The 56,337-nt window shown below is 73.0% G+C and carries 51 protein-coding genes, 3 tRNA genes and 3 pseudogenes (1 of these 57 only partly in view); 33 read left to right on the top strand and 24 right to left on the bottom strand.

Translation table 11 applies throughout. The annotated features are described in order from the left end of the window. From FXF52_RS16970 to serA, 4 genes are all read left to right on the top strand, one after another. On the top strand, positions 1-1,721 hold the 3' portion of the coding sequence (locus tag FXF52_RS16970; RefSeq protein ID WP_148797877.1) for an acetolactate synthase large subunit. It extends 157 nt beyond the left edge of the window; the window shows 1,721 of its 1,878 coding nt (coding positions 158-1,878); the start codon falls outside the window, past its left edge; the stop codon is at positions 1,719-1,721. A gap of 2 nt (positions 1,722-1,723) precedes the next feature. After that, on the top strand, positions 1,724-2,239 hold the full coding sequence (ilvN, locus tag FXF52_RS16965; protein WP_148797876.1) for an acetolactate synthase small subunit: 516 nt from the start codon (positions 1,724-1,726) through the stop codon (positions 2,237-2,239). A 95-nt stretch (positions 2,240-2,334) separates the two neighbouring features. Beyond that, positions 2,335-3,348, top strand: a complete 1,014-nt coding sequence (gene ilvC / locus FXF52_RS16960) for a ketol-acid reductoisomerase (RefSeq protein ID WP_148797875.1) — start codon at positions 2,335-2,337, stop codon at positions 3,346-3,348. Between the two features lie 260 nt (positions 3,349-3,608). Next, the gene (gene serA, locus FXF52_RS16955; protein ID WP_148797874.1) at positions 3,609-5,207 is read left to right on the top strand and encodes a phosphoglycerate dehydrogenase; all 1,599 of its coding nucleotides are present in this window, start codon (positions 3,609-3,611) and stop codon (positions 5,205-5,207) included. 63 nt (positions 5,208-5,270) lie between these two features. On the opposite strand, the gene FXF52_RS16950 is transcribed toward serA, so the two are convergent. Continuing rightward, complete coding sequence (locus FXF52_RS16950; protein ID WP_187413541.1) at positions 5,271-5,627, bottom strand: hypothetical protein; 357 nt, start codon at positions 5,625-5,627, stop codon at positions 5,271-5,273. A 339-nt stretch (positions 5,628-5,966) separates the two neighbouring features. Next, the gene (locus tag FXF52_RS16945; protein WP_148797872.1) at positions 5,967-6,842 is read right to left on the bottom strand and encodes an FAD:protein FMN transferase; all 876 of its coding nucleotides are present in this window, start codon (positions 6,840-6,842) and stop codon (positions 5,967-5,969) included. 223 nt (positions 6,843-7,065) lie between these two features. On the opposite strand from FXF52_RS16945, the gene FXF52_RS16940 reads away from it, so the two are divergent. Both FXF52_RS16940 and FXF52_RS16935 read left to right on the top strand, forming a co-directional pair. Then, on the top strand, positions 7,066-8,100 hold the full coding sequence (locus FXF52_RS16940) for a 3-isopropylmalate dehydrogenase (protein WP_148797871.1): 1,035 nt from the start codon (positions 7,066-7,068) through the stop codon (positions 8,098-8,100). Positions 8,101-8,302: 202 nt separating this feature from the next. Continuing rightward, complete coding sequence (locus FXF52_RS16935) at positions 8,303-9,400, top strand: branched-chain amino acid aminotransferase (RefSeq protein ID WP_148797870.1); 1,098 nt, start codon at positions 8,303-8,305, stop codon at positions 9,398-9,400. Between the two features lie 100 nt (positions 9,401-9,500). Here FXF52_RS16935 and FXF52_RS16930 read toward each other — a convergent pair whose 3' ends face one another. The 5 genes from FXF52_RS16930 to FXF52_RS16910 form a co-directional block, all read right to left on the bottom strand. After that, positions 9,501-10,241, bottom strand: a complete 741-nt coding sequence (locus tag FXF52_RS16930; protein WP_148797869.1) for a tyrosine-protein phosphatase — start codon at positions 10,239-10,241, stop codon at positions 9,501-9,503. 72 nt (positions 10,242-10,313) lie between these two features. Beyond that, positions 10,314-12,755: a hypothetical protein gene (locus FXF52_RS16925; RefSeq protein WP_148797868.1), complete on the bottom strand. Its 2,442-nt coding sequence runs from the start codon at positions 12,753-12,755 to the stop codon at positions 10,314-10,316. 244 nt (positions 12,756-12,999) lie between these two features. Beyond that, complete coding sequence (locus FXF52_RS16920; RefSeq protein WP_148797867.1) at positions 13,000-13,458, bottom strand: PRC-barrel domain-containing protein; 459 nt, start codon at positions 13,456-13,458, stop codon at positions 13,000-13,002. 88 nt (positions 13,459-13,546) lie between these two features. Further along, positions 13,547-14,077: a carboxymuconolactone decarboxylase family protein gene (locus FXF52_RS16915; RefSeq protein WP_148797866.1), complete on the bottom strand. Its 531-nt coding sequence runs from the start codon at positions 14,075-14,077 to the stop codon at positions 13,547-13,549. Positions 14,078-14,079: 2 nt separating this feature from the next. Then, the gene (locus FXF52_RS16910; RefSeq protein ID WP_148797865.1) at positions 14,080-14,640 is read right to left on the bottom strand and encodes a peroxiredoxin; all 561 of its coding nucleotides are present in this window, start codon (positions 14,638-14,640) and stop codon (positions 14,080-14,082) included. Between the two features lie 361 nt (positions 14,641-15,001). Here FXF52_RS16910 and cimA point away from each other — a divergent pair, with 361 nt between their 5' ends. Then, entirely contained in the window at positions 15,002-16,582 is a 1,581-nt protein-coding gene (cimA, locus tag FXF52_RS16905) for a citramalate synthase (RefSeq protein WP_148797864.1), read from the top strand. A 41-nt stretch (positions 16,583-16,623) separates the two neighbouring features. Here cimA and FXF52_RS16900 read toward each other — a convergent pair whose 3' ends face one another. Continuing rightward, on the bottom strand, positions 16,624-17,613 hold the full coding sequence (locus FXF52_RS16900) for an endonuclease/exonuclease/phosphatase family protein (protein WP_255472032.1): 990 nt from the start codon (positions 17,611-17,613) through the stop codon (positions 16,624-16,626). A gap of 357 nt (positions 17,614-17,970) precedes the next feature. On the opposite strand from FXF52_RS16900, the gene FXF52_RS16895 reads away from it, so the two are divergent. From FXF52_RS16895 to FXF52_RS16860, 8 genes are all read left to right on the top strand, one after another. Beyond that, positions 17,971-18,504, top strand: a complete 534-nt coding sequence (locus tag FXF52_RS16895) for a hypothetical protein (protein WP_148797862.1) — start codon at positions 17,971-17,973, stop codon at positions 18,502-18,504. Positions 18,505-18,714: 210 nt separating this feature from the next. Continuing rightward, positions 18,715-19,764 (top strand): MoxR family ATPase, encoded by a 1,050-nt coding sequence (locus tag FXF52_RS16890; RefSeq protein WP_148797861.1) that lies wholly within the window; start codon positions 18,715-18,717, stop codon positions 19,762-19,764. After that, positions 19,761-20,747, top strand: coding sequence for a DUF58 domain-containing protein (locus FXF52_RS16885; protein ID WP_148797860.1), 987 nt, complete (start codon positions 19,761-19,763; stop codon positions 20,745-20,747). The genes FXF52_RS16890 and FXF52_RS16885 overlap by 4 nt, the downstream gene beginning before the upstream one ends. Then, positions 20,744-21,703 carry a VWA domain-containing protein gene (locus FXF52_RS16880; protein ID WP_148797859.1) on the top strand — a complete coding sequence of 320 codons (960 nt, stop codon included), beginning with the start codon at positions 20,744-20,746 and terminating at the stop codon, positions 21,701-21,703. The genes FXF52_RS16885 and FXF52_RS16880 overlap by 4 nt, the downstream gene beginning before the upstream one ends. Before the next feature lie 48 nt (positions 21,704-21,751). Continuing rightward, positions 21,752-22,612, top strand: a complete 861-nt coding sequence (locus FXF52_RS16875) for a S1C family serine protease (RefSeq protein ID WP_148797858.1) — start codon at positions 21,752-21,754, stop codon at positions 22,610-22,612. 119 nt (positions 22,613-22,731) lie between these two features. Further along, positions 22,732-23,034 (top strand): hypothetical protein, encoded by a 303-nt coding sequence (locus tag FXF52_RS16870; protein ID WP_148797857.1) that lies wholly within the window; start codon positions 22,732-22,734, stop codon positions 23,032-23,034. A 9-nt stretch (positions 23,035-23,043) separates the two neighbouring features. Beyond that, the gene (gene arfB / locus FXF52_RS16865; protein ID WP_148797856.1) at positions 23,044-23,469 is read left to right on the top strand and encodes an alternative ribosome rescue aminoacyl-tRNA hydrolase ArfB; all 426 of its coding nucleotides are present in this window, start codon (positions 23,044-23,046) and stop codon (positions 23,467-23,469) included. A gap of 62 nt (positions 23,470-23,531) precedes the next feature. Beyond that, the gene (locus FXF52_RS16860; protein WP_255472029.1) at positions 23,532-24,104 is read left to right on the top strand and encodes a GNAT family N-acetyltransferase; all 573 of its coding nucleotides are present in this window, start codon (positions 23,532-23,534) and stop codon (positions 24,102-24,104) included. A gap of 82 nt (positions 24,105-24,186) precedes the next feature. Here FXF52_RS16860 and FXF52_RS16855 read toward each other — a convergent pair. Beyond that, positions 24,187-24,435, bottom strand: a pseudogene (locus FXF52_RS16855) (3-methyladenine DNA glycosylase); the annotation flags it as partial. 85 nt (positions 24,436-24,520) lie between these two features. Between FXF52_RS16855 and FXF52_RS16850 the strand changes: the two are divergent. After that, positions 24,521-25,210, top strand: coding sequence for a zinc ribbon domain-containing protein (locus tag FXF52_RS16850; RefSeq protein WP_148797854.1), 690 nt, complete (start codon positions 24,521-24,523; stop codon positions 25,208-25,210). Between the two features lie 792 nt (positions 25,211-26,002). Here FXF52_RS16850 and FXF52_RS16840 read toward each other — a convergent pair. From FXF52_RS16840 to FXF52_RS43115, 3 genes and pseudogenes are all read right to left on the bottom strand, one after another. After that, entirely contained in the window at positions 26,003-26,908 is a 906-nt protein-coding gene (locus FXF52_RS16840; protein WP_148797853.1) for a 3-methyladenine DNA glycosylase, read from the bottom strand. Positions 26,909-26,985: 77 nt separating this feature from the next. After that, positions 26,986-27,609, bottom strand: a pseudogene (locus FXF52_RS16835) (3-methyladenine DNA glycosylase); the annotation flags it as partial. Between the two features lie 33 nt (positions 27,610-27,642). Further along, the gene (locus tag FXF52_RS43115) at positions 27,643-29,223 is read right to left on the bottom strand and encodes a hypothetical protein (RefSeq protein ID WP_255472028.1); all 1,581 of its coding nucleotides are present in this window, start codon (positions 29,221-29,223) and stop codon (positions 27,643-27,645) included. A gap of 202 nt (positions 29,224-29,425) precedes the next feature. Here FXF52_RS43115 and FXF52_RS16825 point away from each other — a divergent pair, with 202 nt between their 5' ends. The 4 genes from FXF52_RS16825 (at position 29,426) to FXF52_RS16810 (ending at position 30,951) form a co-directional block, all read left to right on the top strand. Beyond that, on the top strand, positions 29,426-30,229 hold the full coding sequence (locus tag FXF52_RS16825) for a fumarylacetoacetate hydrolase family protein (RefSeq protein WP_148797852.1): 804 nt from the start codon (positions 29,426-29,428) through the stop codon (positions 30,227-30,229). Between the two features lie 106 nt (positions 30,230-30,335). Further along, positions 30,336-30,407 (top strand) — tRNA-Gln (locus FXF52_RS16820). Between the two features lie 137 nt (positions 30,408-30,544). After that, positions 30,545-30,617 (top strand) — tRNA-Glu (locus FXF52_RS16815). A gap of 258 nt (positions 30,618-30,875) precedes the next feature. Next, positions 30,876-30,951, top strand: a tRNA-Glu gene (locus FXF52_RS16810). Between the two features lie 239 nt (positions 30,952-31,190). Here the strand turns inward: FXF52_RS16810 and FXF52_RS16805 are convergent. Next, positions 31,191-31,877 carry an IclR family transcriptional regulator gene (locus FXF52_RS16805; protein ID WP_148797851.1) on the bottom strand — a complete coding sequence of 229 codons (687 nt, stop codon included), beginning with the start codon at positions 31,875-31,877 and terminating at the stop codon, positions 31,191-31,193. A gap of 49 nt (positions 31,878-31,926) precedes the next feature. Here FXF52_RS16805 and leuC point away from each other — a divergent pair, with 49 nt between their 5' ends. The 3 genes from leuC to FXF52_RS16790 all read left to right on the top strand — a co-directional run bounded on the left by leuC (position 31,927) and on the right by FXF52_RS16790 (position 34,785). After that, complete coding sequence (leuC, locus tag FXF52_RS16800; protein ID WP_148797850.1) at positions 31,927-33,369, top strand: 3-isopropylmalate dehydratase large subunit; 1,443 nt, start codon at positions 31,927-31,929, stop codon at positions 33,367-33,369. A 15-nt stretch (positions 33,370-33,384) separates the two neighbouring features. Beyond that, positions 33,385-33,972, top strand: coding sequence for a 3-isopropylmalate dehydratase small subunit (leuD, locus tag FXF52_RS16795; RefSeq protein ID WP_148797849.1), 588 nt, complete (start codon positions 33,385-33,387; stop codon positions 33,970-33,972). A 171-nt stretch (positions 33,973-34,143) separates the two neighbouring features. Continuing rightward, entirely contained in the window at positions 34,144-34,785 is a 642-nt protein-coding gene (locus tag FXF52_RS16790) for an HU family DNA-binding protein (RefSeq protein ID WP_148797848.1), read from the top strand. A gap of 156 nt (positions 34,786-34,941) precedes the next feature. Here the strand turns inward: FXF52_RS16790 and FXF52_RS16785 are convergent, their stop codons facing one another. The 4 genes and pseudogenes from FXF52_RS16785 to cofC all read right to left on the bottom strand — a co-directional run. Next, positions 34,942-35,823, bottom strand: coding sequence for an NUDIX hydrolase (locus FXF52_RS16785; protein WP_148797847.1), 882 nt, complete (start codon positions 35,821-35,823; stop codon positions 34,942-34,944). Positions 35,824-35,863: 40 nt separating this feature from the next. Continuing rightward, complete coding sequence (locus FXF52_RS16780) at positions 35,864-38,158, bottom strand: RNA degradosome polyphosphate kinase (RefSeq protein WP_370517996.1); 2,295 nt, start codon at positions 38,156-38,158, stop codon at positions 35,864-35,866. Between the two features lie 54 nt (positions 38,159-38,212). Then, positions 38,213-38,410: a cold-shock protein gene (locus FXF52_RS43110; RefSeq protein WP_255472042.1), complete on the bottom strand. Its 198-nt coding sequence runs from the start codon at positions 38,408-38,410 to the stop codon at positions 38,213-38,215. A gap of 15 nt (positions 38,411-38,425) precedes the next feature. Beyond that, positions 38,426-39,076, bottom strand: a pseudogene (gene cofC / locus FXF52_RS43105) (2-phospho-L-lactate guanylyltransferase); the annotation flags it as partial. A 113-nt stretch (positions 39,077-39,189) separates the two neighbouring features. Here cofC and FXF52_RS16770 point away from each other — a divergent pair. The 4 genes from FXF52_RS16770 (at position 39,190) to FXF52_RS16755 (ending at position 43,071) form a co-directional block, all read left to right on the top strand. Next, positions 39,190-39,915: a 1-acyl-sn-glycerol-3-phosphate acyltransferase gene (locus FXF52_RS16770; protein ID WP_148797845.1), complete on the top strand. Its 726-nt coding sequence runs from the start codon at positions 39,190-39,192 to the stop codon at positions 39,913-39,915. Beyond that, positions 39,912-40,919, top strand: coding sequence for an NAD(P)H-dependent glycerol-3-phosphate dehydrogenase (locus FXF52_RS16765; RefSeq protein ID WP_148797844.1), 1,008 nt, complete (start codon positions 39,912-39,914; stop codon positions 40,917-40,919). The genes FXF52_RS16770 and FXF52_RS16765 overlap by 4 nt, the downstream gene beginning before the upstream one ends. Before the next feature lie 78 nt (positions 40,920-40,997). Next, the gene (locus tag FXF52_RS16760) at positions 40,998-42,113 is read left to right on the top strand and encodes a cystathionine gamma-lyase (protein WP_148797843.1); all 1,116 of its coding nucleotides are present in this window, start codon (positions 40,998-41,000) and stop codon (positions 42,111-42,113) included. 166 nt (positions 42,114-42,279) lie between these two features. Next, positions 42,280-43,071, top strand: a complete 792-nt coding sequence (locus FXF52_RS16755; protein ID WP_148797842.1) for a putative protein N(5)-glutamine methyltransferase — start codon at positions 42,280-42,282, stop codon at positions 43,069-43,071. 536 nt (positions 43,072-43,607) lie between these two features. Here FXF52_RS16755 and FXF52_RS16750 read toward each other — a convergent pair. Beyond that, entirely contained in the window at positions 43,608-43,808 is a 201-nt protein-coding gene (locus tag FXF52_RS16750) for a DUF397 domain-containing protein (RefSeq protein ID WP_148797841.1), read from the bottom strand. Positions 43,809-43,812: 4 nt separating this feature from the next. Next, on the bottom strand, positions 43,813-44,658 hold the full coding sequence (locus FXF52_RS16745; RefSeq protein ID WP_148797840.1) for a helix-turn-helix transcriptional regulator: 846 nt from the start codon (positions 44,656-44,658) through the stop codon (positions 43,813-43,815). Positions 44,659-44,932: 274 nt separating this feature from the next. Here FXF52_RS16745 and FXF52_RS16740 point away from each other — a divergent pair, with 274 nt between their 5' ends. Beyond that, positions 44,933-45,163 (top strand): hypothetical protein, encoded by a 231-nt coding sequence (locus tag FXF52_RS16740; protein WP_148797839.1) that lies wholly within the window; start codon positions 44,933-44,935, stop codon positions 45,161-45,163. A gap of 13 nt (positions 45,164-45,176) precedes the next feature. Here the strand turns inward: FXF52_RS16740 and FXF52_RS16735 are convergent, their stop codons facing one another. Further along, positions 45,177-46,448: a 26S protease regulatory subunit gene (locus tag FXF52_RS16735; RefSeq protein ID WP_148797838.1), complete on the bottom strand. Its 1,272-nt coding sequence runs from the start codon at positions 46,446-46,448 to the stop codon at positions 45,177-45,179. Positions 46,449-46,703: 255 nt separating this feature from the next. Here FXF52_RS16735 and FXF52_RS16730 point away from each other — a divergent pair, with 255 nt between their 5' ends. After that, positions 46,704-47,804: a D-alanine--D-alanine ligase family protein gene (locus tag FXF52_RS16730; RefSeq protein ID WP_148797837.1), complete on the top strand. Its 1,101-nt coding sequence runs from the start codon at positions 46,704-46,706 to the stop codon at positions 47,802-47,804. 109 nt (positions 47,805-47,913) lie between these two features. Here FXF52_RS16730 and FXF52_RS16725 read toward each other — a convergent pair whose 3' ends face one another. Together FXF52_RS16725 and FXF52_RS16720 are read right to left on the bottom strand one after the other, a co-directional pair. Next, positions 47,914-48,540, bottom strand: a complete 627-nt coding sequence (locus tag FXF52_RS16725; RefSeq protein WP_148797836.1) for a DUF3515 family protein — start codon at positions 48,538-48,540, stop codon at positions 47,914-47,916. After that, the gene (locus FXF52_RS16720; RefSeq protein ID WP_148797835.1) at positions 48,541-48,774 is read right to left on the bottom strand and encodes an Lrp/AsnC ligand binding domain-containing protein; all 234 of its coding nucleotides are present in this window, start codon (positions 48,772-48,774) and stop codon (positions 48,541-48,543) included. Positions 48,775-48,928: 154 nt separating this feature from the next. Here FXF52_RS16720 and FXF52_RS16715 point away from each other — a divergent pair, with 154 nt between their 5' ends. Continuing rightward, entirely contained in the window at positions 48,929-49,873 is a 945-nt protein-coding gene (locus FXF52_RS16715; protein ID WP_148797834.1) for a thiamine-phosphate kinase, read from the top strand. 62 nt (positions 49,874-49,935) lie between these two features. Then, on the top strand, positions 49,936-50,403 hold the full coding sequence (locus FXF52_RS16710) for a GNAT family N-acetyltransferase (protein ID WP_148797833.1): 468 nt from the start codon (positions 49,936-49,938) through the stop codon (positions 50,401-50,403). Positions 50,404-50,535: 132 nt separating this feature from the next. On the opposite strand, the gene FXF52_RS16705 is transcribed toward FXF52_RS16710, so the two are convergent. After that, the gene (locus tag FXF52_RS16705; protein ID WP_148797832.1) at positions 50,536-51,789 is read right to left on the bottom strand and encodes an ATP-grasp domain-containing protein; all 1,254 of its coding nucleotides are present in this window, start codon (positions 51,787-51,789) and stop codon (positions 50,536-50,538) included. A gap of 188 nt (positions 51,790-51,977) precedes the next feature. Beyond that, a complete protein-coding gene (rpmB, locus tag FXF52_RS16700; RefSeq protein WP_073832489.1) occupies positions 51,978-52,169 on the bottom strand; it encodes a 50S ribosomal protein L28 in 192 nt (63 codons plus the stop codon). Between the two features lie 289 nt (positions 52,170-52,458). On the opposite strand from rpmB, the gene FXF52_RS16695 reads away from it, so the two are divergent. Both FXF52_RS16695 and recG read left to right on the top strand, forming a co-directional pair. Beyond that, the gene (locus FXF52_RS16695; RefSeq protein ID WP_148797831.1) at positions 52,459-54,072 is read left to right on the top strand and encodes a DAK2 domain-containing protein; all 1,614 of its coding nucleotides are present in this window, start codon (positions 52,459-52,461) and stop codon (positions 54,070-54,072) included. Then, positions 54,069-56,270, top strand: a complete 2,202-nt coding sequence (gene recG, locus FXF52_RS16690; protein WP_148797830.1) for an ATP-dependent DNA helicase RecG — start codon at positions 54,069-54,071, stop codon at positions 56,268-56,270. Before FXF52_RS16695 ends, recG begins: the two co-directional genes overlap by 4 nt. Positions 56,271-56,337: the final 67 nt, after the last annotated feature.

Here is a 56,337-nt window from a genome sequence, read left to right as displayed (position 1 = left end):
CGCTGGTGCGGTCGCTCGAGGCGCTCGGCGTCGACGTCGTCTTCGGCATTCCGGGCGGCGCCATCCTGCCGGCGTACGACCCGCTCTACGACTCCACGGTCCGGCACATCCTGGTCCGACACGAGCAGGGCGCCGGTCACGCCGCCACCGGATACGCCCAGGCGACCGGCAAGGTCGGTGTCTGCATGGCGACCTCCGGCCCGGGCGCGACCAACCTGGTCACCCCGATCGCCGACGCGTACATGGACTCGGTGCCGATGGTGGCGATCACCGGCCAGGTCGCCCGGCCGGCGATCGGCACGGACGCCTTCCAGGAGGCGGACATCCAGGGCATCACGCTGCCGATCACCAAGCACAACTTCCTGGTGCAGACCGCCGACGAGATTCCGCAGGTGCTGGCCGAGGCGTTCCACCTGGCCGCGACCGGCCGGCCCGGCCCGGTCCTGGTAGACATCCCCAAGGACGTCCTCCAGGCGCCGACCACCTTCTCCTGGCCGCCCACCCTCGACCTGCCCGGCTACCGACCCACCCTGCACCCGCACGGCAAGCAGATCCGCGAGGCGGCCCGGCTGATGACCAGCGCCCGCCGCCCGGTGCTGTACGTCGGCGGCGGCGTGCTCAAGGCCGGCGCCACCGAGGGGCTGCGCCGGCTGGCCGAGCTGACCGGCATCCCGGTGGTCACCACCCTGATGGCGCTCGGCGCGTTCCCCGACTCGCACCGGCAGCACCTGGGCATGCCCGGCATGCACGGCACCGTCGCGGCGGTCTACGGCCTGCAGAAGGCCGACCTGATCGTGGCGCTCGGGGCCCGCTTCGATGACCGGGTGACCGGCCGGCTGGACTCGTTCGCGCCGGACGCCGCCGTGGTGCACGCCGACATCGACCCGGCCGAGATCGGCAAGAACCGGCACGCGGACGTGCCGATCGTCGGCGACGCCCGGCACGTGATCGACGAGCTGATCGCCGCGGTCACCACCGAGCAGGCGGGCCGGCCGGCGGCCGACCTCGGCGACTGGTGGCACCAGCTCGACGACCTGCGCCGGCGCTACCCGCTGGGATACGAGGAGCCGGGCGACGGGACGCTCTCCCCGCAGTACGTGATCAAGCGGCTGGGCGAGATCGCCGGCCCGGACACCGTCTACGTGGCAGGCGTCGGCCAGCACCAGATGTGGGCCAGCCAGTTCATCTCGTACGAGAAGCCGTACACCTGGCTCAACTCCGGCGGCGCCGGCACCATGGGATACGCCGTCCCGGCGGCGATGGGCGCCAAGGTCGGCAGGCCGGACACCACGGTCTGGGCGGTGGACGGCGACGGCTGCTTCCAGATGACCAACCAGGAGCTGGCCACCTGCGCGCTGGAGGGCATCCCGATCAAGGTGGCCGTGATCAACAACGGCAACCTGGGCATGGTCCGGCAGTGGCAGACCCTGTTCTACGGGGAGCGCTACTCCAACACCGAGCTGGGCACCCACAAGCACCGCATCCCGGACTTCGTCAAGCTCGCCGAGGCGCTCGGCTGCGTCGGCCTGCGCTGCGAGAGCGCCGCCGACGTGGACAAGGTCATCGAGGCGGCCATGGCGATCAACGACGCGCCGGTGGTCATCGACTTCGTGGTCGGCAAGGACGCCATGGTCTGGCCGATGGTCGCCGCCGGCACCAGCAACGACGAGATCATGTTCGCCCGGGGCGTCCGCCCCGCCTTCGACGAGGACGAGATGTAGTCATGACGATGCACACGCTGTCCGTCCTGGTGGAGAACAAGCCGGGTGTCCTGGCCCGGGTCTCCGGCCTGTTCTCCCGGCGCGGCTTCAACATCGACAGCCTCGCCGTGGGGGAGACCGAGAATCCGGACGTCTCCCGGATCACCATCGTGGTCAACGCCGAGTCCTCTCCGCTGGAGCAGGTGACCAAGCAGCTCAACAAGCTGGTCAACGTACTCAAGATCGTTGAGCTGGACCCGCAGGTCTCGGTGGCCCGGGAGCTGCTGCTGGTCAAGGTCCGCGCCGACCGCAACGCCCGCGGCCAGGTGCTCGAGACGGTGAGCCTGTTCCGGGCGCGGGTGGTCGACGTCGCCCCGGACACGCTGACCATCGAGGCGACCGGCACCCCGGACAAGCTCGACGCGCTGCTGCGCGACCTCGAACCCTTCGGCATCAAGGAGATGGTGCAGTCCGGCACGGTGGCGATCGGGCGCGGCTCGCGCTCCATCACCGCCGGGCCCGCGCTGCGCGCCGCCTGACCACCACCCGGGCGGCGCGGGGTCCGCGCCGCCCGGACCCGCACCGCACAGATTCACGACGGGCCGCCGGGCACCGCCGTAGGAAAGGGAAGTCAATGAGCGTTGAGGTGTACTACGACGACGACGCCGACCTGGGTCTGATCCAGGGCCGCAAGGTCGCCGTGATCGGTTACGGCAGCCAGGGCCACGCCCACGCGCTGTCGCTGCGCGACTCCGGCGTCGACGTGGTGATCGGCCTGCCCGCCGGCTCGAAGAGCCGGCCCAAGGCCGAGGAGCAGGGCCTGCGCGTGCTCACGCCGGCCGAGGCGGCGGCCGAGGCCGACGTGATCATGATCCTGGCGCCGGACACCGCCCAGCGCGGCCTGTACGCCGAGTCCATCGCGCCCAACCTGGCCCCGGGCAAGGCGCTCTTCTTCGGCCACGGCTTCAACATCCGCTACGGCCTGATCAAGCCCCCGGCCGACGTGGACGTGGCGATGGTCGCCCCGAAGGGCCCGGGTCACCTGGTCCGCCGCCAGTACGTCGACGGCAAGGGCGTGCCCTGCCTGGTCGCCGTCGAGCAGGACGCCAGCGGCAACGCGTTCGGCCTGGCGCTGGCGTACGCCAAGGCGATCGGCGGCACCCGGGCCGGCGCGATCAAGACCACCTTCACCGAGGAGACGGAGACCGACCTGTTCGGCGAGCAGGCGGTGCTCTGCGGCGGCGCCGCGGCGCTGGTGCAGACCGGCTTCGAGGTGCTCACCGAGGCCGGGTACGCCCCCGAGGTGGCCTACTTCGAGTGCCTGCACGAGCTGAAGCTCATCGTCGACCTGATGTACGAGGGCGGCATCGCCCGGATGCGCTACAGCATCTCGGACACCGCCGAGTACGGCGATCTCTCCCGCGGCCCCCGGGTCATCGACTCCCGGGCCAAGGAGGAGATGCGCAAGATCCTCGGCGAGATCCAGTCCGGCGAGTTCGCCCGCGAGTGGGTGGCCGAGGACGAGGCCGGCCGGCCCAACTTCAGCAAGTGGCGGGCCGAGGGCGCGGCGCACCCGATCGAGGAGACCGGGCAGAAGCTGCGCGCCATGATGAGCTGGGTCGACCGGCCCATCACCGAGACCGCCTGACCCCGGGTCAGGCCGCTGAGAACGCGGCCCGGGGCCCGACGCTCTCCCCGGCGTCGGGCCCCGGGCCGCGCGCGCCTCGCGCACGACAAGCCTGTGTGAGGGCACTCACCCCGCACTCCGGAACATGCCGGCCGGGGTGCGTCCTACGATCGCTGATAGGTGCGTAGCCGGCACCGAACGGCCCTGGCACAGATCAGCACCGGGCGCAGCGCGGCGCCCGTCGCCCCAGGCCGACCGCATACGAGCGTCTACGAGGACCGATGAATCCTGTCGTACTGATCGCCGAAGAACTCGCCCCTGCCGCCATCGAGGTGCTCGCGCACGACTTCGACGTGCGCCACGTCGACGGCACCGACCGTCCGGCCCTGCTGTCCGCGCTCTCCGAGGCCGACGCGGTGATCGTACGCAGCGCCACCCAGATCGACGCCGAGGCGATCGCCGCCGCGCCGCGCCTGAAGGTGGTCGCCCGGGCCGGCGTCGGCCTGGACAACGTCGAGGTGCCGGCCGCCACCGCCCGGGGCGTCATGGTCGTCAACGCGCCCACCTCCAACATCGTCTCCGCTGCCGAGCAGGCCGTCGCGCTGCTGCTCGCGGTGGCGCGCAACACCGCCAGCGCCAGCGCCGCGCTCAAGGCCGGCGAGTGGAAGCGGTCCAAGTACACCGGTGTGGAGATCCAGGGCAAGACCGTCGGCGTGGTCGGCCTCGGCCGCATCGGCGTGCTCTTCGCGCAGCGAATCGCCGCTTTCGGCACCCGGCTGATCGCGTACGACCCGTACATCCAGCCGGCCCGCGCCGCGCAGCTCGGCGTCCGCCTGGTCGGGCTGGAGGAGCTGCTGCGGGAGAGCGACTTCATCTCGATCCACCTGCCGAAGACCCCGGAGACCGTGGGCCTGATCGGCGAGAAGGAGCTGGCGATCGTTAAGCCGGGCGTGCGGATCGTCAACGCCGCCCGGGGCGGCCTGGTCGACGAGCAGGCCCTGGCGGACGCGATCGCCGAGGGCCGGGTCGGCGGTGCCGGCATCGACGTGTACGCCAAGGAGCCCTGCACCTCCTCGCCGCTGTTCGCCTTCGACAACGTGGTGGCCACCCCGCACCTGGGCGCCTCCACCCACGAGGCGCAGGACAAGGCCGGCCTGGCCGTGGCCAAGAGCGTGAAGCTGGCGCTGCAGGGCGAGTTCGTGCCGGACGCGGTGAACGTGCAGGCCGGCGGCGTGGTCGCCGAGGACGTCCGCCCGCTGCTGCCGCTGGCCGAGAAGCTGGGCCGAGCCTTCACCGCGGTGGCCGGCGGGGTGGCCGCCAGCGTCACCGTCGAGGTGCGTGGCGAGATCGTCACCCACGACGTGTCGGTGCTCAAGCTCGCCGCCACCAAGGGGCTGTTCAGCTCGGTGGTGGAGGAGCAGGTCACCTACGTCAACGCGCCGCACCTGGCCGCCGAGCGCGGGGTCGAGGTGGCCCTGACCACGCAGGCCGAGACGAGCGACCACGCCAACCTGGTGACCGTACGCGGCGCGCTGCCGGACGGTCGGACGGTCAGCGTCTCGGGCACGGTGACCCAGGCCGGGGCTCGGGACGTCCTCAAGCTGACCGAGGTGGACGGTTTCGACGTCGAGATCGGCGCGGAGGGCATCCTGGTCTTCCTGCGCTACGTCGACCGGCCCGGCGTGGTCGGCACCGTCGGCACCCTGCTCGGCGAGGCCGGCGTCAACATCGCCGCCATGCAGGTCGCCCGCCGGGAGGCCGGCGGCGAGACGCTGATGACGCTCACCGTCGACCAGGCGCTCGGCGCGGACCTGCTGAGCTCGGCCGCCGACTCGATCGGTGCGGTCGCGGCCAGCGCGGCCGACCTGCGCGACGAGTAGTCCACACACGACGAACCGGGGGCTCGGCCGCACGGCCGGGCCCCTCGTCGTACCCAGGCGGGATCAGCGGGTGACGCGCGTGGGTGGTGGGTAGACCGTGCCGTCCTGGGCGTCGTAGAGCATCAGATCGTGCTCGCCGGCCAGCCGCTCGATGTCGAGCAGCACCTGGTCCTCGCAGGTGGCGAAGAGGCTCATCGCCACGTGGTCGGCGGCCGCGTGCAGCGGGGCGACCTCCCAGGGCGTACCCGGGCGGGCCGGGCGGTCGGGATAGGCGGCCGTGATGGCCCGGTAGAAACCGACCACCCTCGGGTCGGGGTGACGCTCGCCGTGCCGCCCTTCGCGGCACCGCTGCACCGCGGCCCGTACGTCGTCGGGCGTGGCTCCGGCCGGCAGGGCCCACACGCTCAGATCGAAACTCACGGCGGACAGCGTGCCATCCCCGGCCCGCGCCGTCACGCCTGCCCCGCCGCAGGCCAGTGTGCGCGGGCCGGCGCGACGGTCCGCTGTGGAGACTCTTGCGTTGAGTTACGTCGATTCGCTAGCGTACCGGTGCGGTCACTGGCTGAGTTGCGACTCCGGCCCGTCTTCGGGTGGCGCGGTCGGTCGTCCGGCCCAATCAGGTCCCGCACCCCCCGATTGCGCGAGCCACGCGCATTCATCGCTGACCGGCCCCCACGGTCGTTGCCGAGACCGTGGGGGCCGATCGCGTACCGGGTCGTGGCGGCGAGGGCGAGCGGCGGGTGCCGAAGGTTGCCGTGCTCAGCGCCGGCGGTGGGTGAAGAGCGCCCGGTAGTCCGAGCCGTTGCGGAACCAGGCCAGCCCGGCCGGGCCGGCGGCGTAGAGGGCAGTGGCGTAGGCGTCGGCCACCGCGAGGTCCGGTCCCACCACCGTGGCGGAGACGAACTGGTCGGCCGGCTCGCCGGTGTGCGGGTCCACCACGTGCCCCCGGCGCCCGGACACCCCGGAGGTGCCCACCGCACCGGCCGTCATCTCCAGCGTCAGCGGCGCCTGGTGCGCGTCCGTGGGATGGTGCACGGCCACCCGCCACGGGCCGCCGTGCGCGGCGTGTCCGCGTACGGTGAGGTCGGCGCCGCAGAGCACGGCGTAGTCGTGGACGCCGGCGGCGCGCAGCCGGGCCGCGGCCCGCTCCACCGCCCAGCCGTTGAGCAGGCCGCCCGGGTCGAAGCCGCCCGGCACCGCCCAGGCGTCGAACCAGCCGTCGGTCGCCGCCCGCATCGCGGCGCAGCGGTTCACCAGGTCCGCCAGCGGGGGGTACGACTCGGGGCTGATCTCGTCCCGCCGCAGCTTCGACACCAGGCTGTCCGGCTGGTTCGGCCCGTATGTGAGGTCGACGGCGCGCAGTTCGGCGACCGCGTCCCGCAGCGCCTCGCCGACGCCCCGGCGGCCCAGCCACTCGGGCGCGTTCAACAGCAGGGAGTATTCAGCGGTGGAGGTGCGCACGGTGTGTGTGACGCTGATCCGGTCGACCGCGGTGCCGCCGGCCCGGTCCAACCGGTGGCTGCGCGAGCCGAGGCGCAGGTCGGGGCGGCGGCTGCGGAAGGCGGACTGGTCGATCCACCGGGTCCGGGGCTGCTCGTCGGCCCACCGGGCCCGTCGCTGCTCGTCGATCCGCATCGCATCCGCTCCCTCCCTGACGACGCCGCAACGTCGCGGCGAAGCCGGTCCCGGGCCCCGTCCGACCCGAACGTCTCCGACCCTAGGCAGCGGAGATGACTGCACCATGAATGCCACCTGGGAGACTCCTGAGCATCTGGATATCCCGAATGTTGGAAGGCGCGTACCGGGAACCGGGACGACCACGTACCGTTGCGGGGAACGACGAGATGAGGAGTGCGTGGTGGCACGGATCGCGGTGGTGGCCGGGGACGGGATCGGACCCGAGGTGGTCGGGCAGGCCCGCAAGGTCATCGACGCCGTGCTCCCCGGCGTGGTGGAGGCCACCGAGTACGACCTCGGCGCCGCCCGCTACCACCGCACCGGCGAGGTGCTGCCCGACTCGGTCCTCGACGAGCTGGCCGGGCACGACGCGATCCTGCTCGGCGCGGTCGGCGACCCCACCGTGCCGCCGGGCGTGCTGGAGCGCGGCCTGCTGCTCAAGCTCCGCTTCGCCTTCGACCAGTACGTCAACCTGCGCCCCGCGCGGCTCTGGCCGGGCGTGCCCGGCCCGCTGGCCGCCGTCAAGCCCGGCGAGGTCGACCTGGTCGTGGTCCGCGAGGGGACCGAGGGCCTCTACGCCGGCGCCGGCGGTTCGCTGCACCGGGACACCCCGGCCGAGGTGGCCACCGAGGAGAGCCTCAACACCCGGCACGGCGTCGAGCGGGTGATCCGCGACGCCTTTGCCCGGGCCCGCCGCCGGGAGCGCCGGAAGGTCACCCTCGTGCACAAGACCAACGTGCTGACCCACGCCGGCTCGCTGTGGGCGCGCACCTTCGAGGCCGTCGCCGCCGAGCACCCCGACGTGGCCACCGAATACCAGCACGTCGACGCCGCCGCGATGTTCCTGGTGACCAACCCGCAGCGGTACGACGTGGTGGTCACCGACAACCTGTTCGGCGACATCCTCACCGACATCGCCGCGGCCGTGACCGGCGGCATCGGCCTGGCGGCCAGCGGCTGCATCAACCCTGAGGGGCGCTACCCCTCGATGTTCGAGCCGGTGCACGGCTCCGCGCCGGACATCGCCGGCCGCGGCGTCGCCGACCCGGTCGCCGCGGTGCTCTCCGCCGCGCTGCTGCTCGACCAGCTGGGGCACGCCGACGCCGCCGAGCGGGTCACCGCCGCGGTCGGCACCGAGCTGGCCAGCCGTACGCCGGGTGCGTCGCTGCGCACCGAGGAGGTCGGCGACCGGCTCGCCGGCTACGCCGTAGCCTGACCAGGGCCGTCACCGCGGCCCGGAGGCGGGCCGCCAGACCCGCACCCGGGCCCGCTCCGCCCGACCTCCCGGGTCGCCATCCGGTGCGCTCGATGTGTCGGTCCGGAGCTATCCGCTGAACGACCGTTCGGGGTAAGTTTCTGGCACCAATGACGTCGGCGTGCGATAGCGCATGCCGTGGACCCGCAGGGAGGTCAGCGCGATGAGTGGTGGTGACAAGCTCGATTTCGAGATCCGTCCGAATCCCGCGCCGGTATCCGCCGCCGACCGGGCCGCCCTGCTGGCGAACCCCGGGTTCGGCCGGGTGTTCACCGACCACATGGTGACCATCCGGTACGCCGACGGCAAGGGCTGGTACGACGCCCGGGTGGAGGCGCGGGCGCCGATCCCGATGGACCCGGCCGCGGCCGTCCTGCACTACGCGCAGGAGATCTTCGAGGGGCTGAAGGCGTACCGGGGCGCGGACGGGTCGGTGACGCTGTTCCGCCCGGACGCGAACGCGCTCCGCTTCGCGGACTCCGCCCGGCGGCTGGCGATGCCCGAGCTGTCGACGGAGACCTTCGTCGAGTCGCTGCGGCGGCTGGTCGAGATCGACCGGGAGTGGATCCCCGAGGACGAGGACAGCAGCCTCTACCTGCGGCCATTCATGTTCGCCAGCGAGGTGTTCCTCGGCGTCCGCCCGGCCAACGAGTACCTCTACTGCGTGATCGCCTCGCCGGCCGGGGCGTACTTCGCGAGTGGGGTCAAGCCGGTCACCGTCTGGGTCTCCCCGGACTACACCCGGGCGGCACCCGGCGGCACCGGCGCGGCCAAGTGCGGCGGCAACTACGCCGCCTCGCTGGCCGCCCAGGCCGAGGCGATCGAGGCGGGCTGCGACCAGGTGGTCTTCCTGGACGCGGTGGAGCGGCGCTTCGTCGACGAACTCGGCGGCATGAACGTGTTCTTCGTCTACGACGACGACACCCTGGTCACCCCGCCGCTGACCGGCACCATCCTGCCGGGCATCACCCGGGACGCCATCCTCACCCTGGCCGCCGAGTCCGGGCACCGGGTCGAGGAGCGGCCGGTCAGCTTCGCCGACTGGCAGGCGGACGCGGCCAGCGGCCGGCTGCGCGAGGTCTTCGCCTGCGGCACCGCCGCGGTGATCACCCCGATCGGCGGGGTCCGCTTCCCCGACGGCGAGTTCCTCATCGGCGGTGGGGAGCCGGGTCGCTCCACGATGGCGCTGCGGCAGCGGCTGTCCGACATCCAGCGCGGCCGCGCTGACGACCGGCACGGCTGGGTGCAGCGGGTGCTCTGACCGCGCCCCGGCACACCGGGCCCGAGTCGTTGATCAAGAAGTTCGCGTCTGCGCGACACCAGAACCAGACGCGAACTTCTTGATCGACGCGGGGTGGGGGTTAGTCGAGGAGATGGGCGCGGAGGGCGGCCAGCTGGGCGTCGGTCACGCCGGCGTGGCGTAGGTAGCCCTCCACCGAGCCGTGCCCGGCGCGCAGCTCGGTGAGGAAGATGGTCATCGCCTCGGCAGGGGAGGCGAGGAACGGCCGCGGCAGCTCTGCCTCCGCCGGGGTGGTGGCCGCGACCCAGGCGCTGAACCGCGCCGACGCCTCGGTGCTCAGCGCGTAGTCGGCGGCGATATCCTCGTCGGCCACGCCGAGCACCGAGAGGGTGAGCGCGCAGACGATCCCGGTCCGGTCCTTGCCGGCGACACAGTGCACCACCACCGGCGCGTTGGCGCTGTCCGCGATCAGACCGACCGCCTCGGCCAGGCCTGCCGTCCCCGTCTCGGCCAGGGCCGCGTAGCGGTCGGCGAGCCAGCGCGGCAGGCTCTCCTGCGGGTCGTACCGGATGTCGGCCCAGCTCTGGTGCTCCGGGTGGATGTGCCGGTAGGTCAGCCCGTCGTACGCGGGCACCCGGCCGTCCCGGGCCACCTCCTCGGGGCGGCGCAGGTCGATGACGGTGCGGATGCCGAGGGCGGTGAACGCCGCCTGGTCGGTCTGGTCGATCCGGTGCAGCGAGTCGGAGCGGTAGAGCCGGCCCCGGCGCACGGTCCGTCCGTCGTGGCCGGTCAGGCCACCGACGTCGCGGAAGTTGAACAGGGTGGAGAAGGGGTTTCTGGGATTGACCTCAGTGACGTCCACCCCTGACACGGTAACGGGCGCGGCTGGCGCTGTGGATGGCCTCCCGAGCGCCAGCCGCCGCGCGACGCGAGGTCAGAGATTGACGCACTGCCCCTGCGCGGGGCCGGCCACCGTGTTCGGCTGACCGTCGTCCTGTGGTGCCGGCTCGTTGTCGAGGCAGCGCAGCGGGCCCTCGATCACGTTGCCTGCCAGTACGGACGACCCCCGTCCGTGCACAACCGTGACGGGCCCGGTCACCGAGGAGTTGATCAGGCTGAATTCGCCGCTGGTGCCATTGGCGGAGAGCGGCCCGCTCACCGCACTGTCCCGTACGGCCACCCGGGCGGCCTGCTCGGCCCGGATCGGCCCGTCGACCGCGCTGTCCTGGACCACCAGCGCGGCGCTGGCGCCCACCGAGACCTGTCCGGTCACGGTGGCGTCCCGCAGGCAGGTCGTGCCCGTCGTAACGTCGAGCTGGCCCGCGTACCCGCCGCTGATCACGCGGCTGCACACGGCGGGGAGCGCGAAGTTCCACCGGTACAGACGGGACACCCTGCCGTAGTAGAGGTTGCCGTCCCCGCCCTTGGTGAGGAAGGCCACCCGGCCGCTGGCCAGCTCGACGACATCCCAGGTCGTCGGGTCGATCCGCCAGAGGCTGTCGGAGACCGATGCGTAGAAGAAGCCATCGTCGCCGGCGACCAGACCTCGCTCGTTGCCGTACATCGTCGGCTCTTTCGGAAAGAGCTGTTCGGACCTGGTCACCGTGCGGGTCGCCGGGTCGAAGGTGAACAGCGTGCCGTCGGATAGGCCCCAGATGATGCCGGCCGCGTCGACGACCAGAGCGTTCAACGCCGAGCCACCGGGCGCGGGAACCACGCGCTTGACCACCTGCCGGGTCCGCGGATCGAACACGAACAGTTCGGCCTCGGTGGCGGTCGGCTCGATGCCGTACCCGCCGTTGATGGAGGTGCCGCCGTAGAGCAACCCGTCGTGCTCGACCAGGCTCACCACGCTCTGCTGCGGCACGACGTCCCGGTACGTCTGCACGGCACCGGTCGACGGCGTCCAGAAGCTCAGCGCGCCGCCGAGGCGACCCGCGCGGGGGATGCTGCCGACGGCCACTGTCTCACCCAGGTCCACGAAGGCCTGCGCCCGTTGCTGCTCGTCGCCGAGGACGGCCCTGGGAGCGGGGTTGGAGCCGTACGCCCACGGCCGGGTGGTGTCGAAGGACAGCAGGTTGCCGTCCGGGTAGCGGCCGTAGAGCAGGTGGTCGCCGCGGATCCCGAAGCCCTCCACCTGCCCCGCGCCGGCCAACAGGGACATGGCGTCGTGGGCCGGGTCGAAGCGTGCCATGCCGGGCGGAGAGAGAAACCCGCCGACGTACACCGATCCGTCCGGTCCGGTCCCCATGGCCTGGATCGGGTTGGGGGCGCCCTCCAGGTCCTGCTCGCCGATGTACCGAGTAGCCCGCGTCTGCGGGTTCCACAGATAGATGCGGCCGTAGTAGTAGGTCATCGACAGGGTCGGTCCGGGCCACGTCGGGTCGGCCAGGTCGACCCACTCCCAACTCCCCGGCAGCGCGTTCGGCTTCCAGCCGACCGCGGCGTAGGTGTGCGTGTGGAGGTCGTACTGGACGACGCCCTCGGCCACCATCCGGAAGTAGACGTACCGCCCCGTCGGATCGGGCTCGGACACCATCCGGCCGGAGATCGCGGGGACGATGTTCACGACGGTGCCGTCGCTGAGCCGGTACACGAGAAGGTCGCTGGAGTGGTCCAGTCGGGCGAACAGGTAGCCCCCGGCGAGGGTCAGGTCGTAGACGGCTTCCTCGTCCGCGTACTGGGCGGGCAGCGTGATCGGCTGCACCGCCCCGGTGACCCGATCGAAACGGGCGAGCTTCGCGTTCGGCTTGGTGCCGAAGTAGACGTAGCGGTCGTCCACCGCCAACGCCTGGCCGTAGGTTTCGCCCGGGATGATCTGACCGTGGTCGGTGAACCGCTTCGTCGCCGGATCGTAGGAGAAGAGCTTTCCGCTCGGGTACGTCCCGCCGTAGATCACGCCGTCCGGCGCCGCGGCCATCCGCCATATCTGCTCGTCCGGAAACGGCACGCCGAGTGCGGTGACCGAGGTGTCTCCGGGTGACCAGGTGTATACGGCGCCGTCGGTCATGCCGAAGTAGACGGCGCGCTGTGGCTTGGCGAAGGTGACCGCCCAGCTACCGGTGCCGGAGGGCAGCCGTTCGCCGAAGACGACCTTCCCCGACCTGATGTCGGTGACCTGGAACATCGCCGTGACCTCGCTGTTGCCGGCGGTCACCCAGTAGGCCTGCGGCCGCCCCTGCTGGTCGACGCCCTGCGCCTGGTACTGCGAGAGCACCCGGGAGTTGATCGCGTGGCCGAGGTCCTGCTCCGCCCCGCTGATCAGTGCGGGAGTGGGCGGTGGAGCGGCGTGCACCGGGGCGGAGGCGATGAGCGTGCCGGCCAGCAGTGCCCAGGCGGTGAGTAAGGAGAGTGCCCCCGGTGTTGTCCGTTTCATTGGCTTCCTCACTGGCCGAGAGGGGTGCGCACTGTTGCGGATGGGCCCGTAACCTGCCCCGAAGCCCGCCGGACCAAGGCCTGTGCATCGGGGCGTGCCGCTAATCGGCGTAGCGTAACTTACGGTCCAGGCCGATACCAGGCTCTCTGTGGAGGGTATCTGGTCGAGGCAGGCCTCCGATGGCCTCGGACATGGCAACGGCCGGTGGGGCGGTGCCCACCGGCCGTTGCTGCAGGTGCCTCCGTTACCGGGCGGTACCCGGGGGGATCGACGAGTAGGTGTCGTCGTAGTACCCGCCGAGCTTGTCCCGGTACGCCGGATCGGAGTCGGTGCTCTCGTCGTACTCGGGCGCGGCCTTGATCTGGTCCTTGCTCCGGTCGACGTAGACCTTCCGCTCGTCGTGGTCGACGTGGTTGATGGTGCCGGCCGGCAGCATGACCTTCTTGCCGAAGATCCACGGCCCGGTGTCGACCACCAGGTAGCTGGAGTTCACCTCGTGGCTGGCCCGGTCCACCTTGCCGATTCCGCCGTCCATCGCCGCCACCTTGTAGCCGACCAGGTCGATGCCGGTCACCCCGGCCTCGTCCCGGTAGCTCCACGGATCGAAGCGTCCCGCGGGCATGCCGCCCGCGAAGGCGCCCTCACCACCGTAGGTGAGCGGGTCCGGCGTCCCGTGGGTCGTTCGAGGGTCGAGCCGCTCCATGGCGTCCACTCCCTTTCTCGACTTTCTCGGGGGATGTGCCCTGTCGGACCCTTCGTACCCGGTTGTGGAGACCGCTACACCGATCCGTTCAGGCCAGGGCGGCCTCCGCGTCCAGGGTCACCGCGGCGGCGTGCACGACGGCCGCGATGCGCAGCCCCTCGTGCACCTGCTCGCGGCTGAACCCGGCGGCACGCAGGGTCTTCTCGTGCGACTCCAGGCAGACCCCGCAGCCCGTGATCGCCGAGACGGCGAGACACCAGAGCTCGAAGTCGGCCTTCTCCACGCCGGGTCGGGCGATGATCTGCATCCGCAGCCGGGCCGGCAGCGACGCGTACTGCTCGTCGCCGATCATGTGCTTGGCCCGGTAGTAGATGTTGTTCATCGCCATGATCGTGGCGGCGCCCTTGGCCGCCTCGACCGCCTCCGGTGTGAGGTGACCGGCCGCCTCGGCGGCGATCTCCCTGAGCACCACCGGGTTACGGGCCGCCACCGCGCAGGCCAGGGCGGTGCCCCAGGCCTGCTCCGGCTTCAGTGTCGAGGTGGCGATGGTGGAGCCAAGGTTGAGCTTGATGTCCTTGGCGTACTCGGGCAGCGCCGCCTTGACCGCGTCCAGGCCCATCGTCAGGCCCCGGCGCCAGCGAGCAGCGCGTTGGCGTCCAGGGTGGCGCCGCCCTTGTTCCAGTTGCACGGGCAGAGCTCGTCGGTCTGCAGCGCGTCCAGCACCCGCAGCACCTCGGAGACGTTCCGGCCGACCGAGCCGGCGGTCACCATGACGAACTGGATCTCGTTGTTCGGGTCGACGATGAAGGTGGCCCGCTGGGCGACGCCGTCCTCGCCGAGCACGCCGCAGGCGGCGGTCAGCTCGCGCTTGATGTCGCTGAGCATCGGGAAGGGCAGCTCGCGCAGGTCCGGGTGGTCCTTGCGCCACGCGTAGTGGACGAACTCGTTGTCGACGGAGACGCCGAGGACCTGAGCGTCCCGGTCGGCGAACTCGCCGTTGAGGCGGCCGAACTCGGCGATCTCGGTGGGGCAGATGAAGGTGAAGTCCTTCGGCCAGAAGAAGACCACCCGCCACTTGCCCTCGTGGGACTTGTGGTCGATCGTCTCGAACGCCTTGTCGGCGTCCAACGACACGCAGGCGGTGAGTTCGTATTCGGGGAAGCGGTCACCGACGGTGAGCACAGGTCCTCCTTGGCAGCGGTTGTCAGCGGCGCGAGGCCGGTAACTGGATCGGTTCCAGATTTTTCCGCAGCCTCGTTTCCCCATGTCGGCGACCGGATGACTTGTGAAGTCGATCACGAACGGCGCGTTCTGCGGCGGATCCGTCCCTCGATCGGGTAGTACCACCCTCCGTGACCGTCCCGGCATGTGGATTGTGTCTCCCAAAAGCCGGGTCGGGGTGGCAGAGTACAGACCGTGACCAGCTCCGTTCTGATTATTGGCAACTAGCGCGCCGGCTTCCCTCTCGCCGAGCGCGCAGACCTCCCGCATCCCGCGGGGGGTCTTTTTGTTGCTCCCCTCAAGGCTCGAGAAGAGGACTCCCATGACCTTCCAGGTGTACGACACGACGCTGCGCGACGGTGCGCAGCGCGAGGGGCTCAGCTACTCGGTGGTCGACAAGCTGGCGGTGGCCCGCCTGCTCGACGACCTCGGGGTCGGCTTCATCGAGGGCGGCTGGCCGGGCGCGGTGCCCAAGGACACCGAGTTCTTCCGGCGCGCTCGGACCGAGCTGGAGCTGAAGCACGCGATCCTGGTCGCGTTCGGGGCCACCCGCAAGGCCGGCGTGGCGGTCGACGCCGACCCGCAGGTGCGCGGGCTGCTCGACGCGGAGACCCCGGCGGTGGCGCTGGTCGCCAAGGCGGACCTGCGGCACGTCGAGCGGGCCCTGCGCACCACCGCCGAGGAGAACCTGGCCATGGTCCGGGACACGGTCGCGCACCTGGTGCGGGAGGGCCGGCGGGTCTTCGTGGACGGCGAGCACTTCTTCGACGGCTACCGGTACGACCCGGCGTACACCGCGGCGGTGCTGGAGACGGCGCTCGCCGCGGGTGCCGAGCGGTTCGTGCTCTGCGACACCAACGGTGGGATGCTGCCGTCCCAGGTCACCGCCGCCATCGCCGACGTCACCGCGCGCACCGGCGTGGCTCCGGAACTGCTCGGCATCCACTGCCAGAACGACACCGCCTGCGCGGTGGCCAACACCATCGCCGCGGTCGAGGCCGGCGTGCGGCATTTCCAGGGCACCGCCAACGGGTACGGCGAGCGCCCCGGCAACGCCGACCTCTTCGCGGTGGTCGCCAACCTCCAGCTCAAGCTCGGGCTGCCCGTCCTGCCGGACGGCTGCCTGGAACAGCTGGTGCGGGTCTCGCATGCCATCGCCGAGATCGCCAACATCGCCCCCGACACCCACCAGGCCTACGTCGGGGCCGCCGCCTTCGCCCACAAGGCCGGGCTGCACGCGAGCGCGATCAAGGTGGACCCGTTGCTCTACAACCACGTGGACCCGTCGGTGGTGGGCAACGACATGCGGATCCTGGTGACCGAGATGGCCGGCCGGGCCAGCATCGAGCTCAAGAGCCGTGAGCTGGGGCTGGACCTGGCCGGCCATCCGGAGGCGGTGTCCGCGGTCACCAAGCGGGTCAAGGAGCTGGAGGCCGGCGGCTGGTCGTTCGAGGCCGCGGACGCCTCGTTCGAGCTGCTGGTCCGCTCCGAACTGCCCGGCCGGGCCGCGCCCCGGCCGTTCGCCCTGGAGTCGTACCGGGTGCTGGTCGAGCACCGCGAGGACGGCGCGGTGGTCTCCGAGGCCACCGTCAAGATCCGGGTACGCGGTGAGCGGGTGATCGCCACCGCCGAGGGGAACGGCCCGGTCAACGCCCTGGACGAGGCGCTGCGGGTGGCGCTGGCCCGGCACTACCCGGAGCTGCGCGACTTCGAGCTGGCCGACTACAAGGTCCGCATCCTGGAGGGCAGCCACGGCACCGGCGCGGTGACCCGGGTGCTGGTGGAGACCGCCGGCGCGGGCAGCGACTGGACCACCGTCGGCGTGCACCCCAACGTGGTCGAGGCGAGCTGGCACGCCCTCGTCGACGCGCTCACCTACGGCCTGGACCGGGCCCGGGTGTAAGGGCGGCCCGGTCGACGCCCTCGGTTGACCAGGGATCCTGCTCACGCCGCGGGCAGGCGCAGCTCGGCGAGGACGGCCCGGTGGTCGCTGCCGGGAACGGCGTGCACGGTCACCGAGCGGACCGCGATGCGCCGGTCCACCAGCACGTGGTCGATGGTGACCGGCGGGATCGGGTCACCGTCGTAGGGGCCCCAGGTGCCGACGAGCCCGGCGCCGGCCGCGTCGGCGGCGTCGACGTACCCGGTGGCGATCAGCTCGCGCAGTGGCGCGTGGTCGAGGGTGGCGTTGAAGTCCCCGGCCAGGATGCTCAGCCGCCCGTCCGGCGTGGCGGGCGGCTGAGCCCGCAGGTCGGTCCACCAGTCGGGGAGCACGTCGACGGCGTACGGGGCGGCCGGATGCGCCGACTCCACCCGCACCGGTGGTGCGCCCGGCACCGCCAGCGTCCCGTACGCCTGGGTGAAGGAGAAGCCCTGGTTGCGCCGGAACCCGCCCTCGCTGAGCGGGAAGCGCGCGTAGAGCCCGGAGCCGGTGGTGCCGACCTCGGGGTTGAGCTCCCGGTAGGGGAGCAGGGTGGCCAGCCCCAGACGGTCCAGCTCGGCCGCGATCCCCGGGGTGAACTCCTGCACGGCCAGCACGTCCACCCGGTGTGCGCGGACCAGCCCGACCAGGCGGGCCGGGTCGGCGCCGCCCACGAGCAGGTTGGCGGTGAGCAGGCGGAGCGTGGGACCGCCGACCTCGGGCTGCCCGGCCGCGACCGCGCGGGGCGCCACCAGGCCGACCAGCGCCAGCGCGATGACGGCCGCGAGCGCCGCCGGCCCGCGGCGCCGCAGCGCGAGCGCCAGCCCGAGCGGCACCAGGGACGCGGCGGCGACGTACGGCGTGAAGGCGACCGCCTGCACCAGCGGCCCGCGCTCCAGACCGGCCAGCCGGAGCACGGCCCAGGCCGCCACCGGCGCGACGGTGAGCCAGCAGGCGACTGTGGCGATCCGGCGGGTCCGGGCGGCCGGGCCCTGGTCCGTGGTCGTCGGCACGCCCGTCACCGTACCGTCCGGTGGCCCGTCGCGGTGTCCGCAACACCATTTCACGAATGGCCAACCCTTCACTTTTCGCAATTTCCCGAGTTGCTGTTCGAGGTTCGAAACGCAAATCCGCGCTATTGACCCTCGGCATTTTTCGGTGCTACCTTCCACCTGGTCGAGACGTCGCGACTCTCCGTAGTAAGTCCAGGTCAATCCGGGTGTAGGGGTTGGGTTGCCAACCTCGACGGTGCGTGAAAAAACGCGGGTTTCCCGATGGCCCGTGGTTTCTGTGCCCGGCTCTCCTGCAGTTGTCATCCGGCCCGTGAATCGCGGGTCGGCCCGTTCTTCACGGTCACAAAGGGAGACCTGATGTTCTTCAGACGCAAGGCGGCGGTGGTAGCACTCGGCGTCCTGGCCCTCACCCTGGCCGGCGGGGGCATCGCGGCCGCCGCCCACCCGGCGGCGAAGGCTCCGGCCGAGGCCGCCCAGCCCGGCGCCCGGCAGCCCGGTCAGCAGCCCCCGGTGACCGCCGCCGAGACCCGGGCGGCGAAGGCCGCGCTGCGGGCCACCCTCGCCCCGCCCGCCGCCGGCACGGTCGCCTGGGCCGTCGTCGGCAGCAACGGCGCCCTGCTCCAGCACTCGGGCAACGTCATCGCCGCCACGAAGTTCGCCAGCAACCTGCCGGGCCAGTACGCCGGGCAGTACCAGGTGACGCTGGACTACGACGTCCGCCTCAAGGCGTACCACGCGTCCATCGGCACCGACGACCCGGCCAACGTCCCGCCGGGCGGCGAGGTCTCGGTCGCGCCCCGGACCCTGATCCCCAACGCGATCTTCGTCCAGACCCGCAGTTCCTTCGGCGGCTTCGCGGACAAGCCGTTCCACATCGTCATCGCCAACTGACCCGCCCCGCCGTGCTGGCCCCCGCTCCGGCGGGGGCCAGTGCCGTTCGCCCGCCGTCCCGGCGACCCGTCTGCGCCCGACTGCGTCGCCCGCACCGGCTCGTACGGTTGCTGCCCGCCTGGGAGCGTCCTCCCCGTCCGGCTCGGGAACGACCGCCGAGGGGCGGATAATCCGACGTTTGTCGCCGGGCCGGCTCGGGAAGCAAGCACCGTGACGGACATCTCGGACACCCTGGCCAGCGTGCCCAGCCCGGTGGATGCCGATGCGAGCGGCGTCGAGCTGGAACAGACCCTTTTCGAGGTAAAACGGGTGATCGTGGGGCAGGATCGCCTCGTCGAACGCCTGCTCACCGCCCTGGTCGCCGACGGACACTGCCTGCTCGAGGGCGTGCCGGGGGTCGCGAAGACCCTCGCGGCGCAGACCCTCGCCACCGTGGTCGGCGGCACCTTCTCCCGGATCCAGTTCACCCCCGACCTGGTCCCCTCGGACATCGTCGGCACCCGCATCTACCGGGCGTCCACCGAGGCGTTCGACGTCGAACTGGGCCCGATCATGGCGAACCTGGTGCTCGCCGACGAGATCAACCGCGCCCCGGCGAAGGTGCAGTCGGCGCTGCTGGAGGCGATGGCCGAGCGGCAGGTCTCGATCGGCGGCCGGAGCTGGTCGGTGCCCGACCCGTTCCTGGTGCTGGCCACCCAGAACCCGATCGAATCGGAGGGCGTCTACCAGCTTCCCGAGGCGCAGCGGGACCGGTTCCTCATGAAGATCGTGGTCGACTACCCGACCGACGCCGACGAGCTGGACATCCTCTACCGGATGAGCAGCGACCGGCCGACGCCCCGGCCGGTGCTCGACCCGGCCCGGCTGCGGGAACTGCAGCGCCGGGCCGGCCAGATCTTCGTCCACCACGCGCTCGCCGAGTACGTCGTCCGGCTCATCCTCGCCACCCGCGACCCGGGCCGGTTCGGGCTGCCCGAGATCGCGCCGCTGCTGGCGTACGGGGCCAGTCCCCGGGCAACCCTCGGCCTGGTCGCCGCCGCCCGCGCCCAGGCGCTCATCCGGGGCCGGGAGTACGTGCTCCCGGACGACGTCCGGGAGTTGGCCGTGGACGTGCTCGCCCACCGGCTGGTGCTCTCCTTCGACGCGGTCGCCGACGGTGTCTCCGCCGAGGCGCTGGTCCGCCGGCTGATCGAGGCGGTGCCGCCACCCCGGGTCGTCGCCGGCCACCCCGAGACGGCGCCCGACCTGGCGGCGGCATGAGGCGCCGGGCCGCACCGCCCCTGCCCGAGCCCGGCCTGGCGGAACTCGCTCCCAACGAGCGGTTGCGCCGGTTGGAGCTGACCGTCACACGACGGCTCGACGGGCTGCTCCACGGCCAGTACCGCGGCCTGCTGCCCGGCCCAGGCAGCGAGGCGGCCGGCAGCCGCGAGTACCGCCCCGGCGAGGACGAGGTGCGCCGGATGGACTGGGCGGTCACCGCCCGGACCACCGTCCCGCACGTCCGCGAGGTCGACGCCGACCGGGAGCTGACCACCTGGCTGCTGGTGGACGCCAGCCCGAGCATGGCGTACGGCACGGCCACGCTGGACAAACGGGAACTCTCGGTGGCCGCCGTGGCGGCGGTGGGCTTCCTCACCGCCGGCGTCGGCAGCCGCCTCGGCGCGCTGGTGCTCAGCCCCGACGGCGTACGCCGGTTCCCGGCCCGGGGCGGGCGTACCCACCTGCTCGGGCTGCTGCGCGCCCTGCTGGCCGCGCCCCGACCTGACGTCGTCGTCGCCCCGCCGGCGCTGGCCGACGGGCTGGACGGGGTCGGGCGGGTGGCCCGGCGCCGGGGCCTGGTGGTGGTGGTGTCCGACTTCCTCGACGGGCTGCCCGACGACCCGGACGCCGCCCCGCCCTGGGAGGTCCTCCTGCGCCGGCTCGCCGTCCGGCACCAGGTGCTCGCCGTGGAGGTGACCGACCCGCGCGAGCTGGAGCTGCCGGACGTCGGCCTGGTCACCATGGTCGACCCGGAGACCGGCCGGCGCCGCGAGGTGTGGACCGGGGACCGGAGCCTGCGGGAGCGGTACGCGCAAGCCGCCGCCGCCCAACGCGACCAGGTACGCGCCGCGCTGCGCCGGTCCGGCGCCAGCCACCTGGCGCTGCGCACCGACCGCGACTGGAGCGCCGACATCGTGCGGCACGTGCACGCCCAGCGCCGGCTGGCCGCCGCGCCGGCCGCGCCCCGGGGAGGTGCCGCGTGACCTGGCAGTCGCCCGCCCGGCTCTGGCTCCTGCTCGGCGTCGCCGCGCTCGTCGTCGGCTACCTGGTGATGCAGCGCCGCCAGAGCCGGTACGCCATCCGGTTCACCAACCTGCGGCTGCTGGACCGGGTCGCGCCGCACCGGCCGGCCTGGCGCCGGCACGTGCCGGCGGGACTCTTCCTCGCCATGCTCGCGCTGCTGGTGGTCGGCTTCGCCCGGCCCAACGCTGAGGTGCGGGTACCCCGGGAACGGGCCACCGTGATGGTCGCGGTGGACGTGTCCACCTCGATGCTGGCCAGCGACGTCGACCCGGACCGGCTGACCGCCGCCAAGCAGGCCGCCCGCCGGTTCGTCGACGGCCTGCCGAAGGAGTTCAACGTCGGGCTGGTCGCCTTCGCCGGCAGCGCGGCCGTGCTGGTCCCGCCGGGCACCGACCGGGACGCGCTGCACGAGGGGATCGGTCGGCTCGACGAGGGCATCACCGGGGTCCAGGGCACCGCCATCGGCGAGGCGATCAGCACCTCCCTGGGCGCGGTGAAGAGCCTGGACGCCAAGGCGGCCAAGGATCCGCCGCCGGCCCGGATCATCATCCTCTCCGACGGCGCGAACACCTCCGGCATGGACCCGATGGAGGCGGCCGCCCAGGCCGTGACGGCGAAGGTCCCGGTGCACGCCATCTCGTTCGGCACCCCGTCCGGCTTCGTCGACCGGGGCGGGCGGGCCATCCAGGTGCCGGTGGACGGGCAGACCCTCAAGGCGGTCGCCGAGGAGACCGGGGGCGGCTTCCACGAGGCGTCCACCAGCGCCGAGCTGCGCGCCGTCTACGAGGACATCGGCACCTCGGTCGGCTACCGCAAGGAACGGCAGGACATCTCCGCCCGCTTCATCGGCCTGGGGCTGGTCTTCGCGATGGGAGCGGCCGCCGGATCCCTGCGGTGGTTCTCCCGACTGCCCTGACCCGTACCACCCGTCCGCGACGACGGCACGACACGTGAGGAGCCAGGTATGGCAGTGCAGACCGGACTCGGCGAGCCACGCGGCCCGTGGTTCGTCTCGCCCGAGCTGGACCCGGACGGGCGCGGGCGCTGGGACGTACCCGGGTCCGAGCGGGGTCCGGGACGGCGCGGCTGGCGCGGCCGGATGCTGACCGCGCTTGCGGTGGTGGCGCTGTCGATGGTCTCCGGGGCGGCGGCGGGGAGCTGGGTGGCCGGCCGGGACGCGCCCGGGCCCGCGGCGGCGTCCGCCGCGCCGGTGCCGGCGGAGCTGGTCACCGCGGCCGAGAAGACCGTGCCGGGGGTGGTGTCGGTGATGGTCGGCAGTGGCTCCGGGGCGTCGGCCAGCGGTTCCGGCTTCGCCATCGACCACGAGCAGCACATCGTGACCAACGATCACATCCTGGCCAAGGGCGGCTCCGGGCCGGTGACCGTGGAGACCTCCGACGGCCGGCGGTTCACCGCCGAGGTGGTGGGGCGGGAGCCGAGCAGCGACCTGGCGGTGCTCAAGGTGCCCGCCTCGGCCGGGTTGTCGCCGCTGCCGCTGGCCAAGCCGAACGCCACCCGGGTCGGCGAGCCGGTGCTCGCGGTCGGTTCCCCGCTCGGCCTGTCCGGCACGGTGACCGCCGGCATCGTCAGCGCGCTCAACCGTCAGGTACGGATCGGCAACGGCCGGCACGCCGCGGTGCAGACCGACGCCTCGATCAACCCGGGCAACTCGGGTGGCCCGCTGGTCAACGCGCGGGGCGAGGTGGTCGGGGTGAACACGGCCATCGCCACCATCGACGGCAACGGCTCGATCGGCATCGGGTTCGCCATCCCGATCGACCAGGTCCAGCAGACCGCCGACACCATCATCGGCCGGGGCGGCTGACCGGCCCGGAGCTGCCCCGCCCTATCGGACCATCCCGCCGGATCGGGTGAACTGTCGGATATCCGGCGTGGGGCCATCGGGCCATGGAAATATTACGCTGAGTATGGATACTGGCATGGGTGGAGCAAGCTGTCATCGCGGCCCTCCTCCTGGTGGGCCTGGTCATCGGCACCGGCGTCGGTGCGTCGTACGCCCGCGCGAAGCGTGGCTGGAAGGACTACCAGACCGCCCGTAACACGGTCCCGGGCGCCCGGCGGACCGCCTGGCTGGCGATCCGGGCGGTCTTCACCAAGATCGGCGTGATCGCCCTGCTGCTCGTCGGCGCGGCCGCGTACGCGGCGGCCGGGCCGGACCACGAGCGGGCCGGCCCCGCGCCCACCCCGACGGTAACTCCCACGCCCACCCATCGGTCGGGGCGATAGCCTCGGGGCGTGGACGATGGACTGCGGGTGACCGACCGGCTCGTGGTCCCCGCCGGCGAGCTGCGGGAACGGTTCTCCCGCTCGTCCGGGCCGGGCGGGCAGGGGGTCAACACCACCGACTCCCGGGTGGAACTCAGCTTCGACCTGGCCGGCTCGCCGAGCGTGCCCGAGCCACTGCGGGCCCGCGCGCTGGACCGGCTCGCCGGGCGGCTGGTCGACGGCGTGCTGACCGTCACCGCCAGCGAACACCGGGCCCAGTTGGCCAACCGGGAGGCGGCCCGCGAACGGCTGGCCGCCGTGTTGCGGGAGGCGGTGGCCCCGCCCGCCAAGCCCCGCCGCCCGACCCGCCCGTCACGGGCGGCGAAGGAGCGCCGGCTGGCCGACAAGAAGCGCCAGTCCCAGCGCAAGCGCGACCGCCGGGTGGACGGCGACTGACCCGGCCCGGCGGCGCGGGAAACGGTTTGAGGCCGACCGGACCGCCGACCAGAATGCGCCCCGTGCCCGTCGACTTCTCCGTCAAACCCACGCTCACCGGCGAGCGGGTCATCCTGCGCCCGTTCGTCGACGAGGACCTCGCGGCCTTCCAGGCCGCCCTGGCCGACCCGGAGGTGGCCCGGCTCACCGGCAGCCCGCCCGAGCCGATCGACCCGGGCCGGCTCCGCGCCTGGTACGGCACCCGCAACAGCCAGACCGACCGGCTCGACCTGGCCGTCGTGGACAAGGCGACCGGGGCCTGCGTCGGCGAGGTGGTCCTCAACGAGTGGGACGGCCACAACCGCAACTGCAACTTCCGGACGCTGATCGGCCCGGCCGGCCGGAACCGGGGGCTCGGCACCGAGGCGGTCCGGCTGATCGTCGGGTACGGCTTCGAGCAGCTCGGCCTGCACCGGATCTCGCTGGAGGTGTTCGCGTTCAACCCGCGCGCCCGCCGGGTCTACGAGAAGGTCGGCTTCGTCGCCGAGGGCACGCTGCGGCAGGTGCTCCGCGACGGCGACGACTGGGTGGACGCCACCGTCATGTCGATCCTCGCGCCCGAGTGGGCGGCGCACCGGGGCCACCCGGAGGGCTGAGTCCGCACGATCGGGGCCGGGGTTGATCCGCGCGGTCGGCTGAACCGGGCCGGGGTCGATCGGTCTGCCCGGCCTGCCCCGATCAGTCGACCGCGGCGAGCAGCCGGCCGCGCAGCCCGGCGGCCCGCTCGGCGAAGCCGCGCCGCGCGGCGGCGTACTCGGCCCGGCCCTCCGGCGTCTCCACCAGCACCGGCGGATAGCCCAGGTCGGCCAGGTCGTACGGGCTGGCCCGCATGTCCAGCGCGCGGATCTCCCGGGCCAGCGCGAAGCAGTCCGCGACCAGCTCGGACGGCATCAGCGGGGAGAGCTTGTACGCCCACTTGTAGAGGTCACGTCAGCTCCTCATGGCCGCCAGGAACTGCGCTATCCGGACGTATGCAGGGGGTGAGGTTGGCCCCGGGAACTGGGATGCGTTGGTGCCCGAGGAGATCTACCGTTCCGCTGTCCGCGTGCTTAACTCTCCTGCCCGCAAGACTGGTGGTGGCGGTCCCCGTCGCAGCCTGCTGACGGGTGTCGCTACGTGTGCCAACTGTGGTGGCCCCATCCGCACGGCCTGGCGTGGACGGAAGGGCGAGCAGGGTAGCTACGCCGTGTACGAGTGCAAGCTTAAGCACTGCGTATCCCACCGTCAGGACGAGGCTGACACCATGGTCAGCGAGCGGGTGATCCGGTTCCTCACCGCGCCGCAGTTCGCGGAAGCGTTCGAGCAGAGCGAGGACGATCTGCCTGTTCAGCAGATGAGGGACGAGCTGGGGAGCCTGCGGTCACGGCTCGATGATCTGGCCACCGACTACGCTGCCGGACTCGTTACGCGATCGCAGTTCCTGACTGCATCCCAGACCATGCGCAGTCGGGTGGATGAGTTGGAGGATCAGCTATCCCAGTTGGGGAGTGACAGCGCCGTCAAGGGCGTCACCGGGATGACGGACGAGCAGGTGCGCCGTCACTGGGACGGGTTGGATGTAGACCGCAGGCGGTCCCTGATCCTCGCGGTTGTCGTGAGCTGTCGTCTCCGCCAGAAGGGGCGTGGCGTTCGCCGCACCGATGAGCGGCATGTCGATGTGTTGTTCAGGGCGGGAGACCCCGCGAAGGTTGCGAGCATATGACCCAGAGGAGGAACCGAACCGGGGAGAGGGCCCCGAAGGGGCCCATCTTCGGACTCCTGATCTTCGGGTTCTCCGCCGACACATGAACACCAGGGAGCGCAGTGATCCTGTGGCACAGGCGCTTCGCGTCAGTGCCCCTGCATCCCAGTGCTACTGGTATCCAGCTATACAGATAGAGACCCCTTCGGGGTCTATCTAAGATCTACTGCTTACAGGTTGTAGACCTCCAGCAGAACAGCACTACTCCTACGGAGTAGTTCCTTGGTACGCGCACGCGGGGGCGCGCGCCTACGCGCGTAGGAGGACATCCTCCCCGGCTTCCTGCCGCTGCATCACCCTGCCGACGCTGGCGCTCCTGACGCTCAGCCAGCAGTTCCTGCGAGGGCCGCAACGGTGCGAGGAGGTCTCGCACGTATGCCGCACGTTGTTCGTCGCTGGCGTCCTGCCACCACTCGCCTGCCTGGGCCAGGTGAGCGCGGATGGCCTCTACGCGGCGGGGGTGCGCATCGGCGTTCCGCCAGGTGCGCCACCCTTGGCCCGGGTCGGCGGCCCCAAGGGCGTCAACCAGGCGATGCTGGATGGCGGCTATGAACGGGCTGCCTGCGTAGACGCTTCCAAGATCCTCGGACTTGCACTCCATGAGCATGCGATGAAGCGCCAGGACCTCGTAATAGCCCTCGACTCGTACCGCCTCGACATCCACCGCTCAAGCTTGCCCGATGCCGTCGGCTTAGCTCTTGGCCGGCTCCATCACTCCCTGAGGATCTTCAACCCTCCCAGGGCGCCGCTGAGTCATCGAGTTGACGTTGGGTATACCCATGCCGGTGACTCCGCTCCCTCAAGCAGCGCCGCACACACATCGATCAACCGGGCGCGTAGTTGGCCCGCGCGCTGCGAGAACTCGCGTTGACGAGCGACGTACTCGACCTTGCCCTCGGGTGTCTCGATGGCCACCGCCGGTTCCCCGTAGGAGGAGAAGTCGTACGGGGACGCCTGCATGTCGAGTAGCCGGATGTCCCTCGCCAACTCGAAGCAGTCGAGCGCCAGATCCCCCGGGACCGCAGGGCCCAGCTTGGTTGCCCACTTGTGGCAGTCCATCGAGGCATGCAAGCAGCCCGGCTGGTCAAGCTCTACCTGGCTCTCCCTCGTTGGTTGGAGCCGGTTGAGGCTGACTGCGTCAGGGGTGAAGAACCGGAACGCATCGAAGTGCGTGCAGCGGATCTGGTGAGACTCGACTACCGCGTCAGTGCCCTCTTGCCCAAGTCGCAGGGGGAGTGGATGCCGATGCTCACGTTGGCGGTACACCATCGCCCACTCATGCAGGCCGAAGCAGCCAGTGAAGGCTGGTCGCGACGCGATCGCGGACAACAGCCGATGGATGAAGCGCACCGACTCAGCCCGGTCGGCGAGGAACGCTGCGACGTCGAAGCTCACGACTCCGTCCGCGTCCGTGGCGTACCAACGCCACTGTCGGTGTGGGGCAGGGCCGTTCGGTCTGGGCTCCAAGGAGATGCCCACGCCCGGGTGCCAGCGTCGGAGCACGGAGGGCCTGGTGCCGTAGTAGTCGTACAGGAAGTCATCGATCGCGTGGCGTTCCCTGGTGGCCTTGCGGGCTCGATGTCCGGCGGTGAGGGAGTCGGCGCGCTCCTCGTGTGCCCGTGAGAGGGAAGCCCAGGTGGAAGCGGGCAGGCGAGTCACTGGTCTCGACCCCTGTTGTCCGCTTCGTACCGCTTCGATACCCCCCACCTTGGGAAGTTGCCTGAGTTGCGCATGCGTAGATCCATGTTGGCGTGCAGGCAGCCGGGCTGCTCCAGCGCGTGCTGGGTCTCCCGCGTCGGGGTGAGCAGGTTCAGCGGCCGGGCCGGCGCGGTGAAGAACCGGAACGCGTCGAAGTGGCTGCACCGCACACCCCGCTCCTCGACCACGGCCGCGGTCGCCTCCGGGCTGAGCCGCAGCGGCCAGGCGTTGTGGCGCACCTCGTCCTGGGTCTGCCGGTAGACCATCGCCCACTCGTGCAGCCCGAAACAGCCGAAGTGGGCGGGTCGGCCGGCGGTCGCCGCGAGCAGCGTACGGATCCAGGCGATCGACTCGGCGCGCCGAGCGCGTACCCGATCGGTGTCGAGGGTGAGGCCGGCGCCGGTGGCCTGGTAGTCCCGGCCGAACTCGGCCGGGTCCGCGTCCCGCAGCACCACCCCCGCGCCCGGGTGCCACCGCCGCAGCTGGGCGGGACGGTGGGAGTAGTAGGTGAAGAGGAAGTCCTCCACCGGGTGCTTCACCCCGGAGCGCCGCCGGGTCAGGTGCGGCGCCAGCCAGGCGTCCACCCGCTCCTCGTGGGCCCGCCGCCGGGCCCGCCAGTCGGCCGCGTCGAGCGCGGTGGCGGGGGCGAGGGCGGCGGTCACGGACCCCAGGGTACGACCGCCGCCCGACCCCGGTCAGGCCACGTCCACCCGCACCCCGGCGGAGAAGACGCCGCTGCGCAGCTCCAACTGCTTCGGCGGGTCAGTGCCGTGCAGGGTGAAGACCAGCGGCAGGAGCACCCGGCTGCCCGCCGCCACGGGCTGGGCGAAGACGTCCCGCCCGAGGTTGGCCACCCGGGTGGCGTCCTCGTCGGCGGCGACCCAGTTGCCCCCCGGCAGGTACGCGCGTTGCAGCTGGCCGTGCCAGGTCTGCTCGCCCTGGGTGAGGTTGCGTACGCCGACCGTGGCGAGGCACTGGCGGCCGCCCGCCTGGGCACTGGGCAGGCCCTGCGTGCCGCAGGCCACCCGGTAGACGGTGAACTCGAACGCCGACTCCCGTAGCGGGACGCCGACCGCGCCGGTGACGCTCCGGCCGATCCACGCGCCGCTCGTCGGCTGCTTGCCGGTGTCGATCGCGGAGACCCGCTGGGTGGCCGTCCACGCACCCGCGCCGACCACGCCGGCCAACACCGCCGCCGCGACCCCGACCAGCAGCCAGACCGGCGGCTTGCGCCGCTGCCCGGGCAACGTCGGCATGGCCGGGCGCGGGTAGATGGTCCCGCGGTCCGCCGGACCCCCCGCTCCGGGGTTCGCCGGGCCGCCTGCCCCGGGACTGGCCGGGCCCCCCGTCCCAGGGTTCGCCGGGCCCCCCGCCCCGGCACTCACCGGGCCGCCCGCCCCGGGGTTCGCCGGGCCCCCCGTCCCCGGGTTCGCCGGGCCCCCCGTCCCCGGGTTCGCCGGGCCGCCTGCCCCGGGGTTCGCCGGGCCGTCCGCGCCGCGGGCGAGGGCCGGGTCGCCGGCGTGGGCCGCCGCCGCAACGGGCCGCGCGGCGGGGGAGCGCCGCCGGCGGCGTTGCCACCAGAACAGCAGCGCACCGGCGGTGACGACCAGGACCGCGGCCAGCGCGCCCAGCAGCACCGGCGGTCGCCGCCACACCGGGGCCGCGCCCACTTTCGTCACGGCAACCGCCGGTCCCGTCCAGGTCGCGGTGGCGCAGTCGTACGGGCGGGTGCCGTCGGTGCCGTACACGCAGGCGGGCGCGGTGACCGAGCGTCCCTGGGTGGTCGTGCTGAGCGCGGTGTGCAGCGTGGTGGTGCTCTGCGCCGGCAACCGCAGCCGCCAGGTGACCTCGTTGACTCCGGACGTGCCGATCGCGCGGGTGGCCCGACCGCCGGCGGTCACCGTGGTGGCCTGCGACCCGGCGGGCAGTTCCTGCCGTACCGTCGTGTCGACCGGGGCGTTCCCGCCGTTGCGGATCTCGATCTGGTAGCCGGGCGCCGGGGTGTTGGCCGCCGTCATCGCGACGGTGACCGGCGGCTTGGACATCTGGATCGGGGCCGGGCTCGCCGGCGGCACCGCGGGCGGTGCCGCCGGCATCCCGGTCGGGATCGGCGTGGCGCGTTCCGCCGGGGCGGGTGCCGCCGCGGCCGGCCCGGGCTGGGCGGGCGCCGCCGCGGCCCGGGGCGCCGTGACCGGCAGTGCCGGTACCGCGGCCATCACGCCGAGGCAGTTCACGATCACTGCCAGGGTCCTGTGGTGTCGTTTCGATGCAGGCATACCAACGAACCTCCGGACCCGAAGCTATGGGCCCGGCCCCGCCGGGCGGGTACGAAGTCGGCATTTTCGCCCCGGTCCACCGGTGGCCGCGTACGCTGGCCCGCCGGTTGGTCGGGACCCGGGTCGGTGCCCGTGGGATGGGCGCGCGGCGGGCCGGCCGCGCCCGACGTGAGCGGGCCGCTGGCGGGGATAGATTGGCCGGGTGCGTATCGCTCGTTTTGCTCATGCCAAGGGAATGTCGTTCGGGGTCGTCGAGGGCGAGCCGGAGGCCGGGCCGCAGGGCCTGACCATCGCCGAGATCGACGGGCACCCCTTCGGGCAGATCCAGTTCTCCGGCGCCCGGTGGGCGCTCTCCGACGTCCGGCTGCTCTCGCCGATCCTGCCCAGCAAGGTGGTCTGCGTGGGCCGCAACTACGCTGAGCACGCCGCCGAGCACGGCAGCGACGTGCCCAAGGAGCCGCTGCTGTTCTTGAAGCCGTCCACCTCGGTGATCGGCCCGCGGGACGCGATCCGGCTGCCGATCTTCTCGAAGCAGGTCGAGCACGAGGCGGAGCTGGCCGTGGTGATCGGCGCCCCCGGGGCGCGCCGGGCCGACCGGGCCGCCGCCGAGCGAGCCATCTTCGGCTACACCTGCGCCAACGACGTCACCGCCCGGGATCTGCAGCGCTCGGACGGTCAGTGGACCCGGGCCAAGGGCTTCGACTCGTTCTGCCCCCTCGGTCCGTGGATCACCACGGGGCTGGACGTCTCCGACCTGGAGGTCCGCTGTGAGGTGGGTCGCAATCCGGAGGAGATGGAGGTACGCCAGCTCGGCCGGACCAAGGACATGGTCTTCGACGTGCCGGCCCTGGTGTCGTACATCTCCCACGTGATGACGCTGCTCCCGGGCGACGTGGTGCTGACGGGTACGCCGGCGGGGGTTAGCCCGCTCACCGACGGGGATACGGTCACTGTGCGGATCGAGGGGATCGGCGAGCTCACCAACCCGGTGGTACCGGTCGCCTGATGCGTCCGACGTCTCGTTTCCGCAGGTCAGGGGCGGTTCGAGGGGTTGGATTTGGCCTGTCGGCACCGGGAGGGTAAAGTTCATTCCCGGCGCCGCAAGGGGCCAATGGGGTATGGGGTAATTGGCAGCCCGACTGATTCTGGTTCAGTTAGTCTAGGTTCGAGTCCTGGTACCCCAGCGCAGCCGTGGATTCGCGAGGATCCCGGACGCTGGATTCTGGCGGAGTTCCGCTCCGCTCCTCGCTGGAGGGGCGGCAGGTGATCTCTGATAGAGTGCAGCTTCCTCACCCGTATGGGTGAGGAAGCACATGGTTCTGGCCCCGTCGTCTAGCGGCCCAGGACGCCGCCCTCTCAAGGCGGTAGCGCCGGTTCGAATCCGGTCGGGGCTACAGCGCAGACAGCCCGTCCCACCTGTTGGGGCGGGCTGTTTCGTGTCCGCCCGACGTCGCTGCTCGACCACCCGTTCGTAGTCGGCGCGCAACCCGGGCCGCGTTGCCTCCGCCACCGCCTGGGACCTTGCAGGCGGTCGGCGCGGGGTGGTCCGCCCGGCGTCGCCGCGGTCGACCCCCGTCGTCGTGCCCGCCGGGCGGTGCCGCTAGACTAACGGCCGCACCGCTCGTCAGGGCGGTGAAGCAGGAAAAGTGCCTGGCCCCGTCGTCTAGCGGCCCAGGACGCCGCCCTCTCAAGGCGGTAGCGCCGGTTCGAATCCGGTCGGGGCTACCAACGCCAACGGCCCGTCCCAACTCGTGGGGCGGGCCGTTGGCCGTTCGCTGGTCCCCCGTCCCGTCCAGCCCTCGGGCGACCACCGCCTTGGCCACCGCGGCGCCCGCGGTCGTTGGCCGCCCGCTGCCCTCCAGCCCCCCGCGTGGCGATCAAGAAGTTTGCGTCTCGGACAGCGGGATCCGTGACGTAAACCTCTTGATCAACTCGGGGAGCCAGCCAGCGGAGATCAGGGGGCGGGGTTAGAGGCCGGAGAGGCGTTGGCCGGCGCGGACGACGGCCATGGCGTGGCGTTCGCCGGGGCGGCGGCCGAGGCGCTCGATCGGGCCGGAGATGCTGATCGCGGCGATCACCCGCCCGGTGCGGTCGCGGATGGGTGCCGAGACGCTCGCCACCCCCGCCTCCCGCTCGGCGACGCTCTGCGCCCAGCCGCGGCGGCGTACCTCGGCCAGGGTGCGGCCGGTGAACTTCGATCGGGGCAGCAGCGGCATGACCGCCTCGGGCGGCTCCCAGGCGAGCAGGATCTGCGCCGCCGAACCGGCCGTCATGGGCAGCACCGAGCCGACCGGCACGGTGTCCCGCAGCCCGCTGGCCCGCTCGGCGGCGGCCACGCAGATGCGCTCGTCGGCGCGGCGCAGGTAGAGCTGGGCGCTCTCGCCGGTGGCGTCACGCAGCGCGGAGAGCAGCGGCTCGGCCGCGGTGAGCAGCACGTCAGGCGCGGCGTTCGCCAGCTCGCCGAGCCGGGGCCCCGGGCGCCAGCGTCCCTGGGTGTCCCGGACCAGCATCCGGTGGATCTCCAGAGCCTGTGCCAGCCGGTGCGCGGTGGCCCGGGGCAGCTTGGTGCGTTCAACGAGTTCGGCCAGGCTGGCGCCGTCGACACAGGCGGCCAGGATGACCACCGCCTTGTCGAGAACGCCGACACCGCTCATACTGTGTCCCACAAGCCGAAATTTACCTCCCAGAATTTAGGATGTCCAGATGGTGGGAGTCACTCAACCGAGGACCCTGGCCGAGAAGGTCTGGGACGCGCACGTCGTCCGCTCCGCCGACGGCGAGCCGGATCTGCTCTTCATCGACCTGCACCTGCTCCACGAGGTCACCAGCCCGCAGGCGTTCGACGGGCTGCGCCTGGCCGGACGCCGGGTCCGCCGTACCGACCTGACGATCGCGACCGAGGACCACAACACCCCGACCGGGTACGACGACCCGGCGTTCCGCTCCCGGCGCGGCGACCTGCTCACGATCGCGGACCCCACCTCCCGCACCCAGATCGAGACGCTGCGCCGCAACTGCGCCGAGTTCGGCGTCCGGCTGCACCCGCTGGGCGACGAGAACCAGGGCATCGTGCACGTCATCGGCCCGCAGCTGGGTCTCACCCAGCCGGGCATGACGATCGTCTGCGGCGACTCGCACACGGCCACCCACGGCGCCTTCGGCGCGCTCGCGTTCGGCATCGGCACCAGTGAGGTGGAGCACGTGCTGGCCACCCAGACGCTGCCGCAGGCCCGGCCGAAGACCATGGCGGTGAACGTCACCGGCCAGCTCGCCCCCGGCGTCACCGCCAAGGACCTGGTGCTGGCGCTGATCGCCCAGGTGGGCACCGGCGGTGGGCGCGGCCACATCGTCGAGTACCGGGGCGAGGTCATCCGCAACCTCTCCATGGAGGGGCGGATGACGATCGCCAACATGTCGATCGAGTGGGGCGCCAAGGCCGGCATGATCGCGCCGGACGAGACGACCTTCGCGTACCTGAAGGGACGGTCGAACGCGCCGCAGGGGGCCGACTGGGACGCCGCGGTGGCGTACTGGCGGACGCTCCCCACCGACGAGGGGGCGACCTTCGACGCCGAGGTGACCCTGGACGCCAGCCGGATCACGCCGTTCGTCACCTGGGGCACCAACCCCGGGCAGGGCGCCCCGCTGGGCTCCGTCGTGCCGGACCCGGAGGAGTTCGTCACCGAGCCGGAGCGGGCCGCCGCCCGCCGGGCCCTGGAATACATGGACCTCAAGGCCGGCACCCCGCTGCGCGACCTGGCCGTCGACGTGGTCTTCGTCGGCTCCTGCACCAACGGCCGGCTGGAGGACCTCCGCGCCGCCGCCGACGTGCTACGCGGACACCAGGTGGCCGACGGCGTACGCATGCTGGTGGTCCCCGGGTCCGCCGCGGTACGCGAGGCGGCCGAGGCGGAGGGCCTGGACAAGGTCTTCACCGACGCCGGCGCCGAGTGGCGCTTCGCCGGCTGTTCCATGTGCCTCGGGATGAACCCGGACACCCTGTCGCCGGGCCAGCGCTCGGCCTCGACCTCCAACCGCAACTTCGAGGGCCGCCAGGGCCGGGGCGGGCGCACCCACCTGGTGTCCCCGCCGGTCGCCGCCGCCACCGCCGTGGTCGGCCGGCTGGCCGCCCCCGCCGACCTGTAGAAGGGCAGCCGAGAGATGGACAAGTTCACCACCCACACCGGCACCGCCGTGCCGCTGCGCCGGTCCAACGTGGACACGGATCAGATCATCCCCGCCGTGTACCTCAAGCGGGTGACCCGGACCGGTTTCGCGGACGGGCTCTTCAGTGCGTGGCGGGAGGATCCGGCATTCGTTCTCAACGATCCCGCCCATTCGGGCGCGTCGATTCTCATCGCCGGCCCCGAGTTCGGTACGGGCTCCTCCCGAGAGCATGCCGTCTGGGCCCTGCGGGACTGGGGCTTCCGCGCGGTGATCTCTCCCCGCTTCGGCGACATCTTCCGCGGCAACGCGCTGAAGGAAGGCCTCCTCCCGGTCGAGCTGGAATTGAAAGCCGTGGCGGAACTCTGGGATCTGGTGGAATCCGACCCCACCACCCCGATCACGGTCGACCTCACCGCCCGCCAGGTCCGCGCCGGGGATGCCACCTGGGCCTTCCCGCTGGACGACCACAGCCGCTGGCGGCTGATGGAGGGCTTGGATGACATTGGACTCACCCTCCGGCACGAGGCCGAGATCGGTGCGTACGAGGCGTCCCGGCCGTCGTTCCTGCCCTCCGTGGCGTAGCCGGAGACCGGAGCGCACAGCGGTTTTCGCCCCCACCGGTTCGCCGGTGGGGGCGAATCCGTTACGACACAAGGCCTTTTTTCCACCGAATGTTTGTGTCCGGGCAGCACAGGGCATACCGTGCGCGCAGAATGGCTCGCGTCGAGTCAGTTGCACAATCGGGAGGAAGTCGTGAACAAGGCCGAGCTCATCGAGGCGCTCGCCGTTCGCCTGGGGGACCGGAAGACGGCGACGGCCGCGCTCGACGCGGTCCTCGCTGAGGTCCAGGCGGCGGTCACCAAGGGCGAGAAGGTGGCGATCACCGGATTCGGAGCGTTCGAAAAGCGCGTCCGGGGCGCCCGAACAGCGCGCAACCCGCGGACCGGCGAGGCGGTGAAGGTCAAGAAGACCTCCGTCCCGACCTTCCGCCCGGGCGCTGGCTTCAAGGAGATGGTGGCCAGCGGCAAGGTGCCGAAGAACACCGCCGCCGCCAAGAAGATCACCGCGGCCGCTGCCAAGGCGACCGGCGCGAAGGCGGCCGGGGCCAAGGCGACCGCGGCGAAGAAGACCGCTGCGGCCGGTGCCGCCAAGAAGACCACGGCGGCGAAGGCCGCCAAGACCACCACCGCCGCGGCGAAGAAGGCCGCGCCGGCGAAGAAGGCCGCTGCGGCCAAGAAGACCGCGCCGGCCAAGAAGGCGGCCGCTGCCAAGAAGACGACGGCGGCGAAGAAGACAACGGCGGCCAAGAAGACCACGGCGGCCAAGAAGACCACGGCCGCCAAGAAGGCGCCAGCGAAGAAGGCTCCGGCCAAGAAGGCCGCCACGCGGCGCTGACCGCACCGGCCGGAAAGGGCGCCCACCGCTCGCGGTGGGCGCCCTTTTCCGTGCATGGGCCCCTGGCGGGGCGGCCAGCTCGCGGATGTGGCGGCATCCGACCAGGGTGGATGCCACCAGTTCGCGCCTCTGGTGAGGAGCGCCCACCAACCCGGCTCAGAGCCGGTCGGCGGCGAGCAGGCGGCTGCCGGCGAAGGCGAGCAGCCAGCCGCCGCCCTTCGGGGTGGTGAAGTCGCCGGCCCGGCCGGCCAGCCGCTCCAGCATGCCCGGGATCACCTTGCCCTGGCTGCACACCGCGACCGGGTCGCCGGCCTCGGCCAGCTCGGTCAGCCGGGCCGCGGCGGCCAGCGCGCACTCGTCCGGCTGCTGGCCGGGTTTCGGCTCATCCAGGTCACCGGCCACCTCGATGGGCAGGTCCAGCCGGGCGGCCGCCGGGTCGAGGGTCTGCACGCAGCGCCGGGCCGAGGCGGAGAGCAGGCGTACCGGGCGGACCACGGCCACCAGCTCGGCCAGCGCCTGCGCCTGCGCCCAGCCCTGCGCGTCCAGCGGGCGGCCAGCGTCCGGGCCGGACCACGCACCCCGCTTGCCGGCGTGCCCGTGCCGGACCAGCAGCACCGTGGCGGTCACCGGCGGCAGCGCCGCGAACGCGGCGACCACCTCGCCGTCGTGCGGGTAGCTGACCCGGCGTACCGCCTCGTCGACCGGGAACCAGGACACCTGGTCCACCTCGGTGTCCGGCTGGAAGCCGCCCTCCGCCGCGGCCCGCATCGACCAGTAGTCGACGGCCTTCGGCCGGCCCTCGCTGCGGTAGCGGATCGTCGGCAGGCGTACCTGCGGCACGGCCCGGACGTCGGTCTCCTCGGCGACCTCGCGTACCGCCGCCCGCAACGGGTGCTCGCCGGGATCCAGCTTGCCCTTGGGCAGCGACCAGTCGTCGTACCGGGGGCGATGCACCAGGCAGACCTCGACGCCGGCCGCCGCCGGGCGCCAGACGACACCGCCCGCCGCCCGGATCCGCACCGGCTCGTCGTCCGTCATCCGCTCACCGTATGCCCGGTCGGCGCTCGGCGTGGCCCGCTCAGCTCGCCGTCCCGCCGACCCGGTGCAGCAGCAACTCCTGCAGGTGGGTCAGCGGCACCTCGTCCGTGCCCGTACGCCGGCTCCAACTGCCGTCCCCGGCCAGCTCGAACGCGTCCACGTCCGGGCTGAACGCGGCGGTCAGCACCTGGTCGAGCTCGGCGCGGGCGACCGGGTCGCTCACCTGCACCAGCGCCTCCACCCGGCGGTCCAGATTGCGGTGCATCAGGTCGGCCGAACCCATCCAGAACTCGGCGTCGCCGTTGTTGCCGAACCGGAAGATCCGCGAGTGCTCCAGGAACCGGCCGAGGATCGAGCGGACCCGGATGTTCTCCGACAGCCCCGGCACCCCGGGGCGCAGCGTGCACATGCCCCGGATCAGCAGGTCGACGTGGACGCCGGCCCGGGAGGCCCGGTAGAGCGCGTCGGTGATCTCCTCGTCCACCAGGGCGTTCACCTTGAACTGCACCAGTCCCGGCATGCCGAGCCGGACGTGGGCGATCTCCCGCTCGATCCGCTCGATCAGGCCGCTGCGGATGCCCTGCGGGGCCACCAGCAGCCGCCGGTACGCGGTCTGCCGGCTGTAGCCGGTGAGCACGTTGAACAGGTCGGTCAGGTCGGCGCCGATCTCCGGGTCGGCGGTGAGCATGCCGAAGTCCTCGTAGAGCCGGGCGGTCTTCGGGTGGTAGTTGCCGGTGCCGATGTGGCAGTAGCGGCGGATCTGGTTGCCCTCCTGGCGTACCACCAGGGCGGTCTTGCAGTGCGTCTTCAGTCCGACGAGGCCGTAGACGACGTGGCAGCCGGCACGTTCCAGGGTGCGGGCCCAACCGATGTTCGCCACCTCGTCGAAGCGGGCCTTCAGCTCGACCAGCACCACCACCTGCTTGCCGGCGGCCGCCGCGTCGACCAGCGCGTCCACGATCGGGGAGTCACCGCTGGTGCGGTAGAGGGTCTGCTTGATGGCGAGCACGTCCGGGTCGGCCGCGGCCTGCTCGATGAAGCGCTGCACGCTGGTGGCGAACGAGTGGTACGGGTGGTGCACCAGCACGTCGCCGTCGCGCAGCGTGGCGAAGACGCTGCGGGGCACCTCGCCCTCGGTGAGCCGGGGGTGGGTGGCCGGCACGAACGGCGGGTCCTTGAGATCGGGGCGGTCGGCCTCGCCGTACACCTGCCAGAGCGCGGAGAGGTCGAGCAGGCCGCGGACCCGGAGCACGTCCTGGCTGTCCATGTCCAGCTCGCGGACGAGCAGCTCCAGCATGTGGTCGGAGATGGAGGCGGCCACCTCCAGCCGGACCGGGGGACCGAACCGGCGCCGGGCCAGCTCCCGCTCCAGGGCCTGGAGCAGGTCCTCGTCACGGTCCTCGTCCACCTCGACCTCGGCGTTGCGGGTGACCCGGAACAGATGGCACTCCACCACCTGCATCCCGGAGAAGAGCTGCCCGAGGTGCACCGAGATGAGGTCCTCCAGCGGCAGGAACCGCACGCCCGGCTGGTCGCGGGCCACCCGGACGAACCGGGGCACGTTGTTCGGCACCTTGACCCGGGCGAACAACTCGGAGCCGCCGTCCGGGTCGCGGACCGACACGGCCAGGTTCAACGACCGCCCGGAGATGTACGGGAACGGGTGCGCCGGGTCCACCGCGAGCGGGGTGAGCACCGGGAAGATGTGCTCCCGGAACCAGGTGCGCAGCCGTTCCCGTTCCGGGTCGTCTAGGTCGCTCCAGCGCAGGATCCGGATGTCCTCCTCGGCCAGCCTCGGCAGCACGTCGTCGACGAAGCAGGCGGCGTGCCGGGCGGCCAGGTCGGCGGTCTTCTCCGCGACCAGCTCCAACTGGGTACGCAGCGGCAGCCGGTCACCGCCGCGTACCGGCAGGCCGGCGGAGAGGCGCCGCTTCAACCCGGCCACCCGCACCATGTAGAACTCGTCCAGGTTGCTGGCGAAGATGGCCAGGAACTTCGCCCGCTCCAGCAGCGGGGTGCGCGGATCCTCGGCGAGCGCCAGCACCCGGGCGTTGAAGTCGAGCCAGGAGAGCTCCCGGTTGAGGAACCGGTCCTCCGGCAGCGGCTGCGCCGCCGGCGGCGCGGCGTCCGGCATCGGGCCCGGCCCCTCGACCGGGTCGAGGGACTCCTCCAGCCCGGCCGAGTCGGGCCCACCCGCCTCGACGGGCAGGTTCTCCTCGGGCGCGCGGACCCGCTGGAAGCGGCCGTCGGTGCCGCGGGTCGGTGCGCCGTTGCGGGGCGCGGTCGGGTGCAGGAGGTGGGGCATGCTCTCGGGCTGCTCGCGAGGGGTGCTCACCCCCTCATGATTCCCCGATTCTGGTGAACGGAAAATGAACTCGGGGCAGGTTGCTCAGGCCATCGTCGGCAACGTCACCCGCACCACCTCGCCGGCCGCGTCCCGCTCGATCCGGACCCGCTGCCCGAGCCGGAGCAGCCGCAGCCCGGAGGCGTCGAAGGCCCGGGCGGGGAAGGCCAGCTCGGTGCCGTCGTCGAGGAGCAGCACCCCGCTGCGGGTCGCCGCGTCGTAGGTGGCCACCGTGCCCTGCATGCCAGCACCGTACCGGACGGGTCGGCCGGGGGTGGCGGCCGCGCGGGCGCCGAGCAGCGCGGCGGTGCGCGGGCCCAGGCCCAGTCGGGCGGCGGCGGCCAGGTCCGCGGCGGTGTCCACGTCGCGGCGCAGGGTGGGCCAGTCACCGGACAGCGAGCGGGCCCCGCTGGCCGCGTGAGCCGCGGCCGAGCCCGGCCCGAAGCGCGGATCCAGGGGTACGCCGGCCGGCGCGGCGAGCAGCACGGTGCCGGTGCCCGGGGCGTCGGCCACGAACCCGCGTACCCCCGGGAGGGCGGCGGGGACGGCCCGCAGCGCCGCGGCCAGCTCGACCGGGCGCAGCGCCGGCAGGTCAGCGGTGAGCCCGACCACCGCGGCGCGCGGGCCGGCGGCCGCCGCGCCGTGCCGGAAGGCGGCGTTCAGCCCGGCGGCGGGGTCCGCCACCACCCGGCCGCCGGCCGCCGCCACCTCCGCCGCCACCCGCGTGTCGTCGGTCACCACCAGGACCTCGGCGACCGCCGGGCAGGCCCGCACCGCGCGGACCGTGTCGGCCGCCAGGGCCAGCGCCAGGTCCTCGTGGGGTACGCCGGACAGCGCGCCCCGCAGGCGGCTCTTCGCCGCCCCGAGGCGCTTGACCGGCACCACCACGGTCCAGCTCGGCTCAGGCACGTGACCATCCTGCCAGTGGGACGGCGGTACCCTCACTGGCCGGACCCAGGGCGAGCAGGCATGATTTCGTCGCGGGCGTGGGTGCGTGGGTCGGGGCACGAGGAGGAGACAGGGTGGCGCGGCGAAAGGTGGGATTCTGGCCACGATTGGCCGTGGTGCTGGTCAAGCCGGTGCTGAACGTGTGGACGCAGCGCACCTGGCGGGGCATGGAGCACCTGCGCCGTGACGGCGGCTTCATCATCGTGCCCAACCACATCTCGCACGCCGACCCGCTGGTCTCCGCGCACTTCATCTACGACTCCGGGCGCTGGCCGCAGTTCCTGGGCAAGGCCAGCGTGTTCCGGGTGCCGGTGATCGGCTGGATCCTGCACCGGTGCCGGCAGATCCCGGTGGAGCGCGGCACGGTCGAGGCGGCCAGGTCGCTGGACACGCTGGTCGCCGCCGTGCGCGACGGTGGCGCCGTGGTGATCTATCCGGAGGGGACCACCACCCGCGAACCGGACCTGTGGCCGATGAAGGGCAAGACCGGGGCGGCCCGGCTGGCGCTGGCCACCGGCGCGCCGGTGATCCCCATCGCCATGTGGGGGCCGGAGCAGATGTTCGACCCCCGGACGGCCCGCTTGCGGCTGCGTCCGCGGACCCCGGTGACCGTGGTCGCCGGGCCGCCGGTCGACCTGAGTCGCTGGGCGGGCGCCACCCCGTCCCGGGCGGTCCTGGAGGAGATGACCGACACGATCATGCTGCGGATCCGTGACCTGGTCGCCGAGATCCGCGGCGGCACCCCACCACCGCTCTGGGAGCGTCCCGCCCGTACGCGTACCCGCGAGGTGAGTGAATGACCGGTCATGTTGCCGTGCTGGGGGCGGGGTCGTGGGGGACGGCGTTCGCCAAGATCCTCGCCGACGCCGGCCGGGACGTGACGATCCTGGCGCGGCGGCGGTCGGTGGCCGACGCGATCCGCACCGAGCGCCGCAATCCGGACTACCTGCCGGACGTCCGGCTGCCCGACCGGGTCACCGCGACCGGGGACGCCGAGGAGGCGATCGCCGGAGCGGAGGTGGTGGTGCTCTCCGTGCCGTCGCAGACGCTGCGCGCCAACCTGGCCGACTGGACCCCCCATCTGGCACCCGACGCCACGCTCGTCTCCCTGATGAAGGGCATCGAGCTGGGCACCACCAAGCGGATGAGCCAGGTGATCATGGAGACCGCGGGCGTGCCCGCCGACCGGGTGGTGGTCGTCTCCGGGCCCAACCTGGCCCCGGAGATCGCCGCCGAACAGCCCGCCGCCACCGTGGTCGCCGGCACCGACAGCCGCCGGGCCGCCCTGGTCCAGTCGTCGATCCGGACGCCGTACTTCCGCCCGTACACCAACGACGACGTGATCGGCTGCGAGCTGGGCGGGGCGGTGAAGAACGTCATCGCCCTGGCGTACGGGATCGCCACGGCGATGGGCTTCGGCGACAACACCCGGGCCATGCTGATGACCCGCGGACTGGCCGAGACCGCCCGGCTGGGCGTGGCGCTCGGCGCCGACCCGATAACCTTCGCCGGCTTGGCCGGCATGGGTGACCTGGTGGCGTCCTGCTCCTCGCCGCTGGCCCGCAACCGCACCTTCGGCGAGCACCTGGGCCGGGGGGAGACCCTCGAGCAGGCCCAGGCGGCCACCCGGCAGACCGCCGAGGGGGTGAAGAGCTGCCTGGCCATCCGGGACCTGGCCCGCGCGCACGGCGTGGAGATGCCGATCACCGAGCAGATCGAGCGGATCTGCCACGAGGGGATGGACCCGCGGCTCGCCGTGGACGCGCTGATGAGCCGGACCGCGAAGCCCGAGTCGTACGAGTGAGATGGCGATGAGCGAGCGAATCATCGGGCACTGTGCGGTCGAGCCTCGTGCGGCCGCCGAGCGGAGCGAGGCGGCGGCATGACCGACTGGGGTGACGGCACCCGCAGCGTGCACGCCGGGCTGCCGGCGCCGGCGCCCGGGCAGCCGTTCCTGCCCGGACCGGTCTTCGCCGCGCCCTACCATCTCGACCCGTGGCAGGGGCCGTCGGCGGCACCCAACGGGTACGGCCGGCCGGACAACCCCACCCGGCGGCTGCTGGAGGCGGCCGTCGGGGAGTTGGAGGGCGGGGACTGCCGGGTCTTCGCCAGCGGCCAGGCGGCCATCACCGGGCTGCTGCTGGCGCTGCTGCGCCCCGGGGACACCGTGCTCCTCCCCGCCGACGGCTACTTCCCGGTCCGCGCGTTCGCCACCGCCACCCTGGAGGGCATCGGGGTGCACGTCCGCTTCGTGCCGACCGCCGGGCCGTACCCCTCGTTCGAGGGTGTCCGCCTGGTGCTGCTGGAGACCCCGGCGAACCCCGGCCTGGACGTGGTCGACGTGCCGGCGCTGGCCGCCGCCGCGCACGCCGCCGGGGCGCTGGTCGCGGTGGACAACACCACCGCCACCCCGCTCGGGCAGCGCCCGCTGGACCTCGGGGCCGACGTGGTGGTCGCCTCCGGCACCAAGGCGCTCACCGGCCACTCCGACCTGCTGCTCGGATACGTGGCGACCCGCTCCGCCGAGCTGCTCGACCCGATCACCGCGTGGCGGACCACCACCGGCGGGGTGCCCGGGGCGTTCGACTGCTGGCTGGCCCACCGCTCGCTGGCGACCGTGGACCTGCGGCTGGCCCGGCAGACCGCCAACGCCGAGGCGCTCGCCCGGCTGCTCGCCGGCCGCACCGACGTCACCGGCCTGCGCTGGCCCGGGCTGCCAGCGGACCCGGCCTACCCGGTCGCCTCGGTCCAGATGCGACGGATGCCCGGCGTGCTCTCGTTCGACCTTGGCGACGCCGTCCGGGTGGCCCGGTTCCTGGACGCGTCCCGGTTGGTCGCCGCCGCCACCTCGTTCGGCGGGCTGCACACCACGGCCGACCGGCGGGCCCAGTGGGGCGACGACACCGCACCCGGCTTCGTCCGGCTGTCCTGCGGGATCGAGGATCCGGCCGATCTGGTGGCCGACGTGGCCGCCGCCCTGGACACCGGCGCGGCCTGACCGCGCCGGCTCCGCTAAGGTGACGGGCAGCCACGGCCCGCGCGGGCCCCGACCGGAGGAGGTGACACCGATCCACCAGCGAAGGACCGGCGCTCCCTCCGAGTCCGCGCCGCCTCGGGACTAGGCGACGCCGGGAGCGCCGACGAGCGTTCCCGAAAGGCATCCCATGGCACCATCCCTGTTCTCTCCCGATCGTCCTGCCCTCGTCGCCCGGCTGCGCGCCGCCGGTTGCGTCTTCGCCGAGGACGAGGCGGACCTGCTGATGGCCGCGGCCGACTCGGCCGAGGCGCTGACCGACCTGGTCGACCGCCGGGTCGCTGGCCTGCCGTTGGAGCAACTGCTCGGCTGGGCCGAGTTCTGTGGCGTGCGGGTCGCCGTCGACCCCGGGGTCTTCGTGCCCCGGGGGCGGACCGCCCTGCTGGTCGCCAGCGCGGCGGCGGTGGCCGGCCCGGCGCCCGCTGTGCTGGACCTCTGCTGCGGCTCGGGCGCCGCCGCGCTGGTGCTGCACCGCCGGCTCGGCCCGCGCTGGCTGGCCGCCGCCGACATCGATCCGGTCGCCGTGGCCTGTGCCCGGCGCAACCTCGCCCCGCTCGGGGTGCCCGTCTACCAGGGCGACCTGTTCGGGCCCGTCCCGCCCGAGTGGCGGGGCCGGCTGGATCTGGTGGTGGCCAACGCCCCGTACGTGCCGAGCGACGCGGTGGCGCTGCTGCCGCCGGAGGCGAGGCTGTACGAGGCGCCGGTGGCGCTGGACGGCGGCGCGGACGGGTTGGCCGTGCTGCGCCGGGTCGCGGTCGGCGCGGCCGAGTGGCTCGCCCCGGGTGGGCACCTGGCCGTGGAGTCCAGCGCCGGCCAGGCCGAGGCGCTCTGCGGGGTGCTGGCCGACGCGGGCCTGGTGCCGACCGTGGTGCACGACGAGGACCTGGAGGCGACGGCCCTCACCGCCCGCCGGCCCGGCTGAGCCGCGCACCGCCGCTGCCGACCGATCGGTTCGGTGGCCGGAACCCCCTCGGCCCCGGTGGCTGCGGTGACCGGCCAGGGGCGCTGCGGGAGTGGCCGGCCGGTGGTTGCCGGAGTGGCCGCCAGTCCTTTTCCGCCCGGCAGCCTTGCGGGCGCGCGCCCTTCGGCCACCCGCGGGCGGTAGAGCCGGGCTCGTGTATGGGTTGCCGCCGGGCCGGACCGGGTGTCACCCGACGGACGCTACGAACTTGATGTCGTCAACGATTCAGCCGCGATGGTGGCCCGGCACCGGTCCATGACCCCAGGCACCGATCCATTCACGACATCAAGTTCGTAGCGTGGGCAGGGGCAGGGGCAGGGGCAGGGGCAGGGGCAGGGGCGAGCCGCTCCGCCGCCGGGCCGCGCCGGGAGGGCGGCACCGAGCGGGCCGCGCTGGTCGCCGGCTGACCCGCGACCGACCGGCCGCGCTTGTGGGGCGGGGCCAGCCGCGTGGTGGTGCTGACCCGCGATCGACCGGCCGCGCCGGTGGGGTCGGGATCAGCCGCGTGGCGGCGCGTCGGTGAACGCGGTCCAGGCGGTGGGGGAGAAGACCAGCACCGGGCCGGCCGGGTCCTTGGAGTCGCGGACCGCGACCGCCTCGGGCAGCGACGCCATCTCGACGCACGCGCCCTCGTCGCCGCTGTGGCTGCTCTTGCGCCAGCCGGTCGCCGCCGGGTGGGGGCTGTTCGTGCCCTTCATCGTTTTACCTCTCGTTCAGCAGGCGGAGGAGCTGGTCCCGGCTGGCTGCCGGGCTGAGCGCCACGGTCCGCAGGTGCTCCATGATCTTGGTGCAGGTACGCAGGTCGCCCGGCCGGTCCAGGACCATCTGCCCGGCGACCGTCTCGACCGAGGCGATGATCGGGTCCTCGGGGTCGGCGAACTCCAGGATGTGCAGCGAGCCCCGGGTGCCCCGGTGGTAGCCCGCGGCGAGAGGGATCACCTGCACGGTGATGTTGGACAGCTCGGCCATCTTCAGCAGGTGTCGTAGCTGGCCCTCCATCACGGACCGGTCGCCGACCGGGCGCAGCAGCGCGCCCTCGTCGATGATGGCGTCGAGGATCGGCGGATCGTCACTCGTGAGCCGCTGCTGCCGGTCGAGGCGTAGGTGGACGCGTTGCTCCACCTGCTCGTCGCTGAGTGTGTGCGGGCCGCCGCGCATCACGCCGCGGATGTAGTCGGCGGTCTGGAGCAGGCCGGGCACCACCGAGGGTTCGAAGTTGGCGATGCCGGTCGCCTCCGCCTCCAAGGCGATGAAGTCGATGGTCCGCCGGTCCAGCAGGTACGAGTAGGAGACCCACCAGCCGGGCTTGCGGGCGTCCTTGGCGAGCCGCACCGCCGCGGCGATCTCGTCGGGGCCGACCCCGTAGAGGGTGAGCAGCGCGCGCACGGTGGCCGGGCTGACCAGCGTCTGGGCGTTCTCGTACCGGGACAGGGTGCTCCGGGTGCTGTTGATCTCGTCGGCCGCGGCCTCGAGGGTCAGGCCGGCGGCCTCGCGGTGGGTACGCAGGGCGATGCCGAGCCGTCGGGCCCGGGCGGTCTTCGGCGCCATGCATCGATGGTCGCACATCTAACGGGAGGATGGACATGAGAGAAACCCGATGAGAGTTGCATTCACGGGTGCACACCTGTCAATCTGTGGTCGCGTCCTCACCACCGGTTGTCGTGGCGACGGTGGTGGTGAGCGACCGGAGGGGATGGGGCGCGCGGCGGTCGGGTTTTCACTCCCCCATGACCCGATCGCCGCGTGCCCTTACCGCCGAGGGCACGGGAGGGGATCGCATGACGGTGACGGGCTGTCGCCCCTCGGGCGGGGGTGGCCGGGGATGACCCGATTCCTCGTCGTCCTCACCGACGTCCGCCCCCTGGAAGGGCTGGGACGCAACGAGCGGACGAGCCCGGAGCGGCGCCGGCAGGTGGTCGGCGCGAGCAGCCGGGAGGCGGCGGACCGGATCGCCGGCGCCTTCATGGCGCTGGGCATGGTCCGGGCGGGGCGGCAACGGGTCAAGGTCATCGCGGTGGGGCGCCACGCCCGGGCCATGCCGCAAGCGGGCTGAACCCGCCCCGTCCTCACAGCAGCTTGCGCCGCTTCAGGTACGCGACCAGGTCGTCGTAGACGCCGCCCTCGTTGGCGAACATGGCGACGTTGCGGGCGGTGGACAGCCACGGCCGGGTGGACGGTCGCACCTCCTTGAGCGCCCGCTCCAGGTCCCGCTGCTCGATCATCCGGACCTGCCCGGTGCGTACCGAGTCGGCCATCGCGAACTCGGCGGCGCTCTCGCAGAGGTGGGCCAGGTCGGCGCCGGAGAAGTCCTCGGTCGCCGCGACCACCCGGCGCAGATCGATGTTGGCGATCGGCCTCTCGCGCAGGTGGTACTCCAGGATCGAGGCGCGGGCCTCGGCGTCCGGCGGCAGCACCAGCACCACCCGGTCCAGCCGGCCCGGCCGGCGCAGCGCGGGATCGACGTCCCACGGGGTGTTCGTGGCGGCCAGCACGAAGACGCCCTCGTTGTCGCCCTCCATGCCGTCCAGTTCGGCCAGGAGTTGGTTGCCCAGCGTCCGCATCGAGCTCGACGAGACCTGCGACCGCTTGTGGCCCAAGGCGTCGATCTCGTCGAGGAAGAGCACGCACGGAGCGTTGCGGCGGGCCGCCTGGAACAGCTCGTGCAGGTTCCGCTCCGAGTTGCCGACCCACATGTCGAGCACGTCCACGATGGACAGCGACAGGAACTTCGCGCCCATCTCGCCGGCCACCGCCCGGGCCAGGAAGGTCTTGCCGCAGCCGGGCGGCCCGTAGAGCATCAGGCCACCGCGCAGGCTCTTGCCGTACATCCGGCGCAGCTCCGGATTGCGCAGCGGGCCGAGGAAGGCCAGCTCCAGCCGCTCCTTCACGGCCGACATGCCGCCCACGTCGGCCAGCCGGATCGAGGAGGACTCCACGTCGTACACCCGGTCGGCCTCGCCGCGGACGGGCTCCGGCTCGTCGCCGGCCCGGGCGAAGCGCGGCGGCACGACGTCGGCCAGCTCCTGCTCGTACGCGGCCAGCGGGTCGTCCCCCGCCGGCTCGGCGGACGCCGGCGATACCTTGCGGTCGTCCTCTGGCGGGGCGGCGGACGCGGCGCGCTGCCCCGGGGGTACGGGCGCGCCAAGGGCCCGCTGCATCAGGGCCTGGGCCTGCGCGTTGCCCGGATCCCGGGCGAGTGCCTGCCCCACGTGCGCGATGGCCTCGGCGCCTCGGCCGCCGTCGAGCAGCAGCCCGGCCAGGTGCAGCCGCAGCGGCAGGTCGTCGGGGCGGGCGTCGAGGGCGGCCAGCAGGCTGTCGATGAGGGCATCCGAGCTCACAGGACGAGCAGCGTAGCCGGCCGGCGGCCCGATCCGCCCACCCCTCGGGCCGCGGCGCCGCCCGCCGGCGGACGGCCGTGCGGCCCCGCGCGAGGTCCGATTACTCCCCGTGTACGGTTCGTTGACCGGTTGCGCGGCGAGGTGCCGTGTCTCCGGGTATCGGCTGCCGGCGCTCGCCACGCACAGTAAGGTCAACCGGGTGAGCGCCCCCGGCGAGCACGGCCAGCCGCAGTCGCGAGCGAAGAGGTGACCGGAGTGACCACCCCAGGCAAGACCCGCGTGGCGATCGTCTTCGGCGGCCGCAGCCCCGAGCACGGCATCTCCTGCGTCAGCGCCGGCAGCGTGCTGGCCGCGCTGGACCCGGACGAGTTCGAGGTGGTCCCGGTCGGCATCACCCGGCAGGGCCAGTGGGTGCTGGCCAGCGGCGACCCGGGTCAGCTGGCCATCCAGGACCGCAAGCTGCCGGAGATCACCGCCGGCTCGGGCGCGGAGCTGGTGCTGCGCGCCGACCCGGCGGCGGGCGGCCTCATGGTGCTCGACCCGACGCAGGGTCCCCGGGCGCTGGCCGACGTGGACGTGGTCTTCCCGGTGCTGCACGGCGCGTACGGCGAGGACGGCACCATCCAGGGGATGCTGGAGATGGCCGACATCCCCTACGTCGGGGCGAACGTGTTCGCCTCCGCGGCCGCCATGGACAAGGAGTTCACCAAGAAGCTCTGTGCCGCCGAGGGCATCCCGGTCGGCCCGTACGTGGTGCTGCGCAACGGGATGACGATGACCGAGGAGGACAAGGAGCGCCTCGGACTGCCGGTCTTCGTCAAGCCGTCCCGGGCCGGTTCGTCCTTCGGCATCACCAAGGTCGACGACTGGTCCCAGCTCGACGCGGCGGTCGCCACCGCCCGCGAGATCGACACCAAGGTGCTGGTCGAGGGCGCGGTCGTCGGCCGCGAGATTGAGTGCGGGGTGCTGGAGGGGGAGGCCGGCGGCGCCCCGGAGGCGTCGGTGCTGGCCGAGGTGCGAATGATCGGCGGCCGCGACTGGTACGACTTCGAGGCCAAGTACATCTACGCCGACGAGGTCTGCGAGTACGACGTCCCGGCGAATCTGCCCGAGCCGGTCGCCCGCCGGGTTCAGGAGTACGCCGCCCGCGCGTTCACCGCGCTGGACTGCTCGGGGCTGGCCCGGGTCGACTTCTTCGTCACCCCGGAGCTGGACGTCTATCTCAACGAGATCAACACCATGCCGGGCTTCACCCCGACCTCGATGTTCCCGCGCATGTGGGCGGCCAGCGGCCTGGAGTATCCGAAGCTGGTCAACCGCCTCATCCGCACCGCCCTTCGTCGCGCCGGCCGCTGAGACGGTCGCGCCGGGCGGGCAGAATTCGCCCTGGTGCACGGAAAGAGTGGCCGTTCCGGCGCGGAAGGCCACTCTTTCCGTGTATCAGCGCCCGATGACGGGTGCCGGGTCAGGCGGTGCAGCCGGAGGGGGCGGTCTTGGCCGAGGGGACGGCCGCGACGACCGCGTCGGCGATCGGGGCGACCCACTGGAGCGGCTGCTCGTACTGCTTCGGCAGCCGGACCCGGACGGGGGTCTCCCGGTCGACGGTGGTCAGCACGGTGGCGTCGGCCTCCTGCACCGCGTACCAGCAGACCTTGTTGACCGTCCACACCTCGTCGGTGGGCTGGACCACCGGCGGGGTACCGCCGCAGGCCACGGTCAACGCGGGGTCGCCGTACGCGGCGTTCTGCTCGGCGCCGGCGGTGACCGGCCGCTGCTTCAGGTCGCGCACGCTCGGCGGGAGCTGCGACAGCAGGGCCCGGCACAGCGTCGCCGGCCGCTCGGCCAAGGCCGGGGCGGGCATCTCGACCGGGGCGGTCGACTGCGGCCGCACGGCGGTCGCCGATGGCTGCGGTGCGGCGGCCGGCTCGTCCGGGGCCAGCTTGGCGAAGGTGAAGCCGGCCACGGCCAGGGTCACGGGCAGCGCGACCAGGGTCGCCCACAGCGCGGCGCTACGGGTGCTCCGGTCCCGGCGCGGGGCCTCATCGGCGGCTCGGGCCTCGTCCGGAGCGGGAGAGGTAGTGATCTCGTTCACTTACAGGCGCACCACCGAACACGTGAGGGTGCGGGTGATGCCGGGCACCATCTGCACCTTGCTAACGATGAGTTTGCCGAGCTCGTCGACGGTGTTCGCCTCGGTGAGAACGACCACGTCGTACGGCCCGGTGACGGCGTCGACGCGCACCACGCCGGTAAGGTCCGCGATCTGACCGGCCACGTCACGCGCCCGGCCGACCTCGGTCTGGATGAGGATGTACGCCTGTACCACGACTCGACCTCCGTCTGTCGCCGCCTGGGGCGGTCCGAAGGGTGAAACTACCGTACGGAGCAGCCGTGATCCCTATCGGTGGCCGGTCGGACGCGGTGAGCGAGGCCACGGCGTGGGCGGAGCGGGTGACGAGTGAGCGCGACGAGGGGACGGCATGACAGTCGCGGGTGTCGGGGAGTTCGGGCTGATCGACCGGGTGACCGCCCGGTTGACGTACGGGGAGAGCTGCCTGCTCGGGCCCGGTGACGACGCGGCGGTGGTCGCGGCGCCGGACCGGCGGGTGGTGGCCTCCACCGACGTGCTGGTCGAGGGGCGGCACTTCCGTCGGGACTGGTCCGGGGCGCGGGACGTCGGGCACCGGGCGGCGGCCGCCAACCTGGCCGACATCACGGCCATGGGCGCCACCCCGACCGCACTGCTGGTCGCCCTCTGCATCCCGGCCGAGCTGGACACGAGCTGGGCGGAGGAGTTGGCCGACGGGCTGGGCGCCGAGGCGGCCCTGGTCGGGGCGGGCGTGGTCGGCGGCGACATGTCGTCCAGCCCCATCATCACCATCGCCGTGACCGCCCTGGGCGACCTGGGCGGCCGGCCGCCGGTGGTCCGCTCCGGTGCCCGCCCGGGAGACGTGGTGGCGCTCGCCGGGCGCACCGGCTGGGCGGCGGCCGGCTACACCGTCCTTTCCCGGGGCTTCCGGACACCCCGGCTGCTGGTCGAGGCGTACCGCCGCCCCGAGGTGCCGTACGCGGCCGGCCCGGAGGCCGCCCGGCACGGCGCCACCGCCATGATCGACGTCTCGGACGGGCTGCTCGCCGACCTCGGGCACGTGGCGAAGGCCAGCGGCGTGGCGATCGACCTGACCCGGGACGCGTTCGAGGTGCCCCGGCAGATGCGCGACGCGGCCCAGGCGCTCGGCGTCGACCCGTACTCCTGGATCCTGGCCGGCGGCGAGGACCACGCCCTGGCGGCGACCTTCCCGGCGGCGGCGACGCTGCCGGCGGGCTGGCGGCCGATCGGGCGGGTGGCCGAGGGTGCCGGGGTGACCGTGGACGGCGCCGCGTACGAGGGGCCGACGGGCTGGGACCACTTCCGCCGGGAGTGATCTGCGACCAACGTCGCCGGCCGGCCCCGGGTCGGGGCCAGCTGCGGTCGTACTCTGCATCCGTGAGTGAGATCGAGATCCGGGCGCGGCGCTTCGACGCGCCCGAGTCGCAGGCGCTGATCCGGGCGGCCCTGGCCGACCTGGGCCAGCGGTACGGCGGCAGCGGCGACGACACCCCGGTCGACGCCGCCGAGTTCGAGCCCCCGGCGGGCACCTTCCTGGTCGCCTACCTCGACGGGCAGCCGGTGGGCTGTGGCGGCTGGCGCAGCCACGGCGACGACGGCGAGACGGCCGAGCTGAAGCGGATGTACACCGCGCCGGCCGCCCGGGGCCGGGGCGTCGCCCGGTCGGTGCTCGCGGCGGTCGAGCGGTCGGCGCGGGAGCAGGGCCGCAAGCGGATGGTCCTGGAGTGCGGCGACAGGCAGCCCGAGGCGATCGCCATGTACACGTCGGCCGGCTACGAGCGGATCCCGAACTTCGGCTTCTACAAGGACGCCCCGGGCTGCCTCTCCTTCGGCCGCGTCCTCTGACGGGGCGCTGCCGGGCGCAGTCCGAGTGCGGGCGGCAGATCGGCGATGTGGCGGGGTTGGCCGCCGCGGTTACCGCCGAATCGCCGACCTGGCGGCCTTGTCCGGCGCGGCCTCGCCGGGTGCGGGGGCGGGTCAGGCGACGGTGATGTGGACCTGGTCGGCGGCCTTGCGGGCCGCGCTCTCCGCGCCGGTCGGGTCGGTGCCCCAGGCCAGCAGGTGACCGCTGCGCTGGGCCGAGGAGAGCAGCTCCGGCACGGTGTCCCCGACGGCGACGTCGACCTGCACGTCGAGCACGCCGGGCAACCGCAGCGCCGCCTTGACCCCGTCCACGGCGGTGACCCGCCCGGGCGGGGCGACCAGGAACTCCACCGCAGCCGCGCCGGACGGCCGGGCCGGCAGCGCGGGCCGTTCGCCACGCAGCACCCGCAGGTACGCCTCGATGAAGCCGCACTCGTAGGCGATCGAGACCAGGGCGGTGATCATGTCGCCGGGCATCCGCGCCGCGCACTCCACCAGCGTCGGCGCGCCGTCGACCAGGATCCACTCGCTGTGCAGCATGCCGCTGCGGAAGTCGGCGGCCCGGGCGAGCCGGACGGCGGCGTCGCGCAGCGTCTGGTGCTCCGCCTCGGGGAGCGCGGACGGCACGGTGTGGCCGCTCTCCACCGGGAACCGGCCGCCGACGATCCGCTTGTCCGTGACGTTGGCGAAGATCGGCTCGCCGTCGGCGACCAGCAGTTCCACGCTGTGCTCCGAGCCGGCCAGCAGCTCCTCGACCAGCACCTCGGTGGGCAGGTCCGCGGTGGCGTCGACCGGCTCCTGCGGCGTCGCGCTGGTCGCCCAGGCGGCGGCGATCTCCGCCGGGTCGGCGATGAGCTGCACCCCGAGGCTGCCGGAGCGGCGGGTGGGCTTGAGCACGCAGCGGCCGCCGTGGCGGCGGGCGAACTCGGTCGCCCGCGCCGGGTCGTCGACCAGCTCGTACGCCGGGTTGGCCAAGCCAGCGGTGCCGGCGAGCAGCCGCATCCGGTGCTTGTCGGTGAACACGTCGGCCGCCGGCACCCCGGGCCCGGGCAGGCCGAGCCGCTCGGCCAGCCGGGCGGTGGCGGCGACCCCGTACTCCAGGCCGGGCATGACGAGCCGGGCGGTGGCCAGGCCGGGTTCCCGGGCGAGCAGCGCGTCGACGTCGAGACCGGTCTGGTACGCGGCCGGCACCAGCCGGGAGACGAGGGGCAGCTCGGCCGCGATGCGTTCGAGGCCGCGGCGGCGGATCACGTCGGGCTCCTCGACGAGGACCACAGTGCCGGGCGGCAGCTCCTGGTTGAACCACTGCAGCGAGCCGAGCGACGCGCCGACCACCACCATCTCGTCGCGCCCCAGGTCCAGGTGCACCGGTCGTTCCTCCCCACGCCCCACCGCCGCCGGACCGGACAGCCGGCGCAGCACGACCCTAACCGGGCCCCGAGGGCCGGGTCGCCAGCCGGTCGGCCAGCCCTCAGCTCCTGATTTCGGACACGACAGAAGCCGGCGGACCCTTCCGGTCCGCCGGCTTCCGACGAGTTCTGGGTGGCGCTACCGCGTCAGGCGCGGGTGACCTTGCCGGCCTTGATGCACGAGGTGCAGACCTGCATCTTCTTGGTGGTGCCGCCACCGGCCGGGGTACGCACCGACTGGATGTTCGGGTTCCAGCGGCGGTTGGTCCGCCGGTGCGAGTGGGACACGTTGTGGCCGAAGCCCGGCCCCTTGCCACAGACGTCGCACACGCTAGCCACGGGATACTCCTGGGTTTGAAACGTTCATGAGGTCGCCGCCAGGCGCTGCCCGGGCAACCTGGCCAGGTTACCCGATGGCTCGCCGGTACGCCCAACCGGCCCGGCCTGGGTGGTCGACGGCTCCAGGTCGCGGCGCGGCGTCAGACGCGCAGAGGTGGAGCTGTCGGTGTTGTCCCGCCCAGCGTACCGGCCCGGCCCGGTCCCCGACCGCCGCCCCTGACGGTCGGACACGCCGGCCGGAACCGGCCGACCTCGGCGCGTGTCGGTGCGCGCCAGTAGGCTTCCCGACGTGCTGGACACCCTCGACGCCGCCGCGGTACGCCGCTGGTGCGCGAGCGGGCTGGCCGCCCTCCAACGGCACCAGGGCGAGATCGACGACCTCAACGTCTACCCGGTCCCGGACGGGGACACCGGCACCAACCTGGTGCTCACCCTCACCTCCGCGCAGCAGGCCCTCGCCATGGACCTGGAGACCCTCCCCGAGGACGGGCACACCCCGCACGGGCACGCGCTGCGGCTGATGGCCCGGGGCGCGCTGCTGGGAGCGCGGGGCAACTCCGGGGTGATCCTCTCGCAGATCCTGCGGGGATTCGCCGAGGCGCTCGCCCCCGCCCCGGCGGTCCGCGGCCGGCAGTTCGCCGCCGCGCTGGGCTTGGCCACCACCGCCGCGTACGCCGCGGTCGCCCAGCCGGTCGAGGGCACCCTGCTCAGCGTGGTCGCCGCCGCGGCACGCGCCGCCGAGCAGGCGGACAGCGACGACCTGCGCGCGGTGACCCGAGCCGCGGCGGCCGGGGCGGCCGGCGCGCTCGCGCGTACCCCCGAGCAGTTGCCGGCGCTGGCCCGCGCCGGCGTGGTCGACGCCGGTGGCCGGGGCCTCTGCGTGCTGCTGGACGCGCTGGTCGAGGTGGTCACCGGGGAGAGCCCCCGGCCGCCGGCGCCCACGTCGCCCGCGGTCCGCCCGCCCGCCACCGCGGTCCGCGAGACCGGCTCCTCGGCGTACGCCTACGAGGTGCAGTATCTGCTCGACGCCACCGACGAGGCGGTCGTCCGGCTGCGCGCCGAACTGGGCGCGCTCGGCGACTCCCTCGTCATCGTCGGTGACGCCGGCCCAGCCATCGGGACATGGAACGTGCACGTGCACGTCAACGACGTCGGTGCGGCGATCGAGGCGGGCGTGGTCGCCGGCCGCCCGCACCGGATCACGGTGACCCGCTTCGCCGACCAGGCCGCGTCCCCGCCGACCCCGCTGGCCGACGGCCGGGCCGCCGTGGTGGTGGCCACCGGCGCCGGCATCGCCGAGCTGTTCCGGGCCGAGGGCGCCACCGTGGTGCCGGCCAACCCGTCCACCGGCGAGCTGCTCGACACGATCCGCGCCACCGGCGCCGCCCGGGTGGTGGTGCTGCCGAACGACCCCAACACCCAGTCGGTGGCCAGCACGGCCGCGCGGGAGGCGCACCGGCTCGGGGTGAAGGTGAGCGTGGTGCCCACCCGCTCCCCGGTGCAGGCGCTCGCCGCCCTCGCCGTCCGCGACCCGTCCCGCCGCTTCGAGGACGACGTCATCGCCATGGCCGAGGCCGCCGGCGCCTGCCGGTACGCCGAGGTCTGCCACGCCGGCAAGGAGGCGCTCACGGTGGCCGGGCCGTGCCGGCCGGGCGACGTGCTGGCGCTGGTCGAGGGGGAGGTGCACCTGATCGGCGCCGAGCTGCTCGACACCTGCACCGCCGTGGTCGACCGGATGCTCGGCGGCGGCGGCGAACTGGTCACCCTGCTGTGCGGGGCGGACGCCCCGGACGGACTGGCCGACCGGGTACGCGAGCACGTCGAGCGGTCCTGGCCGTTCGTGGAGGTGCAGGCGTACGAGGGCGGGCAGCCGCACTATCCGCTCCTGGTGGGGGTCGAATGACGAGCGAGCCGGCCACGGTGGACACGCCGCTGAAGAAGCTGGTCGGGGAGAAGACCGCCAAGGCCCTGGCCAGCCACCTCGACCTGCACACCGCCGGCGACCTGATCTACCACTTCCCGCGCCGCTACGACGAGCGCGGCGAGCACACCGACATCCGCTCGCTGGACGTGGGGGAGCAGGTGACCGTGCTGGCCCAGGTGCAGCGCACCGCGGTCCGGCCGATGCGCCAGCGCCGGGGCAACCTGCTGGAGGTGACCGTCGGGGACGGCTCCGGCGGGGTGCTCACCCTCACCTTCTTCGGCAACCAGGCGTGGCGGGAGCGGGACCTGCGCCCGGGCCGGTGGGGGCTCTTCGCCGGCAAGGTCACCGAGTTCCGGGGCAAGCGGCAGCTCAACGGCCCGGAGTACGTGCTGCTCGGGGCGGGCGGCGACGGCGAGGCGGCGGCCACCGAGGAGGTCGAGGAGTTCGCCGGGGCGCTGATCCCGGTCTACCCGGCCGCGGCGGCGGTACCGACCTGGGTGATCGCCCGCTGCGTCCGGGTGGTGCTGGACACGTTCACCCCGCCGGAGGACCCGCTGCCCGCCACGGTGCGGGCCAGCCGCAACCTGGTCGGCATCGGCACCGCGCTGCGCGAGATCCACCGGCCGTCCAGCAAGGAGGAGCTCTACCGGGCCCGGCGCCGGCTCAAGTGGGACGAGGCGTTCGCCGTGCAGCTCACCCTGGTGCAGCGCAAGCACCGGGCGGCGGCCTGGCCAGCCCAGGCCCGCCCCGCGAAACCGGGCGGCCTGCTGGACGCCTTCGACGCCCGGCTGCCCTACGAGCTGACCCCCGGCCAGCAGTCCGTCGGCCGGGAGATCGCCGCCGACCTGGCCACCGCGCACCCGATGCACCGGCTGCTCCAGGGCGAGGTCGGCTCCGGCAAGACGGTGGTCGCGCTGCGGGCCATGCTCCAGGTGGTCGACGCGGGCGGGCAGGCCGCGCTGCTCGCCCCGACCGAGGTGCTCGCGGCCCAGCACTACCGGGGCATGCTCGACCTGCTCGGCCCGCTCGCCCGGGCCGGCGAGCTGGGCGCCGCCGACGACGCCACCCGGGTGGAGCTGGTCACCGGCTCGCTCGGCGCCGCGGCCCGGCGGCGGGCGCTCGCCGAGGTGGCCGAGGGGCGGGCCGGGATCGTGCTCGGCACCCACGCCCTGCTCTACGAGGGGGTCGACTTCCACGACCTCGGTCTGGTGGTGGTCGACGAGCAGCACCGGTTCGGCGTGGAGCAGCGGGACGCGCTGCGGGCCAAGGCCGACCAGCCGCCGCACGTGCTGGTGATGACCGCCACCCCGATCCCCCGCACGGTGGCCATGACCGTCTACGGCGACCTGGAGACCTCCACGCTGTCCCAGCTGCCGCAGGGGCGTTCGCCGATCGCCTCCCACGTGGTGCCGGCCGCCGAGAAGCCGGCCTTCCTGGACCGGGCCTGGCGCCGGCTGCGCGAGGAGGTCGCCAAGGGACACCAGGCGTACGTGGTCTGCCCGCGGATCGGTGAAGGGCCGGCCTCGGAGGAGGAGCCGCCGCGCGAGGACGACAACGGGCGGCGTCCCCCGTTGGCGGTGACCGAGGTGGCGCCGCTGCTGGAGGAAGGGCCGCTGCACGGGCTGCGGATCGGGGTGCTGCACGGGCGGCTGCCGGCCGACGAGAAGGACGCGGTGATGCGCTCCTTCGCCGCGGGCGACCTGGACGTGCTGGTGGCCACCACGGTGGTCGAGGTGGGCGTGAACGTGCCCAACGCCACCGTGATGATCGTGCTGGACGCCGACCGGTTCGGCGTCTCCCAGCTGCACCAGTTGCGTGGCCGGGTGGGCCGTGGCGCGGCCCCCGGCCTCTGCCTGCTGGTCACCGAGGCGGTGGAAGGCTCGTCCGCCCGGGAGCGGCTGGACGCGGTCGCCTCCACCACGGACGGCTTCAAGCTCGCCGAACTCGACCTGGAACAGCGCCGCGAGGGCGACGTACTCGGTGCCACCCAGTCCGGCCGTCGCTCCCACCTGCGGCTGCTGTCGCTGCTGCGGGACACCGACCTGATCCGGGACGCCCGGGCCGAGGCGATCGCCCTGGTCGAGGAGGACCCGGAGCTGGCCCGGCACCCCGCCCTGGCCGCCTCGGTCGCGGCCCTGGTCGACGAGGAACGCGCCGAATACCTGGAGAAGGGCTGACCCGGCCGCCCCCACCGGCCGGCCGTCCGGGCCTAAGGCGTGTTTCGTAAGTCGAGCGATCCGCGCA

This window comes from Micromonospora sp. MP36 (genome assembly GCF_008119785.1).
GTDB lineage: Bacteria > Actinomycetota > Actinomycetes > Mycobacteriales > Micromonosporaceae > Micromonospora.
Note: the sequence above shows the minus strand (reverse complement) of the source record. Positions and strands in the feature narration are given on the sequence as shown.

What these genes read in the sequence shown, in the direction of transcription:
- ilvC (WP_148797875.1), top strand. Translation starts at nt 2,335, where the DNA reads ATGAGCGTTGAGGTGTACTACGACGACGACGCCGACCTGGGTCTGATC.
- FXF52_RS16885 (WP_148797860.1), top strand. Translation starts at nt 19,761, where the DNA reads ATGAGGCGCCGGGCCGCACCGCCCCTGCCCGAGCCCGGCCTGGCGGAA.
- recG (WP_148797830.1), top strand. Translation starts at nt 54,069, where the DNA reads ATGACGAGCGAGCCGGCCACGGTGGACACGCCGCTGAAGAAGCTGGTC.
- FXF52_RS16715 (WP_148797834.1), top strand. Translation starts at nt 48,929, where the DNA reads ATGACAGTCGCGGGTGTCGGGGAGTTCGGGCTGATCGACCGGGTGACC.
- FXF52_RS16915 (WP_148797866.1), bottom strand. Translation starts at nt 14,077, where the DNA reads ATGGGCCTGGACGCGGTCAAGGCGGCGCTGCCCGAGTACGCCAAGGAC.
- cimA (WP_148797864.1), top strand. Translation starts at nt 15,002, where the DNA reads ATGACCTTCCAGGTGTACGACACGACGCTGCGCGACGGTGCGCAGCGC.
- FXF52_RS16875 (WP_148797858.1), top strand. Translation starts at nt 21,752, where the DNA reads ATGGCAGTGCAGACCGGACTCGGCGAGCCACGCGGCCCGTGGTTCGTC.
- serA (WP_148797874.1), top strand. Translation starts at nt 3,609, where the DNA reads ATGAATCCTGTCGTACTGATCGCCGAAGAACTCGCCCCTGCCGCCATC.
- FXF52_RS16745 (WP_148797840.1), bottom strand. Translation starts at nt 44,658, where the DNA reads ATGGCGCCGAAGACCGCCCGGGCCCGACGGCTCGGCATCGCCCTGCGT.
- FXF52_RS16755 (WP_148797842.1), top strand. Translation starts at nt 42,280, where the DNA reads ATGGCACCATCCCTGTTCTCTCCCGATCGTCCTGCCCTCGTCGCCCGG.
- leuD (WP_148797849.1), top strand. Translation starts at nt 33,385, where the DNA reads ATGGACAAGTTCACCACCCACACCGGCACCGCCGTGCCGCTGCGCCGG.
- FXF52_RS16920 (WP_148797867.1), bottom strand. Translation starts at nt 13,458, where the DNA reads ATGGAGCGGCTCGACCCTCGAACGACCCACGGGACGCCGGACCCGCTC.
- FXF52_RS16760 (WP_148797843.1), top strand. Translation starts at nt 40,998, where the DNA reads ATGACCGACTGGGGTGACGGCACCCGCAGCGTGCACGCCGGGCTGCCG.
- FXF52_RS43110 (WP_255472042.1), bottom strand. Translation starts at nt 38,410, where the DNA reads ATGCAGGGCACGGTGGCCACCTACGACGCGGCGACCCGCAGCGGGGTG.
- FXF52_RS16740 (WP_148797839.1), top strand. Translation starts at nt 44,933, where the DNA reads ATGACCCGATTCCTCGTCGTCCTCACCGACGTCCGCCCCCTGGAAGGG.
- FXF52_RS16765 (WP_148797844.1), top strand. Translation starts at nt 39,912, where the DNA reads ATGACCGGTCATGTTGCCGTGCTGGGGGCGGGGTCGTGGGGGACGGCG.
- FXF52_RS16895 (WP_148797862.1), top strand. Translation starts at nt 17,971, where the DNA reads ATGTTCTTCAGACGCAAGGCGGCGGTGGTAGCACTCGGCGTCCTGGCC.
- FXF52_RS16805 (WP_148797851.1), bottom strand. Translation starts at nt 31,877, where the DNA reads ATGAGCGGTGTCGGCGTTCTCGACAAGGCGGTGGTCATCCTGGCCGCC.
- FXF52_RS16925 (WP_148797868.1), bottom strand. Translation starts at nt 12,755, where the DNA reads ATGAAACGGACAACACCGGGGGCACTCTCCTTACTCACCGCCTGGGCA.
- leuC (WP_148797850.1), top strand. Translation starts at nt 31,927, where the DNA reads ATGGTGGGAGTCACTCAACCGAGGACCCTGGCCGAGAAGGTCTGGGAC.
- FXF52_RS16935 (WP_148797870.1), top strand. Translation starts at nt 8,303, where the DNA reads ATGAGTGGTGGTGACAAGCTCGATTTCGAGATCCGTCCGAATCCCGCG.
- ilvN (WP_148797876.1), top strand. Translation starts at nt 1,724, where the DNA reads ATGACGATGCACACGCTGTCCGTCCTGGTGGAGAACAAGCCGGGTGTC.
- FXF52_RS16945 (WP_148797872.1), bottom strand. Translation starts at nt 6,842, where the DNA reads ATGCGGATCGACGAGCAGCGACGGGCCCGGTGGGCCGACGAGCAGCCC.
- FXF52_RS16785 (WP_148797847.1), bottom strand. Translation starts at nt 35,823, where the DNA reads ATGACGGACGACGAGCCGGTGCGGATCCGGGCGGCGGGCGGTGTCGTC.
- FXF52_RS43115 (WP_255472028.1), bottom strand. Translation starts at nt 29,223, where the DNA reads ATGCCTGCATCGAAACGACACCACAGGACCCTGGCAGTGATCGTGAAC.
- FXF52_RS16750 (WP_148797841.1), bottom strand. Translation starts at nt 43,808, where the DNA reads ATGAAGGGCACGAACAGCCCCCACCCGGCGGCGACCGGCTGGCGCAAG.